The organism is Fictibacillus solisalsi, assembly GCF_900103485.1.
Lineage (GTDB): Bacteria > Bacillota > Bacilli > Bacillales > Fictibacillaceae > Fictibacillus_C > Fictibacillus_C solisalsi.
Genome location: NZ_FNHW01000006.1, coordinates 1 through 57,671, shown reverse-complemented (window position 1 = coordinate 57,671; position 57,671 = coordinate 1). Strand labels below are relative to the sequence as shown.

59 protein-coding genes, 2 tRNA genes, 1 rRNA gene and 2 pseudogenes are annotated in these 57,671 nt (G+C 40.3%); 17 read left to right on the top strand and 47 right to left on the bottom strand.

Annotated features, from left to right (window positions below):
• Positions 1–67 precede the first annotated feature (67 nt).
• Positions 68–589: an ECF transporter S component gene (locus BLT53_RS22440; RefSeq protein WP_090239266.1), complete on the top strand. Its 522-nt coding sequence runs from the start codon at positions 68–70 to the stop codon at positions 587–589.
• A gap of 170 nt (positions 590–759) precedes the next feature.
• Here BLT53_RS22440 and BLT53_RS22435 read toward each other — a convergent pair whose 3' ends face one another.
• A complete protein-coding gene (locus BLT53_RS22435; protein ID WP_244520546.1) occupies positions 760–1,266 on the bottom strand; it encodes a YhcN/YlaJ family sporulation lipoprotein in 507 nt (168 codons plus the stop codon).
• Positions 1,267–1,450: 184 nt separating this feature from the next.
• Here BLT53_RS22435 and BLT53_RS25245 point away from each other — a divergent pair, with 184 nt between their 5' ends.
• Positions 1,451–1,624, top strand: a complete 174-nt coding sequence (locus BLT53_RS25245) for a hypothetical protein (RefSeq protein ID WP_170834476.1) — start codon at positions 1,451–1,453, stop codon at positions 1,622–1,624.
• Positions 1,625–1,718: 94 nt separating this feature from the next.
• On the top strand, positions 1,719–1,865 hold the full coding sequence (locus tag BLT53_RS25240) for a hypothetical protein (RefSeq protein ID WP_170834475.1): 147 nt from the start codon (positions 1,719–1,721) through the stop codon (positions 1,863–1,865).
• Between the two features lie 210 nt (positions 1,866–2,075).
• Here the strand turns inward: BLT53_RS25240 and BLT53_RS22430 are convergent, their stop codons facing one another.
• Positions 2,076–2,324 carry a DUF1259 domain-containing protein gene (locus BLT53_RS22430; protein WP_244520545.1) on the bottom strand — a complete coding sequence of 83 codons (249 nt, stop codon included), beginning with the start codon at positions 2,322–2,324 and terminating at the stop codon, positions 2,076–2,078.
• A 178-nt stretch (positions 2,325–2,502) separates the two neighbouring features.
• Here BLT53_RS22430 and BLT53_RS22425 point away from each other — a divergent pair, with 178 nt between their 5' ends.
• Together BLT53_RS22425 and BLT53_RS22420 are read left to right on the top strand one after the other, a co-directional pair.
• Positions 2,503–2,940: a carboxymuconolactone decarboxylase family protein gene (locus tag BLT53_RS22425; protein ID WP_090239069.1), complete on the top strand. Its 438-nt coding sequence runs from the start codon at positions 2,503–2,505 to the stop codon at positions 2,938–2,940.
• A 117-nt stretch (positions 2,941–3,057) separates the two neighbouring features.
• Positions 3,058–3,546 (top strand): pyridoxamine 5'-phosphate oxidase family protein, encoded by a 489-nt coding sequence (locus BLT53_RS22420; RefSeq protein ID WP_090239066.1) that lies wholly within the window; start codon positions 3,058–3,060, stop codon positions 3,544–3,546.
• Positions 3,547–3,616: 70 nt separating this feature from the next.
• Here the strand turns inward: BLT53_RS22420 and BLT53_RS22415 are convergent, their stop codons facing one another.
• Positions 3,617–4,210: a TetR/AcrR family transcriptional regulator gene (locus BLT53_RS22415; RefSeq protein ID WP_090239063.1), complete on the bottom strand. Its 594-nt coding sequence runs from the start codon at positions 4,208–4,210 to the stop codon at positions 3,617–3,619.
• A gap of 218 nt (positions 4,211–4,428) precedes the next feature.
• Here BLT53_RS22415 and BLT53_RS22410 point away from each other — a divergent pair, with 218 nt between their 5' ends.
• Complete coding sequence (locus BLT53_RS22410) at positions 4,429–5,925, top strand: DHA2 family efflux MFS transporter permease subunit (protein ID WP_090239061.1); 1,497 nt, start codon at positions 4,429–4,431, stop codon at positions 5,923–5,925.
• A gap of 300 nt (positions 5,926–6,225) precedes the next feature.
• Entirely contained in the window at positions 6,226–7,122 is an 897-nt protein-coding gene (locus BLT53_RS22405; RefSeq protein WP_090239059.1) for an RCC1 domain-containing protein, read from the top strand.
• 53 nt (positions 7,123–7,175) lie between these two features.
• Here BLT53_RS22405 and betA read toward each other — a convergent pair whose 3' ends face one another.
• Complete coding sequence (gene betA / locus BLT53_RS22400) at positions 7,176–8,867, bottom strand: choline dehydrogenase (RefSeq protein WP_090239056.1); 1,692 nt, start codon at positions 8,865–8,867, stop codon at positions 7,176–7,178.
• A gap of 57 nt (positions 8,868–8,924) precedes the next feature.
• Positions 8,925–10,397 (bottom strand): betaine-aldehyde dehydrogenase, encoded by a 1,473-nt coding sequence (betB, locus tag BLT53_RS22395; RefSeq protein ID WP_090239263.1) that lies wholly within the window; start codon positions 10,395–10,397, stop codon positions 8,925–8,927.
• A 255-nt stretch (positions 10,398–10,652) separates the two neighbouring features.
• Between betB and cudC the strand changes: the two genes are divergently transcribed.
• Entirely contained in the window at positions 10,653–11,204 is a 552-nt protein-coding gene (gene cudC / locus BLT53_RS22390) for a choline uptake/conversion transcriptional regulator CudC (RefSeq protein WP_090239054.1), read from the top strand.
• 36 nt (positions 11,205–11,240) lie between these two features.
• Here cudC and aspA read toward each other — a convergent pair whose 3' ends face one another.
• Together aspA and BLT53_RS22380 are read right to left on the bottom strand one after the other, a co-directional pair.
• Complete coding sequence (gene aspA / locus BLT53_RS22385; protein ID WP_090239051.1) at positions 11,241–12,677, bottom strand: aspartate ammonia-lyase; 1,437 nt, start codon at positions 12,675–12,677, stop codon at positions 11,241–11,243.
• Positions 12,678–12,699: 22 nt separating this feature from the next.
• Entirely contained in the window at positions 12,700–13,686 is a 987-nt protein-coding gene (locus BLT53_RS22380; protein WP_090239049.1) for an asparaginase, read from the bottom strand.
• Between the two features lie 199 nt (positions 13,687–13,885).
• On the opposite strand from BLT53_RS22380, the gene BLT53_RS22375 reads away from it, so the two are divergent.
• Entirely contained in the window at positions 13,886–14,248 is a 363-nt protein-coding gene (locus tag BLT53_RS22375; RefSeq protein WP_090239046.1) for a helix-turn-helix domain-containing protein, read from the top strand.
• A 147-nt stretch (positions 14,249–14,395) separates the two neighbouring features.
• On the opposite strand, the gene BLT53_RS22370 is transcribed toward BLT53_RS22375, so the two are convergent.
• The 3 genes from BLT53_RS22370 to BLT53_RS22360 form a co-directional block, all read right to left on the bottom strand.
• Positions 14,396–14,614, bottom strand: coding sequence for a helix-turn-helix domain-containing protein (locus BLT53_RS22370; protein WP_090239043.1), 219 nt, complete (start codon positions 14,612–14,614; stop codon positions 14,396–14,398).
• A gap of 10 nt (positions 14,615–14,624) precedes the next feature.
• Positions 14,625–15,107 carry a DUF2975 domain-containing protein gene (locus tag BLT53_RS22365; RefSeq protein WP_090239040.1) on the bottom strand — a complete coding sequence of 161 codons (483 nt, stop codon included), beginning with the start codon at positions 15,105–15,107 and terminating at the stop codon, positions 14,625–14,627.
• Between the two features lie 486 nt (positions 15,108–15,593).
• Complete coding sequence (locus tag BLT53_RS22360) at positions 15,594–16,445, bottom strand: helix-turn-helix transcriptional regulator (RefSeq protein ID WP_090239038.1); 852 nt, start codon at positions 16,443–16,445, stop codon at positions 15,594–15,596.
• A gap of 121 nt (positions 16,446–16,566) precedes the next feature.
• Here BLT53_RS22360 and fabF point away from each other — a divergent pair, with 121 nt between their 5' ends.
• A complete protein-coding gene (fabF, locus tag BLT53_RS22355) occupies positions 16,567–17,802 on the top strand; it encodes a beta-ketoacyl-ACP synthase II (protein WP_090239035.1) in 1,236 nt (411 codons plus the stop codon).
• Positions 17,803–18,070: 268 nt separating this feature from the next.
• On the opposite strand, the gene BLT53_RS25300 is transcribed toward fabF, so the two are convergent.
• The 21 genes and pseudogenes from BLT53_RS25300 to BLT53_RS22255 form a co-directional block, all read right to left on the bottom strand.
• The gene (locus BLT53_RS25300; RefSeq protein WP_211516933.1) at positions 18,071–18,631 is read right to left on the bottom strand and encodes a BglG family transcription antiterminator; all 561 of its coding nucleotides are present in this window, start codon (positions 18,629–18,631) and stop codon (positions 18,071–18,073) included.
• A 76-nt stretch (positions 18,632–18,707) separates the two neighbouring features.
• Positions 18,708–19,337 carry an HTH domain-containing protein gene (locus BLT53_RS25295; RefSeq protein ID WP_211516932.1) on the bottom strand — a complete coding sequence of 210 codons (630 nt, stop codon included), beginning with the start codon at positions 19,335–19,337 and terminating at the stop codon, positions 18,708–18,710.
• Between the two features lie 685 nt (positions 19,338–20,022).
• Positions 20,023–20,226: a hypothetical protein gene (locus BLT53_RS22345; protein ID WP_090239033.1), complete on the bottom strand. Its 204-nt coding sequence runs from the start codon at positions 20,224–20,226 to the stop codon at positions 20,023–20,025.
• A gap of 706 nt (positions 20,227–20,932) precedes the next feature.
• A complete protein-coding gene (locus tag BLT53_RS22340; RefSeq protein ID WP_090239031.1) occupies positions 20,933–22,057 on the bottom strand; it encodes a phospholipase D-like domain-containing protein in 1,125 nt (374 codons plus the stop codon).
• An 83-nt stretch (positions 22,058–22,140) separates the two neighbouring features.
• Positions 22,141–23,274, bottom strand: a complete 1,134-nt coding sequence (locus BLT53_RS22335) for a DNA methyltransferase (RefSeq protein ID WP_090239028.1) — start codon at positions 23,272–23,274, stop codon at positions 22,141–22,143.
• A gap of 5 nt (positions 23,275–23,279) precedes the next feature.
• Positions 23,280–24,236: a DNA methyltransferase gene (locus BLT53_RS22330; protein WP_090239025.1), complete on the bottom strand. Its 957-nt coding sequence runs from the start codon at positions 24,234–24,236 to the stop codon at positions 23,280–23,282.
• Positions 24,237–24,914: 678 nt separating this feature from the next.
• The gene (locus BLT53_RS22325; RefSeq protein ID WP_090239260.1) at positions 24,915–25,292 is read right to left on the bottom strand and encodes a cystatin-like fold lipoprotein; all 378 of its coding nucleotides are present in this window, start codon (positions 25,290–25,292) and stop codon (positions 24,915–24,917) included.
• Between the two features lie 62 nt (positions 25,293–25,354).
• Positions 25,355–25,873: a hypothetical protein gene (locus tag BLT53_RS25550; RefSeq protein ID WP_244520544.1), complete on the bottom strand. Its 519-nt coding sequence runs from the start codon at positions 25,871–25,873 to the stop codon at positions 25,355–25,357.
• 13 nt (positions 25,874–25,886) lie between these two features.
• Entirely contained in the window at positions 25,887–26,873 is a 987-nt protein-coding gene (locus BLT53_RS22315; RefSeq protein ID WP_425284734.1) for a bifunctional lytic transglycosylase/C40 family peptidase, read from the bottom strand.
• A gap of 52 nt (positions 26,874–26,925) precedes the next feature.
• Positions 26,926–28,797 (bottom strand): annotated as a pseudogene (locus tag BLT53_RS22310) (CD3337/EF1877 family mobilome membrane protein); the annotation flags it as partial.
• Positions 28,798–28,811: 14 nt separating this feature from the next.
• A complete protein-coding gene (locus tag BLT53_RS22305; RefSeq protein WP_139168455.1) occupies positions 28,812–31,307 on the bottom strand; it encodes an ATP-binding protein in 2,496 nt (831 codons plus the stop codon).
• Positions 31,195–31,719 carry a conjugal transfer protein gene (locus BLT53_RS22300; protein ID WP_090239016.1) on the bottom strand — a complete coding sequence of 175 codons (525 nt, stop codon included), beginning with the start codon at positions 31,717–31,719 and terminating at the stop codon, positions 31,195–31,197. The genes BLT53_RS22305 and BLT53_RS22300 overlap by 113 nt, the downstream gene beginning before the upstream one ends.
• 12 nt (positions 31,720–31,731) lie before the next feature.
• The gene (locus tag BLT53_RS22295; RefSeq protein ID WP_090239012.1) at positions 31,732–31,977 is read right to left on the bottom strand and encodes a hypothetical protein; all 246 of its coding nucleotides are present in this window, start codon (positions 31,975–31,977) and stop codon (positions 31,732–31,734) included.
• 12 nt (positions 31,978–31,989) lie between these two features.
• Positions 31,990–33,054, bottom strand: coding sequence for a conjugal transfer protein (locus BLT53_RS22290; protein ID WP_090239009.1), 1,065 nt, complete (start codon positions 33,052–33,054; stop codon positions 31,990–31,992).
• Positions 33,035–33,352, bottom strand: coding sequence for a hypothetical protein (locus tag BLT53_RS22285; protein WP_090239006.1), 318 nt, complete (start codon positions 33,350–33,352; stop codon positions 33,035–33,037). The genes BLT53_RS22290 and BLT53_RS22285 overlap by 20 nt, the downstream gene beginning before the upstream one ends.
• A gap of 24 nt (positions 33,353–33,376) precedes the next feature.
• Positions 33,377–33,643, bottom strand: a complete 267-nt coding sequence (locus tag BLT53_RS22280; protein WP_090239004.1) for a hypothetical protein — start codon at positions 33,641–33,643, stop codon at positions 33,377–33,379.
• Between the two features lie 355 nt (positions 33,644–33,998).
• On the bottom strand, positions 33,999–35,057 hold the full coding sequence (locus tag BLT53_RS22275; protein WP_090239001.1) for a replication initiation factor domain-containing protein: 1,059 nt from the start codon (positions 35,055–35,057) through the stop codon (positions 33,999–34,001).
• Positions 35,054–36,495 (bottom strand): annotated as a pseudogene (locus BLT53_RS22270) (ATP-binding protein). The gene BLT53_RS22275 and the pseudogene BLT53_RS22270 overlap by 4 nt, the downstream one beginning before the upstream one ends.
• Positions 36,496–36,528: 33 nt before the next feature.
• A complete protein-coding gene (locus BLT53_RS22265) occupies positions 36,529–36,924 on the bottom strand; it encodes a YdcP family protein (protein ID WP_090238998.1) in 396 nt (131 codons plus the stop codon).
• 410 nt (positions 36,925–37,334) lie between these two features.
• Positions 37,335–37,637 carry a hypothetical protein gene (locus BLT53_RS22260; protein WP_090238995.1) on the bottom strand — a complete coding sequence of 101 codons (303 nt, stop codon included), beginning with the start codon at positions 37,635–37,637 and terminating at the stop codon, positions 37,335–37,337.
• Positions 37,638–37,679: 42 nt separating this feature from the next.
• Positions 37,680–37,886, bottom strand: coding sequence for a helix-turn-helix transcriptional regulator (locus BLT53_RS22255; protein ID WP_090238992.1), 207 nt, complete (start codon positions 37,884–37,886; stop codon positions 37,680–37,682).
• Between the two features lie 164 nt (positions 37,887–38,050).
• Here BLT53_RS22255 and BLT53_RS22250 point away from each other — a divergent pair, with 164 nt between their 5' ends.
• The 4 genes from BLT53_RS22250 (at position 38,051) to BLT53_RS22230 (ending at position 41,614) form a co-directional block, all read left to right on the top strand.
• Positions 38,051–38,386 (top strand): helix-turn-helix domain-containing protein, encoded by a 336-nt coding sequence (locus BLT53_RS22250; protein WP_090238990.1) that lies wholly within the window; start codon positions 38,051–38,053, stop codon positions 38,384–38,386.
• Positions 38,387–38,462: 76 nt separating this feature from the next.
• Positions 38,463–39,071, top strand: coding sequence for an ImmA/IrrE family metallo-endopeptidase (locus tag BLT53_RS22245; protein WP_090238987.1), 609 nt, complete (start codon positions 38,463–38,465; stop codon positions 39,069–39,071).
• 241 nt (positions 39,072–39,312) lie between these two features.
• Complete coding sequence (locus BLT53_RS22235; protein ID WP_090238982.1) at positions 39,313–40,401, top strand: hypothetical protein; 1,089 nt, start codon at positions 39,313–39,315, stop codon at positions 40,399–40,401.
• A gap of 22 nt (positions 40,402–40,423) precedes the next feature.
• The gene (locus BLT53_RS22230; RefSeq protein WP_090238979.1) at positions 40,424–41,614 is read left to right on the top strand and encodes a site-specific integrase; all 1,191 of its coding nucleotides are present in this window, start codon (positions 40,424–40,426) and stop codon (positions 41,612–41,614) included.
• Between the two features lie 96 nt (positions 41,615–41,710).
• Here BLT53_RS22230 and groL read toward each other — a convergent pair whose 3' ends face one another.
• Positions 41,711–43,351 carry a chaperonin GroEL gene (gene groL / locus BLT53_RS22225; protein ID WP_090238976.1) on the bottom strand — a complete coding sequence of 547 codons (1,641 nt, stop codon included), beginning with the start codon at positions 43,349–43,351 and terminating at the stop codon, positions 41,711–41,713.
• 81 nt (positions 43,352–43,432) lie between these two features.
• Positions 43,433–43,717 (bottom strand): co-chaperone GroES, encoded by a 285-nt coding sequence (gene groES / locus BLT53_RS22220; RefSeq protein ID WP_090238973.1) that lies wholly within the window; start codon positions 43,715–43,717, stop codon positions 43,433–43,435.
• A 248-nt stretch (positions 43,718–43,965) separates the two neighbouring features.
• On the opposite strand from groES, the gene BLT53_RS22215 reads away from it, so the two are divergent.
• Together BLT53_RS22215 and BLT53_RS22210 are read left to right on the top strand one after the other, a co-directional pair.
• Positions 43,966–44,679, top strand: a complete 714-nt coding sequence (locus BLT53_RS22215) for a CPBP family intramembrane glutamic endopeptidase (RefSeq protein WP_090238971.1) — start codon at positions 43,966–43,968, stop codon at positions 44,677–44,679.
• On the top strand, positions 44,679–44,879 hold the full coding sequence (locus tag BLT53_RS22210; protein WP_061975433.1) for a DUF4305 domain-containing protein: 201 nt from the start codon (positions 44,679–44,681) through the stop codon (positions 44,877–44,879). The genes BLT53_RS22215 and BLT53_RS22210 overlap by 1 nt, the downstream gene beginning before the upstream one ends.
• 46 nt (positions 44,880–44,925) lie before the next feature.
• Here the strand turns inward: BLT53_RS22210 and BLT53_RS22205 are convergent, their stop codons facing one another.
• The 5 genes from BLT53_RS22205 to moaC form a co-directional block, all read right to left on the bottom strand.
• Entirely contained in the window at positions 44,926–46,395 is a 1,470-nt protein-coding gene (locus BLT53_RS22205) for a protein adenylyltransferase SelO (protein ID WP_090238969.1), read from the bottom strand.
• 129 nt (positions 46,396–46,524) lie between these two features.
• Positions 46,525–47,295, bottom strand: coding sequence for a twin-arginine translocase subunit TatC (tatC, locus tag BLT53_RS22200; RefSeq protein ID WP_090238967.1), 771 nt, complete (start codon positions 47,293–47,295; stop codon positions 46,525–46,527).
• A 17-nt stretch (positions 47,296–47,312) separates the two neighbouring features.
• A complete protein-coding gene (locus BLT53_RS22195; RefSeq protein WP_090238964.1) occupies positions 47,313–47,501 on the bottom strand; it encodes a twin-arginine translocase TatA/TatE family subunit in 189 nt (62 codons plus the stop codon).
• Between the two features lie 30 nt (positions 47,502–47,531).
• Entirely contained in the window at positions 47,532–48,179 is a 648-nt protein-coding gene (locus BLT53_RS22190) for a redox-sensing transcriptional repressor Rex (protein WP_061975423.1), read from the bottom strand.
• Positions 48,180–48,228: 49 nt separating this feature from the next.
• A complete protein-coding gene (moaC, locus tag BLT53_RS22185) occupies positions 48,229–48,714 on the bottom strand; it encodes a cyclic pyranopterin monophosphate synthase MoaC (protein WP_090238961.1) in 486 nt (161 codons plus the stop codon).
• 234 nt (positions 48,715–48,948) lie between these two features.
• On the opposite strand from moaC, the gene abc-f reads away from it, so the two are divergent.
• Positions 48,949–50,889, top strand: a complete 1,941-nt coding sequence (gene abc-f, locus BLT53_RS22180) for a ribosomal protection-like ABC-F family protein (protein ID WP_090238958.1) — start codon at positions 48,949–48,951, stop codon at positions 50,887–50,889.
• A gap of 306 nt (positions 50,890–51,195) precedes the next feature.
• On the opposite strand, the gene tsaD is transcribed toward abc-f, so the two are convergent.
• The 9 genes from tsaD to rrf form a co-directional block, all read right to left on the bottom strand.
• Positions 51,196–52,212 carry a tRNA (adenosine(37)-N6)-threonylcarbamoyltransferase complex transferase subunit TsaD gene (gene tsaD, locus BLT53_RS22175; RefSeq protein WP_090238955.1) on the bottom strand — a complete coding sequence of 339 codons (1,017 nt, stop codon included), beginning with the start codon at positions 52,210–52,212 and terminating at the stop codon, positions 51,196–51,198.
• Positions 52,212–52,661: a ribosomal protein S18-alanine N-acetyltransferase gene (gene rimI / locus BLT53_RS22170; protein ID WP_090238952.1), complete on the bottom strand. Its 450-nt coding sequence runs from the start codon at positions 52,659–52,661 to the stop codon at positions 52,212–52,214. Before rimI ends, tsaD begins: the two co-directional genes overlap by 1 nt.
• A gap of 9 nt (positions 52,662–52,670) precedes the next feature.
• The gene (tsaB, locus tag BLT53_RS22165; RefSeq protein WP_090238950.1) at positions 52,671–53,363 is read right to left on the bottom strand and encodes a tRNA (adenosine(37)-N6)-threonylcarbamoyltransferase complex dimerization subunit type 1 TsaB; all 693 of its coding nucleotides are present in this window, start codon (positions 53,361–53,363) and stop codon (positions 52,671–52,673) included.
• Positions 53,360–53,815, bottom strand: a complete 456-nt coding sequence (gene tsaE, locus BLT53_RS22160) for a tRNA (adenosine(37)-N6)-threonylcarbamoyltransferase complex ATPase subunit type 1 TsaE (RefSeq protein ID WP_090238947.1) — start codon at positions 53,813–53,815, stop codon at positions 53,360–53,362. Before tsaE ends, tsaB begins: the two co-directional genes overlap by 4 nt.
• 14 nt (positions 53,816–53,829) lie before the next feature.
• Complete coding sequence (thiL, locus tag BLT53_RS22155) at positions 53,830–54,810, bottom strand: thiamine-phosphate kinase (protein ID WP_090238943.1); 981 nt, start codon at positions 54,808–54,810, stop codon at positions 53,830–53,832.
• A gap of 225 nt (positions 54,811–55,035) precedes the next feature.
• Positions 55,036–55,111 (bottom strand) — tRNA-Asp (locus BLT53_RS22150).
• 37 nt (positions 55,112–55,148) lie between these two features.
• A tRNA-Met gene (locus BLT53_RS22145) sits at positions 55,149–55,225 on the bottom strand.
• Positions 55,226–55,492: 267 nt separating this feature from the next.
• A complete protein-coding gene (locus tag BLT53_RS22140; RefSeq protein ID WP_090238940.1) occupies positions 55,493–56,875 on the bottom strand; it encodes an amino acid permease in 1,383 nt (460 codons plus the stop codon).
• Between the two features lie 540 nt (positions 56,876–57,415).
• Positions 57,416–57,531 (bottom strand): 5S ribosomal RNA (gene rrf, locus BLT53_RS22135).
• Positions 57,532–57,671: the final 140 nt, after the last annotated feature.

The window sequence follows — 57,671 nt, the reverse complement described above, 5'->3', positions numbered from 1 at the left end:
GGCTATAATAGATGAGTGGGAAATCCCAATTAATAACGAATATTCGTTAAAGACGAAAGAGGTTACTATTGTGAGTACTACAGCAGTAAGAGCGACTAGAACAAGAGCATTAGTCATCAATGCACTTTTCATCGGTTTGACCTATGTGGCAACCGTGTTTATTAACATAAAGCTCCCTATCATGGGGAACGGTGGATTAATCCACCTGGGCAATGTTCCATTGTTTATCGCCGCCTTTGTGTTCGGCAGAAAAACAGGCGCCGTTGCAGGGGCCTTCGGAATGGGCTTATATGATTTGCTCTCCCCATGGACGATATGGGCACCGTTCACCTTCGTAATTGTAGGAGCGATGGGCTATGTGGCTGGGCTGATCTCCGAAAAAGTCCCCGGCAACAAAGTGCTGGTCAATACACTGGCAGTCATCACAGCCCTTGTCATCAAAATCGTTGGCTATTATTTTGCCGAAGTCATCCTTTACCACAACTGGATCCAGCCGTTCGGCTCCATCCCTGGCAACTTCCTGCAGGTTGTCATTGCTGGCATTATTGTTGTGCCGCTTGTGGCGCGGATCAAGCAGAGAGTGATATAGGGTACAGCATGCAACAAATCCTATGGAGCAACACCTTAAAAAGAGCTGCTGTTCATGCTCAATGAAATATAAGGTGGTAAAGCTGCACAGAAAATGAATAGATTTAACAAAAAAATAAGGCAAGAGCGCTTAGCTCTTGTCCTTATTTTTTGTTCAAACTTTTTAAAACCTTATCTTTGGGTTGGGAATAGTCTTTGAACCATCTCGCTGAATTCATCAAAGAACCCTCTGACCGGTTTTCCGGCCTGAACATCGTCCACGTACTTTTGAACACGGTCCACAAAGTCAGGGTTAGTGGACACAAATACGTTGTTGATATCCGGGTCTGTGCTTTTTACTCTATCTGCTATTTTTTTCTCGGTATCCTTTGTCAGCTTGCCATTGGTGCCATCCTCCAGAACAGCTGCCACATAAGCGTTGTTATCTGTAACGATTACATTGGCCCTGCGTACTTCCGGCAGCTTGGCAACTTCATCAGCTGCCTCATTTGCAATGTCCAGTCGGTTGCCCCGGTTCTCATTGTCGCCTGTATTTTCATCCGTGCTTATGTTCCTCATACTTTTGTTCCGATTCTCCATCCCCTGCTGATTATTATCGTTTCGATTCATACAGGCTGATAAAGCAGCTGTCAAGATAATGACCATCATGAGCTGAATAAATCTGTGTTTCTTATTCAATACGTTCACTCCTTTCTTTTCCTTCATTTTTAGCATGAGGAGTTCCAATTAAATTATGCATCAATTGAAATTTAATCTAATGGTTAAGCGGCTTTGGTAACAATCTCCTTAATTTAATCAATTTATTTAAGACAAAATAGTATTGGTTCAGAAATGAACTAATTCCCAAAACGAGGTGTTGTAGATGAAAACAAACCTAAACAGTATCTTACCCATTATTGCTTCGGTTGGAGTTGGTATTGCTGCTTATCAAATGATGAGCGGGAATGGTGGGAAAATGAAAAATATTGTGCCCCTCGCTTCTAATATGATGGGAATGGGATCTGGGATGCAGGGACAAGGTCAGCAACAGCAGTGAGGTAATCAATAGAAAGTATTATGATCGACTTTTTGCTATTCGACCTAAAATATGCAATATTTCATATTCAAAAAATTACTGGGGGAATCTAAAAATGGAACATAAAACTCTTGGCAGCAAACGAATCATTGCCTCAAATAAGAAACCAGAGGATTATGTCTCAACCATAGAAAACCCGAGTAACCAAAGAGGTGCATTTACGGGTACCCGTTTTGTGGATGAAGAGGTTACGGAAAGATAACAAAAAAATAAACAATAGCCCGGCTTACACGTTGGGCTATTGTTTATTTTGCACACACATTCTTTCCCGTCCTGCTGATCGCCCGATGGGTATAAAAGTCATTAGAGAAAGGGGCGATAGAGAAAGCTCAAACATGAAGCAAAAAGTCCTTCTTAGCCCTTACGTAACAGCTTATGGTCATTAACCCTGTTCTACATGTCCTTTTGGACTTCACTCCTTTAAAACAACAAGTGCCTCCGCTGCTTTCTTTGCAAAAGTCAACGGCGGTTCAACCGATTGAAAGTGAATATAAAGGATGGTTGGCTTGATAAACAGCCAATGATTGTGCAGAGCACCAATGATAAATCCTTTACTAACAAGCTGCCTTGAAACTCCGGTATTTCTTCTTCCAAAACCACAACTTCTCCATAGTTTAACGCATTCCTTCAAAATCCAATGATTCAAATGAGAACCCGGCATGCAGCTCGCCCTTACTTGGTCTTCCTTGAATCGTTACATATAAATTCCTGGCTATAGATACAGAAGCCTAATCGCTAACAAGAAGTTTTTCTCTGAACTTCTGTTTATTTTGTCACAAAGTAAGAGGCTGTTTCGTCTTGTAAGTGTCAGACAAAAAAGTTGTATGGAGGGAAAAAGAATGAAAGAAAGAATTCGAATGGAAGACGTGGAACCAGGCGCCTATCAGGCGATGTTTGCCGTAGAGAAATATGTATCCGGCACGAGTATTGATAAGAAACTAAAGGAACTGATCAAAATTCGGGCATCACAAATCAACGGCTGCGCATTTTGCCTGAATATGCATACAAAGGAGGCGCGCGAAATAGGTGAAACCGAGCAAAGGATCTATGCATTAAATGCTTGGAGGGAGACTCCCTATTTTACTCCGGAAGAACGGGCGGTTCTTGCTCTGACAGAAGCTGTAACCCTCGTCGCAGAGTCACATGTTCCTGATGATGTCTACAATGAAGCTGCACGATATTTTGATGAAAAGCAAATGTCCGAAATCATTATGCAAATCGTCGTAATCAACGCTTGGAACAGGCTCGCTGTTACGGCGCGGAAAATGCCCGAATAACAATCGTATGGATGGGAATTGGTTTCAATTTAGAGTTCGTATCGTAATGACCATACCAGAGTAAAAGTTGGTGTAAAGGGGAATATACCACTATTACACTTTTACGAGGTGAGGGAAATGTCTAACACGATGGAACAAAAAGAAATGGAAACCGTAAGAGAATTAATCAAAGACATAGACACGGCCATGCTGACCACGGTAACGAAAGAAGGACTGGTTTCTCGTCCAATGAAAACCCAAGAAGTTGAATTTGACGGTGACTTATGGTTTTTCACTAAAAAAGAGACGAATAAATATGATGAAATTTTACACAATCAAGAAGTAAATGTGGCTTATGCAGGTAAATCCTATGTTTCCATCCGTGGAAGAGCGGAAATCGTTGAGGATTTAGCTAAGAAGAAGGAATTGTGGGGATTCGCCTATGACAAAATTATGCAAACCACTTATGATGATCCCAACATTGTCTTGATAAAAGTAAAAGTAGAAGCTGCTGAATATTGGGAAACCGGCAGTTTTACAAAGAGAATAGCGTTCATGTTTAAACGAATAACAGGGCAAAATGCTCAATCGGCAGATGTTAACGAAACAGTTGAATTGAATAAATAAAACCATTCCCCGTCCTCAGAAAGGAGGCTTCTTTAAAAGTTACCGAACTTTTAGGAAGCCTCTTTTCTATTTACCCTTTATCGCCTTTACCCGGCAGCAACTGATAAAACTGCTTGGCTAAATAATGCGGAGAATACGGCATGTCGTTGCGCAGCCATCCAATAATCGTTCCAAACAACGCGGAAGACACGTACCACATGGCTATGTCGGTTGGAATGCCGGCTTTTGAAATGAAGGAATTGTTCCCTTCTTTTTCAAGGTTCTCTTCCATCATATCAGTGACCAGGATTAATAAGCGCTCCATAAAGATCGGTGTCCGTTTCACCGCAAGGATCACTTTGTAAAATTCAGCATGTTCGGCAATATGCTCAATGAATTGCACCATTTTTGGCCAGTACCCGCCATCCTGAGCATTGTCATCAACCGGTGAGCGATTCAGAGCCTGAACTATCTCCTCAATCATATCGTCCGCCATTTTTTCTAGCATATCGGGAATGTCCCGATAATGCAGATAGAAGGTCACACGGTTGATAGTAGCTCGTTCCGCGATACTGTTTACCGTTATTTTCTCGATGTCCCGTTCTTGAAGCAGCTGGACAAAGGCATCCCGAATCAATTGCCGGGTGCGCAGGATTCGCGGATCGGTTTTTTTCGTTTCCTTCATGACTTTTCCTCTCTCCCATACCAAAACTACAATTTTTCCGTTTTCGTCTTAAATTTAAAGGATAAACAACAAAAGAAAACAGAGTGTCAATTACTTTACACATTCCTCCTAATCGTTGCTTGTAAATTCAGTGGATATCAATATAATGTATTTTATGCAATGTCAACTATACAACACATTGTAAATTTAGTCCACGTTTTATTGGAGGATGGAACAGAGTGAGTAAAAGTACAGATATACAGAGTGGCTCGATTAAAAAGGGGCCCGTCTTGTTCATCTTAATCCTGGGTGCCTTTTTGGCGATCTTGAACCAAACCGTCATGAGTGTTGCAACACCTGAATTAATGAAGGATTTTAATATTACCGCCGCTACTGCCCAGTGGCTGACTACAGGGTATATGCTGGTGAACGGTGTTCTAATTCCAATCACCGCTTATTTGATTCAAAGGTTTTCCACACGTCAGCTTTTCCAGGCATCGATGATCATTTTCCTTGTGGGAACGATCATATCAGCCATTGCCTCTAACTTCCCCGTTCTGTTGACTGGCCGTATGATTCAGGCAGCAGGCGCCGGAATTATAATGCCGCTTCTCATGAATGTGGTATTGGCCATCTTCCCTCCCGATAAAAGGGGATCGGCCATGGGGATGGTTGGGTTTGCCGTAATCTTCGCCCCTGCCATAGGCCCTACGCTTGCCGGTTATATATTGGAGAACTTCGCTTGGGAAACCATGTTCTACGGCATGATCCCGTTTGCCGTTCTTGTCATTGTCTTAGGTTTTGTTTTTCTGAAAAATGTATCCGAACGAATCTTTAGCAAAGTCGATATGACCAGCGTTATTCTTTCCACCATTGGATTCGGTGCCCTTCTCTACAGCTTTAGCCGGGCCGGCAGTGCAGGATGGTCGAACACGGAGGTACTTGTCACGTTAATTGGTGGAATCATTGCCCTCGTATTGTTTACCTGGAGACAGCTCGTATTGAAGGATCCATTGCTTGATCTCGGTGCCTTCAAATACAACATGTTCTCGCTAACCACCATTATCAATATTGCGATTACAATGATTATGTATGCAGATATGATGCTTCTGCCGTTGTATCTTCAAAACGCCCGCGGCTTTACCGCCCTGGAATCCGGACTGCTTTTATTGCCGGGAGCGCTTGTAATGGGCTTCCTGATGCCTGTTACCGGAAAACTGTTTGACCGATTTGGTGCCAAATGGCTATCTGTAATCGGAATGGTCATCACGATCATTACCACCATTGGGTTTATTGACCTGACAGATTCAACAAGCTACACCTATTTGGTTCTCATGTCCACCGGCCGCAGAATCGGGATGGCATTGCTGCTAATGCCAATTCAAACCGCAGGGCTCAATCAGCTTCCAGCCAAGCTTCATGCGCACGGTACCGCCATCTCGAATACCATTAAACAAGTGGCCGGTGCCATCGGTACGTCACTTCTTGTGACTGTCATGACCAATCGTACCAAAACCCATTTCTCAGAGATGGCAGCAGCAGGTGCGGCAAAGGGTGAAACCCAGCAGCATATGATTATGGAAGCTTCTATTCAGGGGATTAATGATGCTTATCTTGTGATTGTGGGGATTGGCATTCTCGGACTGCTGCTTTCATTCTTTATCAAGCGTACAGACCAATCATCCGGAGAGAAAAAGAAAGTGGCGTTCAAGAAGGCTGTTGTGAAGGAAGCATAAGGAGAATAGTAATAACAAAACCAGAGCCTGTTTCAAAAGGATCTGGTTTTTTATTTTGAGATTTATTTGAAGTCCTTTTCGCCCAACCTCTGGTCGCTTTTCGTTTTTTTCGATTGATAGCTTGCTTAGCACAAAAGAGGTTTACAATGCTTGTCATTTTTTAGCGATAATAGAAAAGAGGATTTATAAAAATTGCGTGAAATATTTTTGTGGTAATCTCATTTATCTATGCCTTAAATAATTTGTTTAAAATAACACATTGATCATACATCCAAACCAGTTGCTTTTAGGAGGTAAAACATGGTTTCCAATTCATCAAAAGAATCCGCGTTAAAGGTGAAGAAGTGGCCGACAAATACCATAGCAGCGGGTCGACGTCATACCGTTGGGCTTAAATCGGATGGTTCGGTGGTAGCTGTGGGCCGAAATAATGAAGGTGAATGCAATGTAAGCGACTGGCATGATATTGCAGCGGTCGCGGCTAGTAATGTTCATATGGCAACGAACACGGGTAATGCTCATACCATTGGCCTTAAGTCCGATGGCACAGTTGTGGCTGTGGGTTGGAATAAGCATAACCAATGCACTGTAAACGACTGGCACGATATTGCAGCGGTTGCGGCCGGGTGGTGTCGTACCATCGGGCTAAAATCGGATGGTTCAGTGGTAGCCGTGGGCCGAAATTATGAAGGTGAATGCAATGTAAGCGACTGGCATGATATTGTGGCAATTGCGGCTGGTGACTGGCATACACTCGGTCTTAAATCTGACGGTACAGTAATGGCCGTAGGTAATAATAGATATCGTCAATGTAATGTAAGTGACTGGCACAACATCGTGGCAGTTGCGGCGGGTTATCTTCATACTGCTGGGCTTAAGTCGGATGGCACAACGGTTGCTGTAGGGCAAAATAAGGCGGGCCAATGTAATGTAAGCGGCTGGAGTGATATTGTTACGATAGCGGTCGGCAGCAAGCATACCGTTGGCCTCAAATCGGACGGTACTGTAGTGGCTGTGGGCTGGAATGAATATGAGCAATGCAATGTAAATGCCTGGTGCAATATTGTAGCAATTGCTGCGGGTTGCGCCCATACCGTTGGCCTTAAAGCGGACGGCACGGTGATTGCTGTTGGTGATAATGATTATGGTCAATGTAATGTAAGTGACTGGTACGATCTCCAACTACCCGGCAATTAGTTTATTAAATGCAAAAAACCACCTCCCCATGGGAAGTGGTTTTTGTTATTGGGTTATTTAGTTATTGTACCTAGTGTCCCAGCATCTGCCGGATGTACGCCATGGCGATAGAAATCGGCGTGAATCGGGTCCAGTGGTTTACGGCCGAGGATGAGGTCTGCTGCCTTTTCGGCCAGCATCAATACAGGTGCATGGATGTTGCCGTTTGTTACGTAAGGCATAGCTGATGCATCAACGACCCGTACGTTTTCAAGTCCGTGAACCTTCATCGTATTCGGGTCGACAACAGCCATAGGATCTGAAGCAGGTCCCATTTTGGCCGTGCATGACGGATGAAGGGCTGTTTCCGCATCTTCTCTTACCCAATCCAAAATTTCCTCGTCTGTTTCAACAGACGGTCCAGGTGAGATTTCCCCTATGTTATAAGGCTTCATCGCTGGTTGAGACAAGATGTTACGTGTCACTCTTATGGCCTCAACCCACTCGCGTTTGTCCTGTTCGGTAGAAAGATAGTTGTAGACCATGCTTGGATGCTCTTTCGGATCGGTTGAACGAATCTTTAATGATCCGCGGGCATCGGAGTACATTGGTCCAACGTGAACTTGGAATCCGTGAGCGGTTTCCGCTTTTTGTCCATCGTAACGTACCGCGACCGGAAGGAAGTGATACATCAGATTCGGATACTTAACATCTTCATTGGAACGGACAAATCCTCCGCCTTCAAAGTGGTTGGTGGCAGCCGGGCCTGTACGGTTAAGCATCCACTGCAAACCAATCCAAGGCATGCGCAATTTATTTAAATTCGGCTGTTCAGAAACCGGAAGCGGACAAGCATGCTGTACATAAACTTCAAGGTGATCCTGAAGGTTTTCTCCCACACCTGGAAGATTGACAACCGGTTTGATTCCAAGTGAACGAAGGTGCTTCGCGTCGCCTACACCAGATAATTGAAGAAGCTGCGGCGTGTTGATCGCACCACCTGAAAGGATGACTTCTCCTGCTTTCACTTGATGCTTCTTTCCGTTTCGTTGATAGGTTAATCCTTTCGCTTTCCTGCCTTCAAAGTCAATATTCTTAACGAAAGCCCGTGTCAACACGGTCAGGTTCTCACGCTTCATGGCCGGGTGAAGATAGGCACGTGAAGCGGACAAGCGCTGGCCTTTGTACACATGCTTATCGAACGGCCCGAACCCCTCCTGGCGGAAGCCGTTCACATCCGGCGTTCTTGAATAACCCGCCTCTACCGCTGAGTTAAAGAAGGCTTGGAATAAGGGATTTGTGGCTGGCCCGCGTTCCAATTTAATCGGCCCGTCATGGCCGCGAAGATCATCGTCTGGTGATCCTAACGCATTTTCCAGACGCTTGAAATACGGAAGGCAGTGCGCAAAATCCCATGTTTCCATCCCCGCGTCGGCTCCCCAACGTTCATAGTCCATCGGATTTCCGCGCTGATAAATCATCCCATTGATGGAACTGGAACCTCCAAGTACCTTTCCCCGGGCATGTTTGATTCGTCGGCCGCCCATATGCGGCTCAGGGTCAGATTGATATTTCCAGTCATAGAGGCTTTTGCCTGCTGGAAACGGCAACGCTGCCGGCATTTGAATGAGTAAATCCCATGAATAATCACTGCGTCCTGCTTCTAAAACAAGAACACTTTTCTTTCCATCTGCACTAAGACGGTCGCCGAGTACAGAACCCGCACTGCCGCCGCCAACGATTACAATGTCATATGTGTCAGTCATCGTTTGTTCCTCCTAGTTGTTGAGTCGATCCCTTCTTTCTTAAACCGAATCGGCAGCTTAGAACCAGTTAATCGGTTCAGGCTTAAGATTTTGGAAGATATGCTTTGTTTCTGTATATTCTTCAAGACCTGATTTACCTAGCTCGCGTCCAATACCGGACTGCTTGTATCCACCCCAAGGAGCGTGTGGGAAATACAGATTGAAATCATTGATCCAAACCGTGCCCATGCGCATCTTCCCTGCACAGCGTTCCGCTTTTGCGATGTCTTTTGTCCAAACACCGCCAGCGAGTCCGTAGATGGAGTCATTTGCAAGCTTAACCGCTTCTTCTTCTGCAGAGAATTTCTCAACCGTCATTACCGGACCAAACGCTTCTTCTTGAACAATGGCCATTTCTGTGGTGCAGTCAGTGAAGATCGTAGGCAAATAGAAAAATCCTTTTTGCAGTTCTGGATCTTCCGGACGTTTGCCGCCAACGGCCAATGTTGCGCCTTCGTTGATCCCTGTTTCTACATATTTTTCTACCTTTGCACGGTGTTCAGCTGAAATGAGCGGTCCCATTTGGGTTCCTTCGTCAAATCCGCTTCCCAGCTTGAATTGTTTCACCCGCTCCACAAGCGCCTGTACGAACTCATCGTGAATGCTTTCTTCTACAATCAGCCGTGTACCTGCGGAACAGATTTGTCCTGCGTGGAAGAAAACACCGTTTAGCGCTTGATCGACCGCTATTTCAAAATCAGCATCTGCAAATATGATATTTGGGTTTTTCCCGCCAAGCTCCAGTGCCAGCTTCTTCACATTCGAGCTTGCCGCCTGCATGATTTTCTTCCCGGTCACAATACCGCCGGTAAACGAAATAAGGTCAACATCCTCGTTACTGGACAGCTCTGCTCCAATCGTTGCGCCTGAACCAAGAACAAGGTTAACGACACCGGCTGGTACTCCTGCTTCTTCCATGAGCTGAAATACTTTTATCGTAGTCAGTGGTGTAATTTCACTTGGCTTCATAATTAGCGTATTTCCAGTGGCAAGCGCCGGGGCCAGCTTCCAGGACGCTTGAAGCAAGGGATAGTTCCAAGGCGTAATTTGCCCGCAAACACCTACTGGTTCGCGAACCACTCGGCTGATCGAGTTGGATACTGGAGAATCAATCAGCTCCCCGCCATCTTTATCTGCAAGCTCAGCATAATAACGGAATACGCCAGCGATATCATCCATGTCCCCGCGGCTTTCCTCCATTGTCTTGCCAGTATCCAATGATTCTAAATATGCGAGTTCTTCTTTGTCTCTTTCTATTAATTCAGCCATCTTTCGTACGACAGCCCCTCGCTCTGTGGCCGGGGTTGAAGCCCATTCTCCGTTATCAAAGGCTTCTCGTGCCGCAGCGATGGCTGCCTTTGCATCGGATTCGTCACCCTCTGGGACCGTAGCAATGACTTCCTGATTGAATGGATTAATAATATCCCGCGTATTCTCCGAGTCGGCGCCAACCCATTTACCGTTAATGTAATGTTGTAGTTGTAGTTTCAGATCCAATCCTATCAACTCCGTTTTTGATTTATATTAATTTCGTTCAGAATTTATTTAACGTTATTAACGTAACATGTCTATTTATTGATGTCAAAGTCATAAAAAGCCATACATCTGCAAATAGTAAAGGGAAATTATAAAGGTGATGATGAGCGGGAAAGTAGACATTTGGAAGCTGGACGCGTTACCATTAAGTACGTAAAGAAGATTTGATAAAGATTTAACTGAGTTATTTTTTATCGGAGGAGCGTTCCTATGAGTAAAGCCACCGGGAGACCGGACGTAAAAATAGAAGAAGCCAAGGATAAAGTCATTGGTGCCATTGCAGAGACCATGGATTTATATGGGGTAACCCCTGCTGCGGCAAATTTATATGCGACCATGTATTTTGAAGACCAGATGACGCTTGATGAAATGCGAACCGAGCTCGGCATGAGCAAACCAAGTATGAGTACCAGCGTCCGCAGGCTCCAGGAAATCGACATGGTTAAAAAAACCTATACACGCGGTTCCAGGAAACATACGTATGCAGCGGAGAAGAATTTCTTCCGTTCTTTTATGGCGTTCTACTGTCAAATGTGGGAACGCGAAGTAAAAATAAATTTGGCGGCCATTAAAGAAGCACAGGAAGATTTTATAGAAGTCATAAAAGATTCCCATAGTACGCCAGAAATCGTGGCAAAAGCAAAAAAATACTACGACCAGCTGGAAGAATCCAAAACTTACTATCACTGGCTGGATGACCTGGTTGAAAATATAAGAAGCGGCAGGATCTTTGAGTTTTTGCCAAAAGAGCAAAAAGATTAACAAAAAAGATGGTGAGCATTGCTCACCATCTTTTTCTTATCCATTCATTTTATCGAGAAGAGCACCACCGGCTATTCCAGGGTTTGTCATTTCAAATGGGTTTAATATCAAATCGAGTTCTTCCTCTGTCAAAACATCATACAGGAGACAAAGCTCTCGTACCGATTTGCCTGTTAGAATGGCTTCCCGTGCAATTCGCGCACACGCTTCATATCCCAAGTGCGGATTGACGGCTGTAATGATTCCCACGCTTCGTTCCACATATTCTTTCATCCGGTCTTCATTTGCCTCAATTCCGGACAGACAGTAATCGGTAAAGCTTCGGAACGCATTATTCATGATACTGATGGATTGAAGAAGGTTAAAGACGAGTACAGGCTCCATGACGTTTAATTCCAACTGTCCCGCTTCTGATGCCGAGCAAATCGTAAGGTCGTTGCCAATTACCTGAAAGGCGACTTGGTTAATCAGTTCCGGCATGACCGGGTTCACTTTTCCAGGCATAATGGACGAACCAGGCTGACGCGACGGCAAGATCAGTTCACCAAGCCCCGCACGCGGACCGGAGGCCATCAATCGTATGTCGTTCGCGATCTTGGACATGTTCATCATGCAGACCTTCAACGCCGCTGACACTTCTGTGTATGCATCGGTGTTCTGGGTCGCATCCACCAGGTGCTCAGCCCCGATAAGCGGCAATCCGCTTATGTCCGCAAGATGCTTCACCACATTTTCAATATACTCTGGATCGGCATTTAAACCTGTCCCTACAGCTGTCGCTCCCATATTCACTTCGTAAAGATGCTCGCGTGTCTGTTTAATCCGCTTAATGTCGCGTTCCAATACCCGGCTGTACGCTTCAAACTCCTGTCCAAGACGAATCGGTACCGCATCCTGGAGATGGGTGCGCCCCATTTTTATGACGTGGTCGAACTGTACGGCTTTTTTTCTGAATACGTCCAGCATGTCATTCATCGTAGCCAGCAGCTTCTCCAGCAATCGAAGGGTCGAAATATGAATGGCTGTCGGGAACACGTCGTTCGTTGATTGTGACATGTTCACGTGAGTGTTCGGGCTTAGTTTTAAGTAGTCACCTTTATTATGGCCAAGCAGTTCCAGTGCGCGGTTGGCGATGACTTCATTAGCGTTCATGTTCATCGAAGTCCCGGCACCGCCCTGAATCGGATCAACGATAAAGTACTCGTGCCATTGCCCTTCCAGAATTTCATCCGCCGCTTGAACAATTGGCTCCCCCAGTCCTTTATAGAGACGGTGGACATCCATATTGGCCAAAGCAGCAGCCTTCTTCACGATAGCCAATGCATGTATCATTTCTTTATGAATTCTGTATCCGGTGATTTGAAAATTATCTACAGCGCGTGATGTTTGAATTCCGTAGTATACGTCTGCAGGAAGTTCCTTTTCACCGAGAAAGTCCTTTTCAATTCGGTAAGATGTCTCACTTGTTATCATTTCCCCTGCTCCCTTATGTGTTTTAGAATGTAATATCATCTGCAATTGGGGTTTCCATCCATTCCTTCACTTTGCGTGGGTCCTGCGTCTTACCCAAAACCCACATGAACTTAGGAACGATGGCTTCTGTATTCATGTTTCTCGAACGGATGACGTTTTGATTTACTTTCCGCCCTACCTCATATATCTCAATATCCTCCCCTTCTTCCAAGCATTGTGTCGTAATGACAACGGGGATTCCACACTCAATCAGCTCGTCCAATTTCTCTAATATATTTCTGCCCTGAAACGGAATGCCACCGCTTCCATAACTTTCGATCACAATTCCCTGGTATTGGGTCTTCAGGTAATCAAAGAATTCCGGCTTCATCCCAGGATATAATTTTACCAGAGAAACATCGGTACAAAGTGACGTATCGAGCTTAATTTTCTTCTTCTGTGGAGAATGAGCAGGCTTCGTGTACTCAATATGATCTTTATAGATTGAAGCAATATAAGGATAGTTGATACTTTCAAACGAATCATAGCTCTTCGTCCTCAGCTTGATGGCCCTTGTTCCCTGGATGACTCTCCCATCAAAAACAACATATACGCCGCCGATTTCCTCACAAGCAAAGCGAACCGCATCAGCGATATTTCGTTTCGCATCGGTTTTCTTAAAAGAAATGGGGATTTGAGAACCTGTAACCACCACCGGTTTTTCGAGGTCTTGCAGCATATAGGAGAGAGCAGCTGAAGTATAAGCCATCGTGTCTGTTCCATGCGTGATCACAAAACCGTCGTACTCCTCGTAATGCTCATAAACCGCTTTAGCCATTTCAACCCAATATTCCGGCTGCATATTCGTACTATCAATATTAAGCAAAGCCTTACTATCAATCTTGCAAGGCAGATCAAATCCCGGCACATGACGTAGAATCTCGTCGGCTGTCATCTCAGGAACGAGCCCATTTTCCCCTTCGAGCGAGGCAATCGTTCCACCGGTCGTAAGCAGCATCAACTTCTTCAACCTAACCCCTCCTAAAAGCCATTTCTATCAAAATTAAACGAGTGTTTAACTTATTGTTAAATATGCGTTACGCGTACTACATACGCAATTATAGTGATGATTACGTGGGAAATCAAGACCATTTTACGCAATACGCGTACATTTTATTTTCATCTGTGCTATAATGAACGAAATTATAGAGGAGTTAGGGAGTTAAAATATGATTTTAACGAGATTAACAAATTTAAGGAAGAGCAAAAGGTGGTCGTTGCAGTATACAGCTGACCGGCTCGGAATTGCCAAAAGTACATATGCAGGCTACGAATCGGGGCACCGCCGCCCTTCATTGGAAGCCATTGCACAAATCGCTGATTTATTTGACACATCCACCGATTACATTCTGGGCAGAGTCGATCATCAAGCTCCTCAGTTGGATGATGATACATCCGTCCCATGCATGGAATTGACGGAGCTGTCTACTTTAAATCTGTCGGTCGACGGCCTCTCCCTTTCCAAAGAAGAAATGCAGCAATTCATTGCCTTTATCAGAGCGAAGCGGCAATTGGAAGGAAAGACAACATAAACAACGACAAAACACCAATTCCTTCGGTAATTGGTTCTTTCACAAAACTTAAAAATGCATATAAAAATGACCATCAAATGGCAAGCTATTTGATGGTCTATTTTTCTTTATCCGAAAAAACTCTTTAAACAAATTTGTTGTCTGTTGTTAATGAGTGGCTTCGTCGCTTTTGTATTCCAAAATATCACCTGGCTGACAATCCAACGTCTTACATATCGCTTCTAATGTTGAAAAACGAACCGCTTTTGCTTTCCCATTTTTCAGAATGGAAATATTCGCTATAGTAATTCCAACCCTCTCTGCAAGCTCCGTTACGCTCATTTTTCGTTTTGCTAACATAACATCAATATTAATAATAATTGCCATTTTCTACACCTTAAACCGTTAAATCATTTTCTGATTTAATAGTAATAGCTTCTTGTAAAAGACTTTGGAGAACAGCTGCAAAAACGGCGATAACTATAGAAGAGAAAATAATAACGAATCCGATTGGCATGATACTTGGAGGGTCAACTCTTTTCGCTACGAGGTAGTAGAGTGGCGTACCTAGCAGGTACAGGACACTGATTGTGATGGCACAATATTTTATCTTCTTTAAAGCCTTTACCGATAATTCCGAGAAAGCTTGGCTCTTATCAATATAGCTAAGAAGTTTAAAGGCTTGATACAGAGCGAAGTAAAAGGGTATCGCTGCCGCGTACATATCGATTAAAACGAGAGATTTCATAAAAGCAATATCAGGATATAATCCTCCTGCAAAATTCCCAAACTTGGGCACCAAAAATATACACAATGCAAGAACTGGGATTCCGATAAAAATAACAGCTAACTTTAAAAAGAAGGTCGTAACGTGTTTCACAAAATACACCTCACTGACTCAATAATAAAATAACTTTAACACTTAATTTATCGTTTTGCAATAAATTGATATCGAAATTTAATTACCATTATTACTGTTATTTGCATTTTTTTAGTTTCGGCAAAATTAAAAACATTTCTTATTATAAAGAAATGCTCTTTTGATAAGTTGTTAAATTTACAACTAGTGTTTACAACTAGTTCACGAATTGTCTTTTATGCCGCAAAAAGAAAAAAAAGAATAAACATTGTGGTTGTGATTAGGTAAAAGGAGTAAGAACTTATACTATTAATTGACCTGCAGCAGCAGAGCCAATCGATTTTCCGACGCCTAATGCAAGAAATGACAGGTCATCCCAACATGATTCACTAATGTGAAAATGCGGGTCGCCAAATTAACGCACAAATTTAATCAACTTGTACCAAAGTTAGCTCTTTCCACAGGGATTAATGACCTCGTTCAGTAATCAGGTCATTTCCCTGTTTTTTAATTTTCAACGGAAACCCTCTTCATTAATCGCTTTAATTTATTTTCTGTGTCTGTTTCCTCAACTGGTGTATAGATACTGCACCGTAGATCCATATCACCTTGAACCTGAAGAGAAGTTAAATTAAACAACATTTTGCCTGCTTTAGCATGTCTGAATTCAATTATCATTTCTGGAGCTTTACTCACTTGACTTTCTTGCCATAGGTTCTGGAATTCTGAATGTGAATGACTCATTTCTTTAATAAATTGACTGTACCATTCATCGCCTAAATAGTGCCCATAATAGCTGCGGAAAATAGCAAGAAAACCTTTCGCAAAATGTTCCCAATTGACGGCTAATGCTTTTAATTCTTTTCTAGTGAACACTAAACGAATCAAATTTCTTTCATTATTTGGTATTTGTCCAAAATCTAAAAAAACATGTGCAGCAGCAGGATTCCAGCCTACAATATGGCAATGCCGATCTGTAATGATTGTTGGGCAATAAATTAATTCAGCCAGTATTCGTTTTAAAGAAGGGCTAAGCTCTGATGGATCCTTTTTTGGATTTGTAATTTCCGACTTTGCTTCTAATGCCAGGTCATATAAGTAGTCTTTTTCATCATTATTTAACTGCAGAGCTGTAGAAATACAATCAAGTACACTTGAAGAAACCTTTATATCCCTCCCTTGCTCTAACCATGTATACCAAGTGGTACTAACACCTGCTAATTGTGCAACCTCTTCTCTCCGCAGTCCAGGTGTTCTTCTCCGGGTACCGGCAGGCAAACCAATAGATTCCGGCTTAATTTGGGCACGCTTAGCCTTTAAGAATGTCGACAACGCTTCAAACCTGGTTTTTTCATTCATTTTTAAAACTCCTCGTCCTATCAATTCATCCTAGTAGATATTATACCAGGATAAACAATCCCTTGTAATAGGATAAAACAGCTGTAAAATACAAGTAAATAAGTGATTTGGAGGAATGAAAGTGGAAAGAGTTGTGATTACCGGTATGGGAGTAGTTTCTCCTATAGGAAACAATATCAAAACATATTGGAACAATCTGATTAACGGGGTATCTGGTATATCCACTATTGATACATTTGATGTTACGAACCATAAGACAAAAATTGCAGGTATTGTACAAGGTTTTAATGCAGATGAAGTATTAGGAAAAAACGAGGCAAGACGTTTAGATCGGTTTTCTCAATTTGCCTTGGCAGCTGCTGAACAAGCTTGGGCAGATTCTAAGTTAGACCTCGATCGTATAGATGTGGAAAGGTTAGGCGTATACGTAGGTTCAGGTATAGGAGGAATTGAAACCTTTATTGAAAATATGGATACGCTTAGGCAGAAGGGGCCGAGAAGAGTCAGCCCTGCCCTAGTACCTGCCATGATTTCTAATGCCGCTGCAGCACACATTAGTATCAAGTGGAACGCAATGGGACCTTCTATGTCACCCGTTTCTGCTTGTGCAATTGGAAATACAGCTATAGGAGAAGCCTTCAGACTCATTCGTTCTGGTGATGTTGACGCTGTGTTTGCTGGTGGAACAGAGGCAGCTATAACAGACCTATCAATAGCAAGCTTTGGTAATGCGACAGCATTATCAACAAGAAACGATGATCCCACTAAGGCTAGTCGTCCATTTGATGAAAATCGGGATGGATTTGTTATGTCAGAAGGTGCTGGAATTCTAATTTTGGAATCTTTATCTCATGCTTTGCGAAGAGATGCAAAGATTTATGCAGAAGTCATTGGATATGGTGCAAGTTCAGACGCACACCATATCGTAGCGACACATCCGGAAGGTAAAGGTGCGTATCTTGCAATGAGGTCAGCTATAAAAAGTGCCAATCTATCACCCGAAGACATTGATGTGATCAGTGCCCATGCAACAAGTACAAAAGTGGGGGATATCTCTGAAACGATGGCTATTAAGCAACTGTTTGGAAAACAAGCTTATCAGATTCCAATAACAGCTAATAAATCAATGCTTGGTCATATGTTAGGAGCAGCTGGTGGAGTTGAAGCAATTGCTTTAGTAATGAGCTTAAAGGAAGGGATCGTTCCTCCAACAATTAACTTAGAAAATCCTGATTCATTATGTGATTTAGATTATGTACCAGCTGTTGCCCGCCAGGTGAAAATAAATACGGGCCTATCTAACTCATTTGGTTTCGGAGGTCATAATGCGGCTATTGTTTTAAAGAAATACGAGTGAATAATCGTTGTTCTCTTCAATCTGACCGTTTCCTCTGGAAACGGTCAGATTTATTTTACTCCATTAAGTGGCCTGCCATGATCAATCTTGTTGACGACAATTTCTACCACACCGACTTGGTCATACAGCAGATGAAACTACAGTTTATGACAGAAAAAAAGCTTCTCAAAAGTTTGCTCAACTAATGAGAAGCTTCTCTATTTACTCAAATCCTCGGACTCTTGATTTTTATGATAGTACTTTCGTTATTACTTTCCCAGTCATGTCCTCATAAATAAGGAATGGCTACTTCTTCCTTAATATGAACAGTACTCAGGATTAATTCAGCATCTGAGTATTTCTCTTTTAACAAATTTGTATTTCGAGACGCTACTATATCTACAATTTCTAACTCGGGGAATTTCTTTGAAACTTTTGCTTTTAAAAGTTCTGAAGTTCCAATTCCTGTCGTACACATGATTAGTGTTTTTATTGGACGATGATATTGGCCCGTTTCAATTGCTTTTGCAAAATATAGGGTGATAAACCCATTTTCATCGTCATTTATGGCTGGTAAGTTAAATGTTTCACTTATCCATTCGGATACGTTTGTTACGCCCAAAAATACTTCTTCATACGTTACCTTAATCTGACTTAACAAGCTGTTTTTAATTCGAATCTTATGCCCTAATCGATTAAGCATCGGTTTGATATGGTTGGCTAAATCAATAAAAATAGACTGGCTGTCTATATCAATTCCTAAGCTAGTACTCATTCCTTCAATATACGCTTTCGTTACTTGGATAACTTCTGATGAAAAAGTGGAAGTGATAGCAAGAGATCCCTGCATTCTTGATGACACTAAATACTGAAATAGGAAATATACCTCACTATCTGGCAAAGGATTGTTCAAATACTTTTCAATATTATGGATAGGGAATCGTTATATCTAAATCTTCTTCGACCTTTCTTAATTGATCCAATATAAATAAAACATCGTACTGATTGAAATGAAGCTCTTGATTCCTTTTTAAATCATCAATATCAATCGCATTAAAGATTTCAATAATATCTTTTATTGCCTTTCGAATATTAACTTCATCCCCTAGTATGGCTAGCGTTCTGTTTTTTCGCTCAAGAACTAAATTATACTTTTTAAGCTCTTCGCTCATTATTTGTTCATCATTAAAAGTAACGGAGTCTCCTACATAATACTTACTAAATAAGTGATAAATATTTATAGGTTTAGGCGAAGACAACAATAATTCTTCCATAATTCGATTACGTCTCTCGTTAGGAGAAAACTGTTTTTCTTTGTATTTTTTATTTGCCTTTTGAGAGTTAATATATTTTTCGTAATCTAGTTTATACCCTCTCCCTCTTTCAGAAATAATTAAAGGACCATCCACGTAATCATCGTTAATATTCTTTATTAAACGATATACTGTTTTTTGAGAAACATTTAGTACGTCTAGGAGATCCTTCGAAGTAACATAACCTTCATTTTTCGAAAGAAACAGTAACAAATCTTGTTCATTTTTATTTGTTGAACTCATCTCCTTGCCTCCCTGATACAATATTAACTCATAATATGAAAAACGGATCACTGGATAATGGCCGTCGCAACGGCCACTTTTTTAGACAAGCTATAAGGCTTTTCTACGGTCTTCGCCTCTATTAAAATGTTAATAGAGGCAAGGAATAGTTTCCTTGCCTCTAAATCGCCTGTCACCCAAAAGTATTGATATGTAAATTTTAACAACACAAAAAACCACTCCCTAATTTTTATAGGAAGTGGTTTTTGCTTTTGATATAAGTCATTTCCATGACTACTTCACAAAATGAGTGAAAATTGAGTCAAAATAGGGAGAGAAATAGCTTAAGCTATTCCTCCGACGCTTGGCTCAAAAGCCTTACATCATGCCGCCCATAGATTGTGGAGTTTTACATGAGAACATCATACAATCTAACCTTAATTAAAGTATACAACAAAACATTTGTTCTCCACTAAAATATTCACTCAATAATATAAAATAATATCGTTTTCGGCACCCATTCGGCACCTTTTTTGGTGCCTAGGTTTTTTTCTAATAAACGGATCGTTAGCAAGAAGCTATTGAGTTATTCCACAAACGCACCCGATTGCAGTATTGAACGATTCCCATATTAAATAAGCTTTGTCTAACAAAATGAAATAAAAAGGGTAAGACAGAAAATATACTTTACCCTTTTTACCTAAAATTAAATTTTCTTTATCATAAATTCATAATCATTTGGATCTTCATAGCATTCTCCAGACAGTTCAAGTACTTCTGCCCCTGTCATAAAATTATTAATTGCTTCGTCTAAAGCGTATTCAGCATCTTCTTTACTATGATATATTTCATCATCAGCTTCTTCAAGACTTCCATCAAATTTATTTTTCATAAATATCTTATAAGCCATATTACACCTCCTTATTTGAATATATTATATCTCTTTTCTTTTGTTCAGCATCTAACCTTTTTGAATTGATAAAGATCCAGTCTTATTATCTGGCCCAGTTGTGGAATAAGAAAAAATCCTGTATAGATCAACACGGGATTTTTAATCAAACTTTATTTTAAATAATCGAACTTTGTATTAAATGATCAATATTTTTTACAAAACTACACCTAAGTGTAGCTTCGAATAAAGTTCTATTAAAAGCATTTTGCAAACGTTGATTTTATTATAGAGAAACCCACACATTTTGAGCAAAGAGTGATCAAAATGCGTGGGTTTAATGTTTATGTGGAGTTTGGTTTTATAAAAAAGATTGATTAAAATATCAATTTTCCACTATAACATGCCTAAGATCAATGTATTTAGCATCCCATACTTTCATCCTTTGACGAGCTTGGGTTCGTTTAACTTTTTTTGAATCAGAAACATGTATACTAAAATATTGAACTAGTGGTATAGCATCGTAAGATGCAACCCCTATCTCAGAGGTCATGAATAAGGAAAACCTATGATAACAGCCAATGCTAAAGTTAAGAATTTTATTGTATAGGATAGGCTATAAATGGAATAGAGAAAAAGATGCTTAACAAACATTTTTTGAAACATCCTCGTTTCATACATTATATAAAAGTTTATTACCCGCTATTAAAGTAATGAATATTTTTTATCATTCAAAAAAGCCGAATTTTTTTCCATTTTCCGCGAGTGTGGGATTTCGTTTGATTATAAACTCAATATTTTCCTCATCCGTTTTATAAAATGCTAAAACATCATCTTTTTTAAACACATTAAATACCTTTTTATTTAAAAAAGTAAATCTCAACTCAGGATTTGGTCTACCATGTGTTGCTGCAGGTACATAATGAATCGCTCGAGTATTCTTTAGTAAAATTTGAGTACCGTCTTCATCAATGAAAAGTACATTGAAGTAAACTTCTTCCTGTTGAGCTTGCATAGGAGTTGGTAAAAGTCCAGAGAAATTCGGAAATAATGGCATAAAACGAATCGGTATAACAATTTGTCCAGGTGCACTTGTTGGAGATACATCCCACTTACTTAACCTTTTCCAAAATCCTTCATGTAAAATTTTATAATTAACTTTTCTTTCCTTACCTAGTACTTTACTGGTGGATTCCATATTTTTTTTCTTTGGTAACTTTGGGGGTATTACTCTAATAAAACCAAACAATTTTTCTCTTATAATATTCATTTTTCTTTTTCGTTGTTTTTCTAATTGGTATTCCTTTTCCGTATAGTTATTATCATTTAGTTGTTTTAAAAAATTCAAATCTACTCTATTTGATAACTCAGACTGTTCATTTGAGTACATTTTATAGGTATCTAGTAACATTTGATAATTAAGCAGGTCTTCTTTTAAACGTAAATCCATAGAATACTCTATACTTTGCTCATTATTTGTGTATAAACCTCCCCCAGTTAAATTGTTGGAGCCAACAATAACTACAGCTTTTTCATCATTTTCAAAAAGGTATATTTTAGGATGAAAGGTACTATTAATATCTTCATTATGATAAATATATAATTCATCAACTAGTTCATGTAATTGTTCTAATGCCTCATATGAAGTATTTTTTTGATCGATACCAACAACAAAATAACATTTAGTACCTTTATCTTTTAATTCTCTTATCGATGGTTCTATTCTCAATACACCACTTGATTTTGCATAAGCTACCATACAATAGAATGAATTCCAATCTTCTTTTGCCAAGTCATTTATAATAGACCCCACAGAATTACTAATTGGTTGTGAAATTATTTTGACGTTCAATAAAAACACTCCTATTTCCTAAAATTAACTATAATAATAGTAATTTTATACCAAAAATAGGAGTAGTTCAATATTACCAATGTTTATTTTTTAAAAAATATAAAATGTCCATTCTTGTATTGAGTTTTAAGATTTTTTGTAAAGGAATTAGTATATTTACGTTGATTATATGAAAAACATTCTATATATTCATAACCAATATCTTCAAAAACTCTTCTATACTCTTTATCCATTTCTACCAGTTCAGATTTTACAATGGAATCTCCAATAACTACACAACATATTCCATTCGGTTTTAGAACACGATAACTTTCTGTAAATACCTCTTTTATACTATCAAAATAAGTATTCATTCCATGCTTTTTATCATTATGTTTATTTCGTGAACCGATTTCTAATTCTTGAGCTTCTTTATGGTCATAGCCCAATATGAACATCCTTAGTTTATGATATAAGTAATAATCAAATGAGTTTAAATACGGTGGAGATGTTATTATATGATCAATAACATTGTTCTCTAAAAAAGATAAATTCCTAGAATCACCATAGAAAACTTGAGAAATGCCTTTTTGTGCATTACTAAATTCTTTTATTCTATTTATCATATCATTTGACTTCTTAATAAAAGAATCAAATGCATAGCCATTTGGTAAATCCTTGCTCCTCGCAACCCAACGTGTATCACTATCTTGATTTGAACACTTAACAACAATAGAAGATAATGCCAATCTAAAAAAATCTTTTACTTGAATATCATCAAGTGTTGAGATTAAACCCTTTATATACATTAGTTCAATAAACATATTTCTTTCAAACCAATGATCTCTATTTTTGAAATTATTAAGTTTTTCATCAGCAATTTCATAATCCACGTTTGCTTTTTGTAACATTAAAGAATTTAAAAAAGAGTCTAATGTTGACAGTTGATTTTCATTTAGAGGTGTACTTTTAACTTTACTTGATAATATTGCTATTGGATTTGAATCCACACCTACAGAATCTATACCTAATAAACATGCTTCAACTAAGGTAGTACCAGAACCACAAAAAGGATCTAAGATTTTTGAACCTTTGGTTATATTAAGATAATTCATTATTTCTCTTGGCATTTGAGGTATAAATTTTGCAGGATAAGGGTGAAAATTATGAGTTAAATTAGCCTTTTCAGTTTTTAAAATATTATCTAAATCCATCTTGAATTTCTGAATCATTTGCATATTTGTCACCTTTTTGGTAATTTATTTGTTTTTTTAAAAACTAATATATAAGAATGCCCTATATTCATATAATAATTCCTTGAAGGGTATCCCAGTACAACTAGAGGGCGAAACTTAGTTTGATCATAAATCCTTATATCCCATAAATAATATCCCACATCTTCAGCAGCTCTTATAACGTCGCCGTGAAAATTAACATAGGGTACAGATTCCTTTAATGATCTAAAATCTTTCACAACCCATACTGCATAAGTTTCGAATTTTTGTACAATAAAACACTCTTCCATTACTTTTCTTATTGATAGTAGAGATTCATTATAAGACATATTACCAATGTCGGATTCATTCTTAGAATACGGCCTTGCATTAGTAATTGGGTCTAAATCTGAATGCTCTCTCCACTTATGAGCAAAGGCTCCGTTAATATTTTGCAATAAATTAGCATAAGGTGGACTCGTTAATATAAAATCAATGCTCTCTTCATCAACAAATTTAGTTAAGTTCCGACTATCTCCATGAAAAATCTTAGCAGATAATTTATCCAGTTCAGTTAAGTCTTCTTGTGCTAAAGTTATAAATTCTTGGTTTAATTCTATTCCAACAGAATTTCTACCTAATTCTAAACAAGCATCGACAGTTGTTCCCACACCTAAAAATGGGTCAAGGACTACATCTCCTTGTTTAGTGTAAATTTCAATATGTTCTTTAGCTAAAGATTTTGGAAAGCTGGCTCCATGAATGCGTTGTTTTTCACTTCTAACATCTGGGTATTCTTTTACACTAATACTTTTTTTTGCCCACTCACTACCTGTTAAACCATTTAATTGATTTTTCCTTTTATCTTTTCGTTTACCAAAACAATCTTTACATAACATTTTTTTTTCTCTTTCAGTACCTAAAGGAGCATTCGTTTCTTTTTGACAAGTTTTACATTTATATACTTGTCTTTTATTCATTTCCATTATATATATCACCTTTATCAATCCGATTATTTTCGACAAAAATATTCAACTAAACATAAGAATATACGTTCGCCTCATTTAAACCCTTTTTATCTTCCCCATAATTCTGTCGGTCCTCTCAAATGTGCGGTTTAAATAGCTAGCTCTTATGTCCTTCTACTTTTAAGTTAAATACACATTTTCCACTGATAGATCAGGCTCGCCCTTCTTATCATTTAATCCATTATATCACTCTTTATAAGGCATAAAAAAAACACCCTAGGGTGTTTTAGTTTAATAAACCTTCCACCTTTGCGCTTTTTAGCTGTTAATATCTTTCTTATGTGTTTCAGCAATACGTCTGTACTATTTTATCACTTCCGTTAATTATTGCAACACCACTGCTCTGAATGGTACTAAGGAATAATTACCGATTTTTTCATTTATTAGAAACAAACTCTTTTTCAAAAACTTTTCGAAAAAAGGTTTAGGTTTGTCCATTCTGTCCCCTCCCTCAAATCGGTTTCAGTTTTCGTATTTATTCCCTTAAGCTCTTTATATAGATAAGTCGGTATACATATCTGCCCTGCATCTTCCCTCGGTCACGAAGCATATTTATCACCATCCTAACTTTATTATACAAGAATATATGTTTGGTTAACACTGAAAAAACACAAAATAGAGTAGACAACATTGGATCTACTCTTCTATCTTTGTTTCTTTTCCCTTAACTTCTTGATAATCTGGCGTTTTCTTATCTAGGCCCAAGCGATCACCTTCTCCACTTCCCGGCATATCACTCATTTCCTCATACGAATCCCCAAGCTTTTCATAATAATAATAAAGTTTACGATCTGTATCATCTATATAATAAGCTACTTGAATAAACTTACCGCCATCATAAACACGTATGTTAGCATTGTCTCTGGATATTTTTTTTGCATCCAGCCCATCTTTTTCACGATCTTTTTTTTCTTGATTAATTACATTATCAATCGCTTCATCATACTTATTCCCACCACAAGCACTTAGAACAACTATCATGATAAGACTAAGGAAAATAAAAATTCTTTTCAATGTCATGATGCCCTCCCTTTTTAATATTCAGTATATATAATCTATTCTTTATTTTCCATGTTTCATCCATTTCCTTTCACCTGTACATCATCAACCAGCCATTTATTTTTTTCTTTTATCAAGGACGTTTGTATAATTAACGTTTGATTGGTTGTCACAGAATTTGCTGTGACAGCTACCTCAACAACATTAAGAAACAATTCATTCGAACCAGAACCATCAATCTTTGAATAATTCTCCAATGACAACAATTCGCTTTTTACACTCACTGTATGCTTTTGATCACTTCTTGAAGGAAAAGCAAAAGCAAAACCTTTTTCAGTTGTCAAATTCTGTACTTTTTCATAGCGCTTATCTATATCAGTGTAATTAAAAAGCGCTTCAAAAAATGCTCTATTTTTCGAAACGCTTCTTTCATTCATCGTTTGACTCAATTCTTCTATTTTTTTCTTTTGTATCACATTTTGTTTATTCAATGATTCTATTTTTTCATTATAAGAAAGTCCAGTAATCCCTTTAATAAAAAAAGTGTATCCAATCAATAAAACGCCACAAGTCAAAATAACAATTAACTTATTCAACTGTTATCACTCCTTAATTATTAATTCTCCCGAATGAAACCAAATGTTCTCGCCAGTAACCGGATTTAAGATTAGAGTATTGAATCCCACTACCATTAGAGTTAAACATCCTGCCCTCACCTACATATATACCAACATGGGTAATATATTTACCTGCATATGTCCCCGTAAAAAAAACAAGATCGCCTGCTTTGGCATCTTGTTCATCAACCCGTTTCGACCTGTAATATTGTTCTTGCGCCGTTCTTGGCAAAAGAATTCCTGATTGTTTATAACTCCATTGTGTTAATCCACTACAGTCAAAACCATCACTCGGATTAGAGCCCCCCCAAACATATGGCTGCCCTTCATATTTCGAAGCTTCTTTCATGGCTATTTCATACTCCTTTATCGAACCATTCACAAGTTTAAAAGTATGATTTGAACTTTTCAGATAACGCATAACATGATCTACATAATCAGGATCACCATATCGAGACCAGCCCATTTTAACAGCCATCATACTACTAAAGGATTGAGCCACTTTTTTTGAATAGCCCCCTCGTTCCTTTGCATATCCGATAAAGCGATTTCCGAAATTATACGATTGAAGGGCTAGATGAACATCATAGTCTGCTTGTTTTAACATACTGGCAAAGTATTTTACACCAATCTTAATGGATAATTCCGGGTCAGTAATGCTGTTTGGAGGTAAACCAATACTTTCCGAACTTTGCATGATATCTAAATAGCGCCCACCACTTTCCTGCATGGTGAGCGCCATAATGACATTTAATTGATTATAGACTCCTTCTTGACGAGCATATTTTTCAAAAACAGTACGAAAACGTTCTACTTCAAGACTTATACTGTTCGTTATATAATCACCATCACCACCGCCTATCTTATCATTTTCTATCTCATGGTCCCCAGACATTATCATGACAACAACAGTACACATGATCATCAAACAAATAACAGGGGACAACAAGAATACAAGAAAGATTTTTTTCAAGTAAATCTCTCCTTTCTACTCATCATGTTCTTTCGCCCCTTCTCAGTCTATCTACTATTTGTATTTCTGAATCACCCTGCGGTTTAAATCCGTTCGATCTATTCTCAAATTGTTTTCTTTTACTAAATTCTTTCTGATCTGTTCGATTTTCCCTTATTTTCTCTTGCAAGCCTGTTGATCTCGTAACCTTGTACACTCCTTCTTTAAGAATAGTATCCACAACAGGCGTCTTCGTTCCTTCATGTCTAAGCTCTTTCTTCCCTTGAGGATGATAAACATCACCGGGTGGTATGGATTGTTGATGATCCTGCTTAAATAAATATTGCGGTTTTCGGTCAATTTTTTTATTTCCATTTAGATTTGGATTATTAAATGTTTCTCCTTTTTGAGGTGTCCTTGAAAGAGTAACAGCATCGCCATCTATCCCAAATTCGCGTCCGGCAGATGCATCCTTTGAAACACCATCATCAGAGCCGACATCTCCCGACCTATTACGAAAACTTTTTGCAAAATGACTGAACATATTCGACACACCCGACCCTAAAGTAGTCGCACCTTTCTTCGCCGTTTCCCACGAAGGTTGAACCATTTCTTTTCGTACATTTTCCATCATATTATTATCAATTGATAACACTTTTCCTGCCGTTACAAACTTGATAATGGAATCTCTCTTTTTAAATCCAATCCACAATATGGCGGACAACACAATGACATTTAACAGATACATTCCGAATCCATTCGGGGGTATCAATTGATCTACGACAAAGCACATCACATATACAAAGAAAATTAAGATGCCCAACATTGCTTTAAGAAGAAAAACACTCCCAAGCCGTCCTAAAGTAACAAAACCAGAATAGGCAAGTTGAGGAATATACGAAATCATAAAAGCAAAAGGAATAAAAAACACAATCGCTAGTGCCATGATTTGAAGGAAGAAATTTAGAAACGCCAACCCTAGAAAAGGAATGCCCAATACAAAAGCTACCAACACTGCGATAATAGATTGACCTAACTGGTTATAAACATTTCCAGAAGTTACAGCTTCATTACCGTATTTCCCTTTCTCGTATTCCTTTAAGTATTCAAGTTTTCCCTTTTCACCTTCATCCGATAATTTATAAGATAGAAGTGTATCGATTCGATTTAAATCACCTTTTTCACCACTTCCTTTTTTGTTTATTTTCTTTTCACTCGTTTCATCATAATTTACAATTAAGTACGGTTTTTTTAATGCCAGATTAAAGTAAACATTACGCATAATCGCTACCGTACCTTCCATTTCTTTTCCTTTTTCAATTTTTGAGTTATTAACGTAATTCCCCTCATCTTTCACGATGCCAACAAATCCATTACCGGCAACTAATAACTTCCCTTGTGTTTCAACTGACAATGCATTCAGAACCTTCATATAATAACCAGCGTTGGACATCCATAGTCCACCAATAACCAACACACAAATAAAGAGGGTACTCCGTCTCATAGCTTCCTTTGCGCTTCCTCTTACCGCATATAGATAGACAATATAGCCACAAACAAAAATAAAAAGCACTTCTCCAAAATTACTTTTTAATGTTTTATATACTGTTTTCGATACATTCGTCATCGAATCCGCAAATTTATCAATTGGTTGGAGATTATACAAAGTATCCATACCTGCATCAACGACACGTATAATATTCCCTGCAAAAGAAAAAGTGACGTTTGTCAAACCTACAAATGCCCCTTTTATATGACTATCGGAATCCTCGTTATTTGCTTGGTAACGAGATAAAGGAAATCGCTTTACTTCTAATTCAACACCACCCACCTTTTCACTTTTAGGTTGAGTGGTTATATCACCTTCTGCCGCCAACACTGAATCCGTCTTAATGAATGAAGCCAATAACAAAATTACAACTGAAAGCAAAAGAATCCTTTTTCTTTTCATCACTACCCCCCTCCTTAAATATACTCTTCCTCTGCAAATGCCACTGCTTTTTTCTCAACAGTCTTTAATGTACCTTCCCATTCTTCAAAAAGGCACTCAATTGAAATCTTGGAAGTACGACCATAATAATCTTTAAACAAGCATTGCCCTTGGAACATCGATTCCATCATTTTTATATTTTCTTTTGTTACCTCCATGTTCACCCATTTCAACACTTCTTCACGTTCTGTTGGTTCATCAAAAGCAAAAGCCACCCCAAAGTTTCCTGAATCCTCCTCTTTTAAAGCGTCCTTTGTTGACTGCGAAATAAAATATTCTGCATTGTTGTATGATCGACCAATCCTACGCATTTGTCTTTCTACTTTTTTCCCTTGCGGAGATGTTGTAAATATCCACGCTTCATCAATAAATTCAACAGTTTGTTCCTCTGGATTCATACCGAACAGTTCACAAAACTTGCCTAGTGCAAACATGACAGCACTTGATTTCAATTGAGATTTTGTATAGTTTTCGAATCGCTCTGACTGTTCCGGTAAATCCATATTTTCTACTTCTAAAATGGTAACCCGTCTTTTTAATGACAACGCCGGATTAGAACCGTCATGAATACATAATTTTAAAATTGAATCAGCAGCTACTTCATTCAAGTAATCGCCTGCTTTTCTTACAGCTAATTCTTCATGATTTTGCATTTCTCTAATGATATGGAGCGAGCCGACTTTTTCGCCTCTTTCTTTACGCTCAATCACATTTGAAGTTGCCTTAAGAAACGCTGTACTTACATCATCTTTCCCTTTAAAATCGTATATCTGTTCAAAAATCACCTCGATTAATTCTTTCGCTCTCATCGGAGGCAAAAAAGAAATAGGGTCCAATGCCCCCCAATTCTGTTTATCTTGATGATCTAACGTGATATAGTGATATTTCTCTAGATGAGAGATATATAAAGGGAATTTTTTAAGGATTTCTTGATCATTTAAGACTTGTCGAATCCATTTACGCATCTCTTTTTTTGGGTCAATGTAAAGGGATTTCACGTTTAGCATAGTGATATAGTTAAAAATCAATTTAGCCAAATAGGATTTCCCGTTTCCTGTATCCCCTGTAATCAAACAATGCGGCGAACGTGTTTTTGAACCTTTCAATTGCTGATTTGCTAAAAATGGGTGAAATAACACAAAATCCCGACTCGAATAAATTGCACTCTCTAAATCGGTATGTTCTATAAAACGATCCACCCATCCAAGAAAGAAGCCTATTTTAGAACCGACATCAGAATTGACGGCGAATAAACATTCAGCCAACCCATCTTGAGTTGTTTTTTGAACCCAATTCTTATCCGTAATGTCTAATTTTTCACCTGGCAACATTTTATAAAACAAATTCAATTGGTCAGCAACAGGAAGTCTACAGGTGATTCCAGCCCCTTTCAAATGACGCCTTACAATTGTAGCCTTCCTAACACATTCCTTTTTCGTGTCTCCATGAACCACAATAACTGCTAGCCAATTCATCAAGAACACTTCTTCTTTCTTAATCTCGTCTTGTAAATGCCTTACCATTGTGGCACTGGTAACGGTTGACACGTCACTTCTATCTCCTGTGCTATGTTGTTCCCATTGTTCTTCCTTTAATTGTTGTTTCTTTATATTTAATGCGGTTTTCGTTAAGGATTTTGACTCCACTTGCACTTTCATTTGTATTTCAACTGGAAACGGCAACGATTGGGCTTCATAAAACAAATCACTTTCTGCCATGTTATGAAGAAACTCATCAATGACAACGAATGACGAATAACCTTCATCTTGATCACTATGAAGGTTTAAAACAGAGGGGTTTGTAGGGTCTATAATCGTATTTGTAATCGAATCAACCTTTTTCATTTCACTTTCTTCCTTTGTTTGGTGCTTTAAACCACGAATGAAATGATAACGGTTGATATACACCATTTCATTTTCAGAAAGCCTTTCACCGCAAACAGAAGCCATAATATTGGCTAATGTCTCTTCAACCTCCTCATACTTTCCAAAAAAAGAGGTGGGAACGTTTTGTTCCCACCCAAGCATTTTGACGACTGTATCAGTCGCCGTATTAAAAAGAGATAATAAATTTTCCTTTACTTCCATACTGATGTTTACAAGGCTATTTTTCAGTTTTACACCAAAAATGAAATCATACTTTGTTAACCTTCCTAACCGTTGTTCCAATAGCCTTACTGTTTCCTCATTGTAGTAACAAGCCAAGTCAATAGCATCTTCTGCAATATCTGTTTCTAAATCCTTAAATCGCTTTTCTAATTCGTATTCACTTGGATACATCATCAAATGAAAGTCCTCATAAGATGTAATTTCTTCGAATAAATGTTTCCATCTCTTTTTATAAGAATTCACCTTTTCCTTATTCTGCATAGGTATCGAATTGCTTCTCACTCGGTAATACGCCCAAATGTCTCCCGTTCTTGTCAACAATAAATTTTTGTGTGTAGCCTTCATAGGGGTTTTTGTTTTCATTCGAAATGCCCACCACCTTTACTAATTTGCGAAATTCAATTTCTTCATCATAACTAAATTCAACTTTACGATCATTACAAAACTTTTTTTGAGGAAGTTTAATCATGAAATAATACTTTATCAAATCAAAAAAGTATAAATAAATATTTTTTCCTTCTGGTTTTATTTTTGTAACCAAGGTTGTGAAAAGCAATGGAATCCCAAATATCACAAGAATAAATGTTTTATCAAAAGCATTAGGAAATACCATCCTCACACCATACCAAAAGCCAAAACAAAGTCCAACAAAAATAAAATAGTTCAGCGCAGGTATCAGCTCAATCGAGAAAGGCAAGGAATAATGCTCCGTTAATTGTCGAATTTTTTTCGGTTCTCTCATTGCCTTACGATAATTAAAGACGAAGCGACCCATCATATCGTCCTCCTACATACCATTCATGAAACCCTCAATCCATCCCGAAAATTTAGACCAGTGCTGAATAATCCAAGTAACAGCACCTCCAACACAGCATACTGCAAGAACGCCACCTAATTTCAGTTTCATTACATGTTTAGCAGCAATAAACATAACAACAATGGTAATAAACTGTACAACAACCGTTTTACCCCAAGTTTCGACACCACTCAAATCAGGCAGGTTAGTAGCATTTAAAATAACCAATAGATCCATTTTTTCTCCTCCTTATTGGTGTTTAAGATCTTTTACATAAAACTGCCCACTAGTTTCCGTCAGTTCTAATGTGAAGGGTTCTTTTACTGGAATCTCATTCTCTTTTTCTTTAAACTCCACATCACAAGAAACTTCAAAGCCTTTTTTCGTTTCGAAGATTTTCACATTCTCTACATAACCGAAAGACAAACTGTCTTGTAATGATTCTGGCTTTTTCATCATATAAACCATATCTTCCTTCTTTTGGGAGGCATATTTCTCAAAGAAGGATTGCAAGAACTTTTCGATAGACTCTTTTTTCGAGCCGGTATATTCCTCCCTCGTATGCTCCTTTTTAAAAGAGATTATTTTTCCTTTTAAATCATAAATCCGTGTGAAATATGGAACAGCATTGACCGCAAAAGCATCTCCTTTATTCGCTACAGGAATATTCAATAATAGTTGTTTTTCTGCTTCTTGAATCTCCATAACCTTTTCTTTCACTTTCTTTTCCTTCTTTCCATCTTTCACCGTTTTCTCCACTTCTTTTTCCACTGGAAACTGATTAGTATAGTTCACTTTATATTGAAAAAGGTTATAACCTTTTTCTTTCTTGACGTTATACAAGTTGTATTCATTCAATATACGATTCCCTTTTAGTCCAGTTAGATCATACCTCCTTTCATCTTCAAAAATTCCATCAACCTTAGTAACCATATAACTTTCCAACTTCTCTTTCCTTTGTTCAATGGAATCCATATCGTTTTTCACATTGACATATTCATGAATAAACCCTGATAAAAAATTTTCAGCTGCTGTAACTGACATTTGTATTTGTTCATCTTCTGTCGGCTTATTAAAATCTCTTCTTACTTCATTTATAACTGAGCGTGTATTCACAGAAAGTAGAACAGCCAAAAGAGAAAATATTAGAAGGGAAGAAAGTAAGGCCCATAATGTCACTGCAACCATTTTCGAGCGATCTTTAGGTACTACTTTCTTTGCTTTTCCTGGTTTTTTTACTCGGTTTAATTTTTGATGAACAGCGCGAAAGAAAGATTCTTCTTTTTTTTCAGACTCATTTTCCTTTTGAAGCAACTTCTTCACACTCCTTCTTTTTAATCTGTTTGATTCTTTCTAAGAATGATAAAAAGGATGCTACGTATGGTAACACCCTTCTTATACTTTCATTCTCCATATAAACTTTTAGACACGTCATTCGACCATCTGGCAAATGCTTTGTTTTATAAAACGTATAACGATATTCCGAAAATCCTTTTAATCTAGAGCCTTCCACCACCAAGATACAGTCTTTACTTATACTTCTGACAAATACTTTCAACGAAATGCCAACATTGAAACCTAGTCGTTTAAACTCCCTGTCAATAGCAGTCATAGAGTTTAAACACCACCATTCACTTTATTCTGAAAGGGTTAATGTCTCAAATTCAACAAGTTTCATCTGTTCTTCCTCACCCTCATTTTCAAGAATATTAAATTGGGCATGCACCTTCTTAAGAACATCATTCACAACAGAAACAACATAAATAGGAATTCTTTCATATACATCATATTGGGATACATTTTCTATTACTCTCTCAATTAATTCTTCTGCTAAATCCATAAGCCCATGACGCTCTAATTCGCTTTCAAGGTATGCACGATTAATTATATTTACATAGAACATACAATCTCCCCTTTCATGACCTTAAGCTTTTCTCCAAGCAAGGGCCGAGTAGTATTTTTTTGTCCTTTGGAACGCTATCGCTCAAAAAAATCTCCACTCTTTTCCCCTTGCTTTCCGAAATTCGGTAGGTGCTAAATTGTCGCCAAGCCGACATACCTAAAACGAGGAGTTGAAGTAGTCGACTTACTCAATTTATTATACCCACCGAACCGCCAGAGCTACCGTTCATAGAATGGTCCTTTATCCATATTCATTCACGCTATGAGGGGGATAACCCCCACACCCCAACCATCCTCACCCTAAAACAAGGAAAGATTAAAACAGATTAAGTTAACTCTCCTACTTTTCAAAACTTTCAAACCACCATATCAGTGATTTCAGCCAAGAAAACCTCTAACATTTTTTCTTGTTTATCTGACATTTCAGCATTTAAGATCATGTCTGATAGATCAGTAGAACCTAAATGTTTATCCACTTCTAACACCATTTTCATGGTTGGCGCACATGAATTTTGAAGCCAGTTTCTTGACTTCCTGTAAAAGTCTGCATCAGGTTTTGTATACAAACTCAATTTTTCAACGTCGCCTATAAATTCAGACCAAAGAGGGCTCGTTTTCCAATACTCTCTTGTGATGTTTTCGTCAGCATCAACGAACCTTACGTAATTATTTATGATCTTTAAAGCGATATACGTTAAATTCTTTTGAGTGATTAAAGCCTTCACAGCAACTTGCGCTCTATCATTTTTCAAACGTAACTCATAACGGTTCCATTCGCCGATCTCTTCCAGTGGAATATTATATTTTTCTGACTGCTCATGGTTCTTTTCATAGAAACAAAGGTACGCTTCTGATTTTTTAGACCCAAAATAAATGGTTGTTCCCCCTAACCCGCCATCGACTAAATCAAAAGAGCCATTAAAGTCGGATTTTCTGAACCTAGAAATACATTCGCCCTTTTGGGCTTTTTTCAACAATTCAGGAATAGAGAAATACGTTCTTTTATCATCAATCGCTAAATCGAAGCGTGTAAAAGTACCCTTGTTTTCTATACAGTCTTGAAAAAAATCAAACCATGTTTTTTTACGACATTTCAAAAAAGATTCAAATTGGCGACAACCTTTACCTGACATTTCTACAAGAATACCTCTGTTATCGTCAAGCGCTGAATAAAAGACTTTAATTTGATCTAACTCAAATGTTCCAATGTAACCGTAAAAACCGGATGACTTTTCAGTCATGTAATCTTTTCTTAGATGAACCACGTTTTCAAGAATATAATCAATATCGTGTGTTTTAAAAGTAACTCGAATATAGTCAACCATTGATATTAAAGGCTTTTCAATGTTTTCTTTATCTTCTTTTACGATTACTACCCCCCTGTTAGCATGGGGGGGTATTTGTAGTTCAGTCATTCGCTAACGCTCACCCCTTCTGCTGGTTCCGCTTGGTCGCTTTCGCTGCCGCTGGCGACTGCCGTCGCCTGCGCTCCTGCACTCCCACCAGCTCGTTTTCAATCGCTCGCATAAAATCATATCCCTTAGGCACAAAAGGGCTGTAAAATTCAAATACAGTTCCTGTTCCCATGTCTGCATAACCTCGCCCTGTTACTTTTTTATTGACGAATGCTTTATCACAATCACCAAACATCATCCCGTAACCTGTTTCAGACATTAATCCGAGTGAAACCCGAAAACTAAATTGATCACGAATACCGTCAACCAAATATTTTGCATCTGGACGCTGCGCCCCTAAAACTAGAAAGTAACCGGCCTGCCTTCCCAGCATGACTAATTGTTTCATGTAGGATAAGGCTTCATTTCTCTCTTTCATGTCCAGTAAGTCCATAAATGCGACATACTCATCAAAGAAAATGAAAACAGGCTCCAAGCCTAAATAGGCATAGTTTACACCTGTCTTGTAATTCGGCATCTTCTTCATTTCATCCATTCTTTGCATCATGCTATCAACCGACTTCCTCAAACACATTAGAATGCCGTTCTTTTTTGAAAAAACCTTTCCTGGAAGCACTTCTTCCAAGTCAGCTAAATCTGCATGCTTGGGATCTAATATTTTCACCTCTGCACCAACACCAATGCAGGCTTTAATTACTGTCAGTATAAAATAAGTTTTTCCTCCGCCAGTTCCTCCGGCAATTAACATATGGGGCAACTTATCAAAATGCCATGAAATATGCTTCATCAAACGGAAACTCCCATTCTCAGCTACTGCCTCATCAATCGAAATACGGTTTTTACGAACGTCGTACAGCAATTTAAAGCAGACAAAACCTTCCTCCATTTCCTGATCAACAAGGTCACAAAACAAGCCGTTCTCTAAATCCTTTCCTAAGTCCAGAAAACGATTTTGAAAACGGCTCATGTCCATGCCAATACGAATATAAATGTAATTATTCTTCACCCTATAATACATTCTAGGGAAATACGTTATTTTTTCTTTCAAATATGTTTCATCCGAAAAAAGCTTCTTCACTCTGATATTTTCTTTTTCGTAAAACTTGTTAGAAAAAATCATTCGTGCAATTTTTTGTTTATGAAGCAATTTCTTAAGGCATTCATAAAAAAGAAAATAAGCTACAACAACAGTCCCTATACCTATCAAAATAGAGAACATAACGCTTTTTAAAACCAAAGGAACATTCCAGTTAAATACTTCTATAATCTCAAGTATTTTGGAATACAACAAATGATCTTTCCAAAAGATAAACATGGATATAAAAAAAGTAGACGCAAATATAAAAGCGCCCACTCTTTTTATAGAGTTCCTCATTCGAGGCCTAATCCTAGATCCTCTATATTTCCACAATTTATTTTTAAAAAATTCAAAGATCATGATTCCTCCTTTCACAGCTATCTATATACTCTCTTATTTTTTATCATCACCAGATGGATTAAGAGTTTTGGAAGCAGAATTTGAACCAGTATTTGCTGAACGTGATTTTAATGGAACAATATCATCCGCAGTTACCGTCCATCGAACAGTCGCAAAATTCCCATTAGCTTGAGCAGAGGAAGTAATCATAGGGTTCACCAATTCAACAGGTTCATTAAAATCTAATTCCTTCAATTCAACATCACCAGGAATAGTTACTTCAATTTGGCCACCTTGACCACTTGACCCTAGATTATAAACACGGGCTTCTAAAATATCTGTACGGCGATTATTAACACGATCATATTGAAAACGGTCCCGGTTATATCCTAAGAAATTCATTGCTCCAAAAGTCTTTTCTTTGTCAGGTACGATATATTTCAATTCCATTTTTATTCCCCATTTCATTTTATTTTACTTTAAGTTTTAATTCTTTATTCGCTCCGGGTCTGATTCCATCATGGCGCTTATAAGTCGCTCTTGGTTCTTCACCTTTCATGGCAACCTTAGTAGGCTAATTTATAGCCATCAAGCTGTATACAGCTATTTCGCACACTTTTTCTAGCCTGCTACAGTATTTTAGAAAGTGATAACTGTATTCACTCAATACTAACGGATGACTTTTCATCAAGATTGCCATATAATAAAGGTGTCTAATCTTCTAAATAGCGTTCTTGATTCTAGTCAAGGTCGCTTTCTTGTCTATATGTAGTTTTCAAAGAACACCTTCAGATAAGATTCTTTTTCAAACTCCATTCCAGATAACCAATCTTAATCGACAAAACATTCTTATTAATTCATTAAACCACTTCCTTTAAGTACGTAGAATTCTCTTGTATCCATTCAAAAACAAGATCACGCGGATAACGACCTTTTATATTTTTCAACCTCGGAAATGAGGGATTACTCGTCACTTTAATAACAGTTGTAGGAGCAATTTGTAAAATATCAGCTAAATGACTGTTTCTTAGTACTGGAGGATAAGAAAAACACCCCATTCCGTCTTTTACACCTTTTTCATAAGCTGATTGAATTAATTTTTCTAAACGCATTTTTAAAAACTCTGTTTCTATTTGATCAAAGGTCATAGTTGTCTGTGGCATATTAACTCCTCCTTCCACAAAAAGCAACCTTAGGTTGCATTTTTATTCAAAAAAAACGGTCCAATTAATCCCAAGAAGTTCACCTAGCTTTTTTGCTATATTTACAGAGGGTCTGCGTTCTCCTTTTTCAATCATGCCATAATATTGCCTCGTAATACCTGTACCAAGTAAATCTGCTATTTCTTGATGCGTATACCCTAAATTAGTTCTCTTCTTTGTTAACAACTTTTGTAGTTCTTGCCGAGTCATTTTTTCACCTCCTTCGCAACTTTTGGTTGCCTTATGTTTATTATTATACGCAACTTAAAGTTACTGTCAACCCTTTTTAGAAACTTTTAGTTGCATTTATAGAAAGCAACTTTTGGTTGCTATATAATATTTAATATAGATGATTCTGAAATGAGGAAAATTATATGTTTTCTAGTAGATTAAAAAAACTGAGAGCCAATAAAAAAATGTCTCAGCAAGAGTTGGCAGCTTATTTGGGAATTACTCGCCAAGCTTATGGTAAGTATGAAAAAGAAGAAGCCCAACCCGACTTTGATTCCTTAAAAAAATTATCTTCTTTGTTTGATGTTTCCATTGACTACTTAATAACAGGAAATGAGAATACCCATTCCCCTGATGCAATGTGGAAGGAATTTCTTGATCCTAAAACACAAATATTTTTTAAAGATTTAAAGGATGCACCTGAAGAAAAAATTGAAGAATTAATTCGTTTTTGGGAATTTATTAAAGAAAGAGATTAAATGATAAAAAGCTCTATTTTTAGAGCTTTTCTTTACAAAATTTATGCGAACATATGTTTTAAAAGGAGGCTGACCAATGAAGTATCAAACAACATTATTAGAAGACTGGATTAAAGAATTTTATTTAAACATTGACGTTTACTATCCTCACCAACTTAATTTGTTAGACATTGCGGCCCGCTTAGGTATTTCTATTCATTTCGAGAAATTTTCTAGTCGTGTTTATAATGAAGAAATTATAATTGATTCAAGACTTTCACCTGAAGAACAATGGGAGGATTTTGGTCATGAACTGTGTCATTTGTTAAGACAAGAAGGAAATCAGTTATTACTAATGAGAAATCAATTACTAGATATTCAAGAAGCAAAGGCAGAAAACTTTGCACTTCAATTTTGTACACCTACATTTATGCTGATTAAGAACAATGTCGCTAATTATTTCAATATACAAGATGGCATTCCTTTTGTTGTAGAAAAGTTCAATGTTACTGAGGCGTTCGCAAAGAAACGTCTTATACACTTTAGAAATCAGTTGCAGTTATCAAAGTCAGATCAAGAATTCAAAGTTTATATGGATTCTATTTATCCAAAGTCTAATCCTGATAATTGGTCTAATGAAACTAAAGCTCTTTTGGACAAGCTTTATTTACAAATTGAAAAGAAAAAGGAAAAGCAGGGAGTTTGATTAACAAGCCTAAACAACATGTATTTTATGAATATATCGATGAGAATTTAGTCCTTACTGGTACGGGCTATCTTTTAGATACAATGAAATCCCTTGGGATCAAGAAACTTACTTTTTTGAAATTATTGCCCCATTTAATTATTTTGATCGAGATGATTTTGAAACTCTATACTTAGTGCCGTTGATGTGAAATTAAGTCGAACAGCATTTATAAAAAAACGAAAGTTTAGGAGGACTGTTTATGGGAAAATCAAATTTTTCCACTGTGGATGCTATTCTGTTTAATAAACTTCACCAAGAGGATAATATATCTTTGCGACAAATTGCTAAACAATTTGATACATGTCATAGGGTAATTAAAAGGCACCTTATAAAACACGGCTATTCTTATGTTAAGCGAAGATACAGTTTAAATGAAGATTATTTTAATGAATTAGATGATCCACAGAAACTTTATTTTTTAGGTTGGATATATAGTGATGGTAATGTCTTTGATTATCCAGACAAAAAATATAAGGGTTTCTCTATTAAGATACAAAAAAAAGACAGTTACATTTTGGAGTACTTTAAAGAACTTTTACAAGCTGAACACCCTATTAAACTTGAAAAACAAACGAGTGGATATTGTATAGGTAATGAGTATGCAAAATTACAAATAGGAAGCTCTAGGATCTACAATGATTTGCTTAAGTATGGATTAATGCCTAGAAAAACATTTCTACTGAAATATCCTCACCAGATTGTGACTGATCATCGCCCATTTATCCTTGGTATTTTTGATGGAAATGGTGGAATCTCCTTTAACCCTGTTAGTAAAATGGCTAATTTTGCAATATGCGGAACAAAAGATGTATTAATAGGCATAAGGGATGTCTTTCAAAAAGAGATAGGATTAGTACCTAATAAGCTATCCAAGAATAAAAGTATATATCGACTCTCATATGGTGGAGTTAAACCTGTAGTTAGAATCGCAGAATGGCTATACTCTTGGAATCCACCAGTGAACTTAAAGCGAAAAAAAGAAAAGTTCGATATGCTTTTAGATGTTCCTAAATACGGAAAAAACATGTTGATATTTAAATGTCCTGAATGTGGTCATATAGGAGAATTTGAAAAACGTATGTTTTATCAATTAAAAAAGTATAAATTTAAAAGTAAATTTTGCTCTTTAAGTTGCTCAGGAAAGTTCAACCGTAAGTTTCAATTAAATGGATGTAAATTAACATTAGAAATGGAACAGATGTTAAAAGAAAATATTAGAGGAGAAAAAAAGAAATATCTAAAAACAAAAATGAACATTGAGGGACTTCGCACTTTTACCCCTGAATAAGAAAAGTAAGGGAGGAATTGAAATGGCTTATGTAAAAAAATACGAAACTAAAAAAGGGGATCGGTGGATGTATGTTGTAGAGAATGGCATCGATCCACAAACTGGCGCACGTAAAAGGATTGTTAAAAAAGGCTTTGTAAAACACAAGGATGCTAAGGACGCTCTTAAAGAATTCGAACGTAAAACAACTGGTAAAAAATTTGAAGATACAAATATAACTTTCGAAGAAATGGCAGAAGAGTGGCTTGATGTCTATAGTGAGACAGACGTAAAAATTAGTACTATCCGAGTTAGAAACCACGAAATAGGGCATTTAAATAGGTATTTTGCTAAGTATAAGATCAAAGATATCACTAAAAGAATGTATCAAAACTTATTAAATAATTTGAAGAAAAAGGAACTATTAGCCCATAATACCATTTCTGGAATACACGGAACAGCAAGGATGATATTTAAAAGAGCAATGGAACAAGATCTGATATTATTTGACCCAACCGAGTATGCCTTTATTCCTAAAGATAAAAAGACAGTTGAAGATATTGAAAATGAGAAAGTAGAAGATAAGTATCTAGAAAAGCATGAATTAAAGAGATTCTTAAACACTGCTAAAACACAGGGGGAAATTGATGACTATGTTATCTTTTTAACTCTAGCCTGGACTGGTCTTAGAGCTGGTGAATTATTAGCCCTAAAGTGGAAGGATATTGACTTTGAAGAGAATACCTTAAATATAACCAAAACTTACTATAATCCTAAAAATAATACAAAAGACTATAAATTACTTCCTCCTAAAACCAAGGGGTCTATTCGTAAGATCGATGTTGAAGATGAAGTTATCAGCGCATTACAAAAACATAAATTAAAACAGAATGAAATTAAATTACAAATTGGTAGAGATTATTATAATAAAGACTTTGTTTTTGGAAGATTAAATGCTCCTTATTTTGGTTATCCACATTTTATTAAGACCATAGAAAACCGAATGCAAAGCTTGTTGAAGAAAACACCTTTTTTAAATAAAAGACTAACACCACATTCCTTACGACACACTCACACATCATTGTTAGCAGAAGCAGATGTTGAATTGCTTGAAATTATGGATCGACTTGGCCATACAGAAGATAAAACTACAACCCAAGTTTATTTACACATTACCAAAGACAGAAAAAAAGAAGCCTCCCAAAAGTTTGCTCAACTAATGAGAAGCCTCTAATTTTTATTGTTTGGAAAGGTTCAGGCACCTTTTCGGCACCTAAAATGACGTATTCGCCTTTAAAACCTTGGCATATTAAAGGTTTTAAGAGCTAAATTACATCATGCCGCCCATTCCGCCCATGCCCATGCCGCCCATGTCAGGCATGCCTGCGCCGCCAGCGTTTTCTTCTGGCTTGTCAGCGATAACAGCTTCTGTTGTTAGGAACATAGCTGATACGGATGCTGCATTTTGAAGTGCAGAACGAGTTACTTTAGTTGGGTCAACGATACCGGCTTCGAACATGTTTACCCATTCGCCAGTTGCTGCGTTGAAACCAATGCCGATTTCTTCGTTTTTCAAGCGCTCAACCACAACAGATCCTTCAAGACCAGCGTTGTGTGCGATTTGACGAATTGGCTCTTCCAATGCGCGAAGAACAAGTTTCACACCAGTTTTTTCGTCTCCAGCTGCTTCAAGAGAAGAAAGGGCACGAACCACGTTTACGAGGGCAGTACCACCACCGGAAACGATACCTTCTTCTACTGCTGCACGAGTAGAGTTTAGGGCATCCTCAATGCGAAGCTTACGCTCTTTAAGCTCAGTTTCAGTAGCTGCACCAACTTTGATTACCGCTACGCCACCAGCAAGCTTGGCCAAACGCTCTTGAAGTTTTTCTTTATCGAACTCGGAAGTTGTTTCTTCCAATTGAGCACGGATTTGAGTTACGCGGCCTGCGATTTTGTCAGACTCGCCAGCACCTTCAACGATGGTTGTGTTTTCTTTTGTAACAACCACTTTAGAAGCTGTTCCAAGCTGTCCGATGTTTGCCGTCTTAAGGTCAAGACCTAGTTCTTCAGTGATCACTTCACCGCCAGTAAGGATTGCGATGTCTTCAAGCATCGCTTTACGACGGTCACCAAATCCTGGAGCTTTAACCGCTACAGCGTTGAATGTTCCGCGAAGTTTGTTTACTACTAATGTAGCAAGCGCTTCACCTTCAACATCTTCAGCAATCAATAGCAATGGCTTGCCTTGTTGTACGACTTGCTCTAGAACAGGAAGGATTTCCTGGATGTTTGTGATTTTCTTGTCAGTGATCAAGATGTATGGATTTTCAAGAACCGCTTCCATCTTGTCAGAGTTGGTTACCATGTATGGAGATGCATATCCACGGTCGAACTGCATACCTTCAACCACTTCAAGCTCAGTAGTGAACCCTTTGGATTCTTCGATGGTGATAACACCGTCGTTACCTACGCGCTCCATCGCTTCAGCAATCAATTGGCCAACTTCTTCGTCAGCAGCAGAGATCGCAGCTACTTGAGCGATAGACTCTTTGCCTTCGATCGGCTTGGAGATCTTTTGAAGCTCTTGAACGGCTACTGCCGTTGCTTTTTCGATTCCTTTGCGAAGAACCATTGGGTTTGCACCGGAAGTTACGTTTTTCAATCCTTCACGGATCATTGCTTGAGCAAGAACAGTCGCTGTTGTAGTTCCGTCACCGGCAACATCGTTTGTTTTGCTTGCTACTTCAGCAACAAGCTTTGCACCCATGTTTTCGAAAGCATCTTCAAGCTCGATTTCTTTTGCAATAGTTACACCATCATTCGTAATAAGAGGTGAACCGAATTTCTTCTCAAGAACCACGTTGCGTCCTTTTGGTCCAAGTGTTACTTTTACTGCATTTGCTAGTGCATCTACACCGCGAAGCATTGCGCGACGAGCGTCTTCACTGAACTTAATGTCTTTAGCCATGTGTAAAACCCTCCTATTTAGGTTAACGTTTTTTGGTTAAAGCTACACATATGTAGCTATTTAGTTTGTAGGTTGTTGAGATTAGCCGATAACAGCCAATACATCAGTTTCACGAAGGATAAGGTACTCTTTACCTTGATACTTCACTTCAGTTCCTGCGTATTTTGAAAAGATGATAGAATCTCCTTGAGAGACTTCTAGCGCTACGCGTTCTCCTTGCTCAGTTACGCGGCCTGATCCAACTGCAACGACTTTGCCTTCTTGTGGCTTTTCCTTTGCAGAGTCTGGTAGTACGATCCCGCTTGCAGTCTTTTCTTCACCTTCTACAAGCTCAATCACAATGCGATCACCTAGTGGCTTTAACAAGTGAAACACCCTCCTCAAAATATTAGAAAGTTTTATTATTATTAGCACTCTGATTTACTGAGTGCTAACTCCATTTCCTATATTAAATAATTTTTTTCCACTTTGCAAGCATCACCTTAAAAATTCCTGAAAATTTTCTGAAAGGGGTATCATGCCATGTTTTCAAGCAATCTATGTTAGAATAAAGAGATACATGGGCATGCTGAAAACATGACCCAACTGAACTTGATTAAAGGAGAAATTTCACATTGACGAAGCGCTATTTATGGATCGTACTGACTTATATCCTGATGCAGCTTTCGGGCTACGTCGGCTACCCGATCTTGAACTCGCTGAACGTTCCGCGAGAACACTGGGCCGGTCTTTGGGGAACCATCAGCTTTCTTGTTGCCCTCGTGATTGTGCTCTTGCTGCTCATTCCTGATATGAAAGACCCGGCGCTTCGGGGCGGCCGCGTTTCAGGGGCTTCGGCAGTCAAGTGGGCCATCGGGGGAATTTTCCTCGCCTACGGCGCACAAATTGTTGCGGGCATCATTGAAATCAATGTATTTGGCATCAAGCAGGGATCAGAGAACACCGAGATGCTTGTCAAGATTGCCAAGGCCACTCCCTACTTTATGATCGTAACGTCCATTGCAGGACCGATTTTGGAAGAAATTATTTTCCGTAAGATTATTTTTGGCAGTCTGTATAGACGATTTAACTTTGTGATTGCTGCTATCATTAGCTCCCTAATTTTCGCAGCGGTTCACTTCGACTTTACCCACCTGCTCGTTTATACAGCCATGGGCTTTGTCTTTGCTTTTTTGTATGTAAAAACAAAACGGTTGCTTGTTCCCATTGTCGCCCATGTCTCCATGAATACACTCGTGATGCTTGTCCAGGTGATATTTGCTGACAAGATCAATGATTTACAGGATAAAGCCGAGAAAATGCAGATGATTATTGGGGGACTTTTCTAATGAGAACATCACCATTTTTTATGAGCGGGTTATACACGGTTATGGGTGTCCTATTCACCTGGCTCGCCATCCATTATTCGTCGGAATACGGCGTTACCGGAATCTGGACACTGATTACCATGCTCGTGGCCACCTTTGATTTCGCCAACGCGATCAAATATTACCGGCTGCACCGCCACATAAAAAAATACAAGAAGTAAAAGAAATCCGGCTGGACGTTCATGTCTCAGCCGGATTTTTTTATCATCATGTTCCGCAAAACGTTTGGTAACTCATGGCCAAAGACGGAGGAGGCGGTGCACTGTACTCCTCCTGCTCTGTCGAATAGGCATACGGATCTTTCAGTACAGATACTAATTTCTCCATCAAACCCAAATCTCCTTCTTCGGCTGCTTCAAGGGCCTCTTCTACCCGGTGATTTCTTGGAATAATAGCAGGATTATGCCTGCACATCAGGTCTTTCGATTCTTTGTCGGATTCCGGCTGTCTTTTGCGCCGCTCCTGCCAGCGCTTCTCCCACTCCTGAAAGTCCTGGTACACAAACAGAGAAAACTTTCTGTCATCAAGAGTAAGAGCGCGGAATGTGTTCGTATAGTCGGCTTTCTCTTTATTCATGATTTTCAGCAGATCGAGAATCAGAGCTTCATCCGCTTCCTCTTCATTAAACAAACCGAGCTTGCATCTCATTCCCTTCACCCAGGCGGTGTTGAACACGAGCGGATATTCCGAAAGCGCGTCCTGAGCGAGTTCAATCGCCTTCTCCTGGTCGTCGTGGAACAACGGCAGAAGGGCTTCCGCAAAGCGGGTAAGGTTCCACCCGGCGATCGGCGGCTGGTTGCCGTAGGCGTAGCGGCCTTGAACATCGATCGAACTAAAGACGGTTGCCGGATTGTACGTATCCATAAACGCACAGGGACCGTAATCAATGGTCTCCCCGCTGATCGTCATGTTATCGGTATTCATTACCCCGTGAATAAATCCAATCATCTGCCATTTGGCGATGAGAGCCGCCTGGCGTTTCTGCACTTCCCTAAGCAGGGACACATACGGATTTTTATCTTTTTTGATGTCCGGATAGTGACGTTCAATCGCGTAATCGGCCAATGCTTTCAAATCTTCCTTTTCGGCAAAATTAGCGCCATATTCGAAGGTTCCAACCCGAAGATGGCTCGCCGCCACTCTCGTCATAATCGCTCCGTTCAATTGGGATTCACGGTAAATGGGCTCACCTGTCTTAACAACCGCCAGGCTGCGGGTCGTCGGAATCCCAAGCCCGTGCATCGCTTCAGAAATGATATATTCACGGAGCATGGGCCCGAGCGCCGCCCGTCCATCACCTCCGCGGGAGTAGGGCGTCCGTCCGGAACCCTTCAACTGGATATCGTATCGCTCTCCGCCTGGCGTCATCTGTTCTCCGATCAGGAGAGCGCGTCCGTCACCAAGCATCGTAAAGTTTCCAAATTGATGCCCGGCGTAAGCTTGAGCGAGCGGTACTGATCCTTCAGGAACCTCATTTCCGGCCAATACCTGAATCCCTTCCTCGCTCTCAAGCGCCTTGGCTTTCAAACCGAGAGACTCCGCCAGTGAGTGGTTCAGAACAACCAGTTCTGGTGAGTCCACAGGTTTAACCTTGATGAGGGAGAAAAATGCCTTTGGCAAATCCGCATAGCTGTTTTCCAACTTCCAGCCCGCAGCATTTCCTTTTTCTTGTGTCATCGTATCGCCTTCTCTTCTTCTGATTTATCTTTCATTATCAGTAAACACACTCCAGGTGTCCATTCATAAGAACCATTTCCTAAGTATTCCCTTTTCGACCATGATCGACACAACAAAAAAACACACCTCTTAATCGAGGTGTGTTTCCTTCAGCTCCAGATCAAGTCTGGCTTCTTCCTCCGCTCTCAGCCTCTTTTTGTAAGCGTTGGCCGAAATCATGATGCTGATTTCGTACAGGATGATCAGCGGAACGGTTACGGTTAAATGTGAAATCAATTCTGGCGGGCTGATGATTCCGGCAATCACAAGTATGCCGAAATACGAAAACTTCCTGATCTTCCGCAGGAATTGTGGAGTGATCAGGCCAAGCCTCGTCAGGAACATGATGAGGACCGGGAACTGAAACAGCAGCCCGAACGGCAGGACAAGCCCAAATAAAAAGGAAAAGTATTCGTTGATCCCGTACTCCCCTTCGACGTTCAGGGAATCAGCAATGTTGGACATGAAGTGAACCACCATCGGGAAAAGAATGAAATAGGCAAAAGCAAGTCCCGCTGCGAACAACAGAAACGAAATGGGAATGTACGACAGCGTGACCTTTCTTTCATTCTCAAATAGACCCGGGCTGATGAAGGCCCAGATTTGGTAGAGTCCTACCGGAAGTGTGAGCAGAAGTGCAATGATAAAGGAAAAATCAAAATACACTTTCAGCGGGTCCGTAAGATTGAAGGCATTCATTTGAATGTCTTGTGCCACAGGATCACTTTGCAAGTATACAATGACGGGTTTGGCAAAAAAGAGACCTACAACCATAAAGACAAAAAAGAAAGCCGCCGTGATGATGATGCGGTTTCTTAATTCTCCCAGATGATCATAGACCGACATGTTTTTTTCTGTCATGATGTTCATCCTAACTGCTACTTCTGTTCGTGTGTTTTAGAAGCCTCTTTCTCTTTCTTATCGTCCTCGTCCATAAGCCCTTGTGTGGCATTCTTGAACTCCCTTAGCGTTCTTCCGGCTGCACGTCCGAGTTCCGGAAGCTTCTTCGGTCCAAACATGACTAATGCTGCCGCTGCAATCACAATCGCACTGCCTGTTCCAATCATCCCAGTTCCTCCTTCAAGTAATTTGAACTTCTATATTTCATCTGACGGATAATGCTTCATAAAATAAATCAATGACTGCAATTCCACAGCCAGGTCAATATGGTGCACCCTGATTTCAGGAGGCAAAGTCAGGCGCGCCGGCGTGAAGTTCAACAGGCCTTTAATCCCTGCATCAGCAAGCTTGTCCGCCGTATGCTGGGCAACGCCGACCGGTACGGTCAGAATGGCAACCTCCACATCACTTTCCCGAAGCTCATCGACCATATTGTCGATCGAATGAACCGGAACTCCCGCTACTTCCTTACCAACCTTGTCCGGATCCACGTCAAACGCGACCTGGATGACCGTATTGTTGTTCTTAATAAAGTTATAGTGAAGGAAAGCGGTGCCTAAATTCCCGACACCAATCAAGGCCACCTTCGTCACTTCGTCCTGATTAAGCGTTTTCCGGAAAAAGGACAACAGATAATTTACGTTATAGCCATATCCTTTTTTTCCGAGTGCGCCAAAATAGGAAAAATCCCTTCGGATGGTTGCTGAATCTACTTTTACTGCTTCGCTGAGCTCTGCCGAGGATACACGCTGCTTTCCAGAAATGGAAAGGTTCTTTAAAAAGCGGTAATACAGCGGCAGTCTCTTCGCGGTTGCTTGCGGTATCTTTATCTGTTCTTGAGTCATTTTGTAGCCTCCACAATTCAGAAAGCTTATCTATAGTTTATCATATTTTTTACTTGGAACGTTGAAAATCCCCGTTTTTTCCCCCGGTTTTACTCTGAAGATAAGTCGGTCCAATAACCATGGCCTTATCAACCGCCTTGCACATGTCATAAACGGTCAGCGCGACAGCACTTGCCGCCGTCAAAGCTTCCATTTCAACCCCTGTATTGCCTTTGGTCTTCACCGCTGCTTCAATATGCAGCCGGTATCCCTCATCCTCATGATCCCACTGAAAGGAAATATCCACACCCGTAAGAGCGAGCGGATGGCACATTGGGATCCAGTCGGAGGTTTTTTTGGCCGCCATAATTCCCGCCACCTGTGCCACAGCGAGCACATCTCCTTTTTTGAAGGAACCTTCAGTGATCTTTGTGTGAATTTCTGGATTCACAAAAATGGAACTGTGGGCCACAGCGGTGCGGACTGTCACATCCTTGTCAGAAATATCCACCATTTTTGCTCGTCCCTGTTCGTTAAAATGCGTAAAAGATCCCATTTCCTACTCCTTCTTCCTAAAATATACACTATCTTACTATAGAATGGCAGTTGCTTCTTCTCTGAATATATAACAATATGTTGAACATTGATTAGTTGCCCGGCTTTGCTTTTGTAGGCTACACTAAGAGTAGACAGATTACAGCAAAACAGGCGTAACCCCGTGCATTTTTTGTCGTTTTGCACCCCGTCTGTTTCTTGATGTTTTGTTGACAGGAATTTGAGGTGACGTACAGTGATTATTTTGCAAGTGAATGACTTAACAAAATCGTTTGGGGCTGACCCTATTTTATCGAATATTAAGCTCGAAGTCCAAACACGCGACCGGATCGCGCTCGTTGGAAGAAACGGAGCGGGTAAATCCACGCTGTTGAAAATCATTACCGGCGACCTGTCCTATGATTCAGGACAGCTCATTATGCCAAAAGGCGTCAAGGTGGGCTATCTCGCACAGGACACGGGCCTCGAATCAAGCCTCTCCATCTGGGATGAGATGCTGAGTGTGTTTGAACCGCTTCGAAAAATGGAAAAACAGCTGCGCAGCATGGAAAGCCGCATGGGTGACCCTGCGCTGATTGAAGACGAAAACAGCTACAACAAGCTGTTAAAAGAATACGATGAGCTGCAGATCACGTTTAAGGAAGCAGGCGGTTATCAGTACGAAGCAGAAATCCGCACCGTGCTCCACGGGTTTCAGTTCGCCGACTTTGATCCCGCAACATCAGTAGCAACCTTAAGCGGCGGACAGAAAACGAGACTCGCACTGGCGAAACTGCTCTTAACCAAGCCAGACCTCTTGATTCTCGATGAGCCGACCAACCACCTGGACATCGAAACACTTTCCTGGCTGGAGCAATACCTTCAGTCCTATCCAGGCGCCATTCTGCTCGTATCCCATGACCGTTACTTCCTGGACAAAATCGTAACCACGGTCTATGAAATTACGCGGCACCGCTCCTACAAATATAAAGGAAACTACACGCAGTTTCTGGAGCAGAAGGCCGAACGTCTCGCCCTCGACATGAAAGCGTACGAAAAGCAACAGGACGAAATCGCCAAGCTTCAGGATTTTGTCCAGAAAAACCTGGTCCGCGCCTCTACCACCAAACGCGCGCAGAGCCGCAGAAAGCAACTTGAGCGCATGGAAGTGATGGACAAGCCGCTCGGTGATGAGAAGTCCGCTTCCTTCATGTTTGATATTGAGCGGCAGAGCGGAAATGATGTGCTGAAGCTTGAAAATGTGGCGACCGGCTATGAGGACGGAATCCCGCTCATTACCAACATCAATTACGATGTATCCCGTCAGGATGCAGTAGCGCTTGTCGGGCCGAACGGTATCGGAAAATCCACCCTGCTAAAGGCGATTTTAAAACAGCTTCCGCTTCTTGATGGCACCATCCGGTATGGAGCCAATGTGAAGATCGGCCACTACGAGCAGGAGCAGGCCAACCTGAACTCCAGGAAAACCCTGCTGAACGAGCTGTGGGATGAATATCCGGACAAAACGGAAAAAGAGATTCGCACCATTCTCGGAAACTTTCTGTTCAGCGGTGACGATGTACTAAAGCTCGTCAATGAGCTGAGCGGCGGACAAAAAGCACGGCTCGCTCTCGCTAAGCTGATGATGCAAAAAGCCAACCTGCTTCTTCTGGACGAGCCGACGAACCATCTGGACCTCGACAGCAAGGAAGTCCTCGAGCAGGCGCTGATTAATTATCCGGGAACGATCGTCTTTGTTTCCCACGACCGTTACTTTATCAACAGGATCGCCACAAAGGTAGCCGAACTGTCCCGCACCCAGATTACCAACTATCTCGGTGACTATGATTACTATGTGGATAAGAAAACAGAAACGAGAGAACGGGAAGAATTCCTGAAAAAAAGCCAAGAAGCCTCTGCTCCCTCTGCCAAAAAAGATGAACCGCCCGTTGGCAGCTACCGTCAGGATAAAGCAGCTAAGCGGGAAGACCGGAAGCGCCTGAGAAGGATTGAAGAGATTGAAGGTCTTTTAGAGACCCTTGAAGCCCGCCAGGCCGAGCATGAAGAAGCTTTGTGTGACCCTGAAATCTTTCAGGATTATGAAAAAACCCAGAAGCACAATGAGCAGATCGAGGCATTGAGCGCTGAAATGGAACTGTTGATGGAAGAATGGGAACAACTTCAGGAAGAGAATTAAAACAATGGCAACAAGCCATTGTTTTTATTTTTAAACAATTCACAGTATCCACATACTTATACACATAAAAACAGGATAAAATTCCTCAATTCACACACTTATGCACATTATCCACAGATCAACCGATAGTTATCCACAGTATTTTATACACAGGTGGAATTAGCGTTTTTTCTGCTTTCATTTTATTTACACACAAATTCGTCTGACCTGTGGATAAGTTTGTCCACATCCACAAGTAGGGACAAAATGAACAAACAAATCAAAAAATCCCTTCTCATCTGTTGATAAGAAGGGATTTCCTTGCATTTATTGAGCTTCCAGATCCAGTCCCGGCACGCCATTTAGCGCCCAGTCGGCTCTTTTGCCCTTTTGATACGCTACACTGCCCGCAGCACCAATCATCGCTGCGTTATCTGTGCATAAATAGAGCGGCGGAATGACAAGCTCCTGTGGAAGATCCGAGAACCGCTCTTCCAGTGCCTTGCGCAGTCCCTGGTTCGCTGCTACACCACCAGCTAACAACACCTGCTTGACGTTGTTTTCCCGTGCGGCCCGTGCGGCTTTTTCCACAAGCACTTCGACGACCGAAGCCTGGAAACTTGCGGCCAGGTCTTCCGGTCGGATTGTTTCTCCACGCTGGGCGGCATTATGAACCGTATTGATCACAGCCGATTTCAGCCCGCTGAAGCTAAAGTCATACGAATCCGGTTCAAGCCAGGCCCGCGGAAGCTTCAGCACCGGCTCGCCGTTTTGTGCGAGCTTATCGATATGAGGTCCTCCCGGGTACGGTAGGTTAAGCGTACGGGCCACTTTGTCATAGGCTTCTCCCGCTGCGTCGTCCCGTGTCTCGCCAATCACCTCAAATGATCCGTGCTTTTCCATCAGAACAAGCTCCGTATGCCCTCCTGAAACCACAAGAGCCAGAAGCGGAAACTTCATTTCAGTGATCAGTCGGTTCGCATAGATATGACCGGCAATATGATGCACCGGCACCAATGGCAACCCATGAGCAAACGCCAGCGCCTTGGCCGCGTTCACTCCGATCAAAAGCGCTCCGACAAGCCCCGGTCCTTCCGTTACCGCCACAGCGGTCACATCCTCCATCGTAAGCCCTGCCTGCTGTAGTGCTTCCTCTGTCACGACCGTCATCTGTTCCACGTGATGGCGCGAAGCGACTTCCGGAACCACCCCGCCGAACCGTTTATGGCTTTCAATCTGTGAAGCCACCACGTTTGCGAGAATCTCGGTCCCATTTTTGATCAGCGCGACAGCTGTTTCGTCACAGCTCGTTTCAATTGATAATATGATTTCATCTTGTTTCATTAAAGCATCACCCACATGACTAACGCGTCTTCCCCGTTGTCGCTGTAATATTTTTTTCGGATACCGCCATCCTGGAAACCCAGCTTGCGGTATAAATTTTGTGCCACATAATTGGTCACTCTTACTTCAAGGCTGAGCCTTGCCGCACCATACCTTCCGGCCAGATGCATCGCCTGGCGCATAATCGCTTCTCCAAGCTTTCTGCCCCGGTATTCGGGCCGTATGGCTACATTAGTAATATGCGCATCATCTATGATCACCCAGACACCGCAGTAACCAACGGTCCTCCCGTCCGCTTCAATCAGAAGATAATAAGCAAATTGATTATGCACAATCTCGTTGTAGAACGCCTCCTGTGTCCAGGGCAGCGTAAAGGACGCATGCTCAATCTCTAAAATGTCCTGAAGATCATGGACCGTTGCCAACCTGTATGTGAACGTCTCCTCCATGTTTCGCACCTACTTTTTCTGAGCTGCCAGCCAATTGGCTTCCGCTTCTGCAAGCTGAAGGTAACTGGGCACAAAATGATGAACCGGTTCCGGCTCACGTTCCACACCGATCCTCCCCAATTCTGAAGGGCGCGGATTGTGGTCTGCAATACCTCCAAACACCGCCTGATCGCCAAGCTCCTCGAAAATCCGTTCCTTGTGCATATCAAGGTCATTCCCTAGAAACAGAACCGGCTGATCCAGCTTTTTCAGCTCGCTCAACCAGTTATCCCTCAATACAAGGCGATCTTCTTTTACGGCTTGAAACTGTCCGTCTTTTTTGCCATACAGCCCTGTATACAGCTGGGTGCGTCTGGCATCAAACAGTGGACAGACATACCCGCCAAAATACTTGCCGTTTTGCGCCACCACTTCCAGGCTTGAGACACCTACAAGTTCTTTTTTCAGCGTCCAGGCCATGGTTTTGGCGATGGTTACCCCAATTCTTACACCGGTATAGGAACCCGGTCCTTTCGCCGCAATAATTCGGTCCAGCTCGGCCGGCTTGACGTTCGCTTCTTTCATAACGTCATGAATTGCCGGCATCACCCGAACAGAATGATTCTTTTTTAGATTAGTAATATATTCACCGATCACTTTTTCGCCATCCAGTACCGCGATTCCCATTACGAGGTTGGAGGTGTCGATCGCCAGAGCTTTCATTTTTCTAACTCCTTACATACCTTAATAAACCGTTCACCGGAAGGAGTGAACTTTAATTCCCTTGTCTCATCTCCCGTACGCCGGATATCAATATTTAATCGTTCTTCGGGAAGACGGTCGGCAATGAACTGTGCCCACTCGACCACCGTCACTCCTTCGCCTTCAAAATATTCCTCAAATCCCAGATCCTCATCACTGTCTTCCAGCCGGTATACATCCATATGATAAAAAGGCACGCGCCCTTTATATTCTTTGATGATCGTGAAGGTTGGCGAATTGACGACCCGTTTAACTCCAAGCCCCTTGGCAAGACCTTTAGTAAACGTTGTTTTGCCCGCACCCAAATCTCCTTCGAGTGTCAGAACATCACCAGCCTGAAGCAGGGTGCTAAGCTTTTCAGCCAGTTCCGCCGTTTCTTCAGGAGAGGTTGTACTTATTATTAATTGTTCCATTTGATGCACCTCTATTACGAAAAATGATTGTATCCAGCCTTCAACAGCGGTTCCATGTGTGATCCTTTTTTAAGCCGCACTCCGGGCTCCCCGCCGGAAACCTCACCGATGACAGTTAACGTATATCCCGCCTTCTTGCAAGCAGCTTCTACCTGTGAAAAGTCCTTTGGAGACATCGTCCCGATCAGCTTATAATCCTCTCCGCCAAAAAGAATCCATTGATCTTGTTGATCCTCTGGATACATCCGAAGCACCGGACTTCTGGGAAGCTTGTCATGAAAAAGGGTAAGAGCCACTCCGCTCGCTTCAGCAATCTCATTCGCCTCGCTCGCCACACCGTCACTGATGTCATTTAGTGCCACCCGTTTGTCGAGGGAAGCCAAAATCCGTCCCGGCCCCACATGCGGTTCGGGAAGCTGGTGCGCTTTTACGAGTTGTTTTTCTTCTGCGGTAAAAGCACCTGTCACCGACCGTTCCAGCAACAGTTTCAGGCCGCCTGCCGAGTCGCCAACAGATCCTGATAAAAACACTACGTCACCCGGCTTGGCATTGCTTCTGAGCAATTTTCTGCCCGGCTCCACTTGTCCGATGACGGTAACCGACAAAACGAGCGGTCCCTTAGTTGAAACCGTGTCACCGCCAATCAGATCCATCTCATACCCCTCAGCCAGGTCAGCCATTCCTTTATAAACTTGGGAAAGCCTGTCCTCCTCCCAAGTGGAAGGAATCGCAATGGAAACCAGATAGAAAAGAGGAACACCGCCCATGGCCGCAATATCGCTGATGTTTGCAGCCAGCGCCTTATAACCCACATGATAAGGGGTCATCGTCTCACTGGTGAAATGGATACCCTCCACCATCGTGTCCAAGCACACAATCTGATCCCAGGATGAACCTTGAACAAGGGCCGCATCATCGCCGATTCCCTGTATGACAGACGACTGACGGTGGCCAGCCGGACTGATCGTTTTAATCCACTCAAACTCATCCCGCATCGTATGTACCTTTCCTTTGCGAATTTAACTTTGAACTTTTTTACTTATGAAAAAACCTTTTAATTTCTCTTTTCAAAAAACCCTTTGTTTTTTCTTATGAAAAAACCCTAGGCATCTGAGATCCTAAGGGTTATGTGTTCTTTTATTAGTTTATCTTATTTCAACCAAAAAACCTATTTTTACATAAAAAAACACGAAACAAATTGTTTCGTTTACGTTTAAAGATGGCGGACCCGACCGGGATCGAACCGGCGATCTCCTGCGTGACAGGCAGGCATGTTAACCGCTACACCACGGATCCATTTATCATTTACTCATGGTGAGCAGATAAATTAAATTGGTTGCGGGGACAGGATTTGAACCTGCGACCTTTGGGTTATGAGCCCAACGAGCTACCAGACTGCTCCACCCCGCGATGATATGAATGCTAACGGATGATGTTATTCTTCCGAAGCTTAACCTCTTCCTCTACAAGCTGATCCTTACTTTTATATCCGTCAAGGTTACTCGAAGCTTACTCGTGCTGTAACGCTCGTTGCTCCACCCCGCGATGATAAAAAAGTAATTCATTTGTATGTCCGAGTCGACAATAATAAATATATCATGGAATCCGTTTTCATGCAACCCTTTTTTTTAAGGAAGTTGCACGCCAGCGTGATCGCTGACGCACAACTGATTATCATTATGCCACTTTTTCCTGATCTTTATTCTTTTTATGAAGTCCTTTTCCATAATAAAAGGCTACAAGCCCCAAGATCCAAATTGGACCGACGATGAGGGCAACACGTGTATCTTTGAAGTAGCCCATGATCCCGATTACCATCAGTAAAAACGCTAAAGCAATATATGAACCGTACGGCCAGAATGGCGTCTTGAACTTCAATTCCTTAAGCTCGTCCGCTGACAATGACCTTCTGAACTTCATTTGGGAAAGAAGAATTGTTCCCCATGTCCAGATTGCACCGAATGTAGAGATACTTGTGATCCATACAAATACGGCAGAACCCGGGAACAAGTAGTTAAGCACTACCCCAATGAGCAATGCCCCTGCGGAAAGTAAAATGGCCTTTGATGGAACACCGTTGGAGCTGATCTTTTTCAGCCCTTTAGGTGCCTGTTCTTGCTGTGCCAGGTTAAACAGCATACGTCCAGTACTGAAGATACCGCTGTTACAGCTGGAAAGCGCCGCTGTTAATACTACAAAGTTAATGATACCGGCTGCTTGTACGATACCAATTTTCTCAAATGTGAGCACAAACGGGCTTCCTGTTGTCCCGATTTCATTCCATGGATAAATGGACATGATAACAAATAAAGCACCAACGTAGAATAATAAAATTCTCCAGAACACGGTGTTAATCGCCCTTGCCAAAACCTTTTTGGGGTTCTTGACTTCCCCGGCGGTTACACCGATCATCTCAATTCCCAGGAACGCGAACATGACCATTTGCATGGACATCAAAATGCCTTTAAATCCGTTTGGAGCAAATCCTCCATGTGACCAGAGGTTGCTGATTCCAGTCGCAATTCCGTGATTTCCGAATCCAAAGAAAATAATACCCAAACCAGAAACAATCAAAGCGATAATGGCAACTATCTTAATCATGGCAAACCAGAATTCAAATTCGCCATATGCTTTGGCAGTAATTAAGTTTACCGCAGCCATGATCACGAGGGCTGCAAGTGCCCAAATCCAATTCGGCACGTTTGGGAACCACTTCTCCATATAGATCCCCACAGCTGTAATCTCGGCCATACAGGTAACGACCCATAAGAACCAGTAATTCCACCCGGTGATATAGCCGGAAAGCGGTCCCAGATGATCCTTCGCATATCGGCTGAAAGAGCCGGCAACGGGATTGTGAATCGCCATCTCCCCAAGTGCACGCATAATAAGAAACATAACAGCTCCTGCAATAGTATAGGCTATAAGAATGGCCGGACCTGCGAGCTTAATCGCACTGGCTGAACCCAAAAATAATCCTACACCAATTGCGGCGCCAAGTGACATCAGCGTAATATGTCTTGATTCCAATCCACGATGAAGTTCCTCTTGTTGCTTCATTTCATGTTGTCCTCCCTGCTTTCAAATTAAAGCGCTTTCATGCTTATTTTATCATATAGTATGTATTTCGACAAACTCATTCATTTAATGAGGATATCGCCCTATCCCTTGATAAATAAGGGTTCTTTTCGCATCCACCTCTATAAGTATACAGCTTATCAACGAAAAAGAAAATTTGAATATAGGAGCCGATTATACAACTTTGTCTTCTTTCTTATATCTTAAAGAGGCTAATTAAAGTTTCTGACAGGTTCGTGGACCTGTTGGTAAGTTTTATTAAATTTAATCGGACGAATTAGGGGTTTATCATGATGGCGAAGCGGACTTTGGAGTCTGGTTTGTTCCCTTTTCCCTGCGTTAGTTGCGGTTCGACATCATTTAGTTGCGGGTTGGCCTCTCTTACTTGCGGTTCGACATGATTTAGTTGCGGGGATTGGGAATTTACTTGCGGTTCGACACGATTTACTTGCAGATCACGTCATTTTCATTCCATGACAAAATAAAAAAGCACCGCTGATTTCTCAGCAGTGCTTCGTCTTTGCCCGGCAACGTCCTACTCTAACAGGGGGAAGCCCCCAACTACCATCGGCGCTGAAGAGCTTAACTTCCGTGTTCGGTATGGGAACGGGTGTGACCTCTTCGCTATTGCCACCAGACATATATCGGTTTGTGATCAACGGCGATCTTCTTCGTCGCTGACAAACCTTTTGTTTTTGAGGCATATTCCCTCAAAACTAGATAACTTCATCCAAACGTACTGATAATTAAGGATAAGCCCTCGACCGATTAGTATCTG

What these genes read in the sequence shown, in the direction of transcription:
- BLT53_RS22405 (WP_090239059.1), top strand. Translation starts at nt 6,226, where the DNA reads ATGGTTTCCAATTCATCAAAAGAATCCGCGTTAAAGGTGAAGAAGTGG.
- BLT53_RS22295 (WP_090239012.1), bottom strand. Translation starts at nt 31,977, where the DNA reads ATGGATCTATTGGTTATTTTAAATGCTACTAACCTGCCTGATTTGAGT.
- BLT53_RS22265 (WP_090238998.1), bottom strand. Translation starts at nt 36,924, where the DNA reads ATGGAATTGAAATATATCGTACCTGACAAAGAAAAGACTTTTGGAGCA.
- BLT53_RS22230 (WP_090238979.1), top strand. Translation starts at nt 40,424, where the DNA reads ATGGCTTATGTAAAAAAATACGAAACTAAAAAAGGGGATCGGTGGATG.
- BLT53_RS22420 (WP_090239066.1), top strand. Translation starts at nt 3,058, where the DNA reads ATGTCTAACACGATGGAACAAAAAGAAATGGAAACCGTAAGAGAATTA.
- BLT53_RS25245 (WP_170834476.1), top strand. Translation starts at nt 1,451, where the DNA reads ATGAAAACAAACCTAAACAGTATCTTACCCATTATTGCTTCGGTTGGA.
- BLT53_RS22245 (WP_090238987.1), top strand. Translation starts at nt 38,463, where the DNA reads ATGAAGTATCAAACAACATTATTAGAAGACTGGATTAAAGAATTTTAT.
- tsaB (WP_090238950.1), bottom strand. Translation starts at nt 53,363, where the DNA reads ATGAAAGCTCTGGCGATCGACACCTCCAACCTCGTAATGGGAATCGCG.
- BLT53_RS22425 (WP_090239069.1), top strand. Translation starts at nt 2,503, where the DNA reads ATGAAAGAAAGAATTCGAATGGAAGACGTGGAACCAGGCGCCTATCAG.
- moaC (WP_090238961.1), bottom strand. Translation starts at nt 48,714, where the DNA reads ATGGGATCTTTTACGCATTTTAACGAACAGGGACGAGCAAAAATGGTG.
- BLT53_RS22300 (WP_090239016.1), bottom strand. Translation starts at nt 31,719, where the DNA reads ATGGGTCGCTTCGTCTTTAATTATCGTAAGGCAATGAGAGAACCGAAA.
- BLT53_RS25295 (WP_211516932.1), bottom strand. Translation starts at nt 19,337, where the DNA reads ATGAGTTCAACAAATAAAAATGAACAAGATTTGTTACTGTTTCTTTCG.
- BLT53_RS22375 (WP_090239046.1), top strand. Translation starts at nt 13,886, where the DNA reads ATGATTTTAACGAGATTAACAAATTTAAGGAAGAGCAAAAGGTGGTCG.
- BLT53_RS22360 (WP_090239038.1), bottom strand. Translation starts at nt 16,445, where the DNA reads ATGAATGAAAAAACCAGGTTTGAAGCGTTGTCGACATTCTTAAAGGCT.
- BLT53_RS22210 (WP_061975433.1), top strand. Translation starts at nt 44,679, where the DNA reads ATGAGAACATCACCATTTTTTATGAGCGGGTTATACACGGTTATGGGT.
- BLT53_RS22140 (WP_090238940.1), bottom strand. Translation starts at nt 56,875, where the DNA reads ATGAAGCAACAAGAGGAACTTCATCGTGGATTGGAATCAAGACATATT.
- betA (WP_090239056.1), bottom strand. Translation starts at nt 8,867, where the DNA reads ATGACTGACACATATGACATTGTAATCGTTGGCGGCGGCAGTGCGGGT.
- BLT53_RS22335 (WP_090239028.1), bottom strand. Translation starts at nt 23,274, where the DNA reads ATGCAAATGATTCAGAAATTCAAGATGGATTTAGATAATATTTTAAAA.
- BLT53_RS22260 (WP_090238995.1), bottom strand. Translation starts at nt 37,637, where the DNA reads ATGCCACAGACAACTATGACCTTTGATCAAATAGAAACAGAGTTTTTA.
- BLT53_RS22235 (WP_090238982.1), top strand. Translation starts at nt 39,313, where the DNA reads ATGGGAAAATCAAATTTTTCCACTGTGGATGCTATTCTGTTTAATAAA.
- BLT53_RS22305 (WP_139168455.1), bottom strand. Translation starts at nt 31,307, where the DNA reads ATGAAAACAAAAACCCCTATGAAGGCTACACACAAAAATTTATTGTTG.
- BLT53_RS25240 (WP_170834475.1), top strand. Translation starts at nt 1,719, where the DNA reads ATGGAACATAAAACTCTTGGCAGCAAACGAATCATTGCCTCAAATAAG.
- BLT53_RS22255 (WP_090238992.1), bottom strand. Translation starts at nt 37,886, where the DNA reads ATGACTCGGCAAGAACTACAAAAGTTGTTAACAAAGAAGAGAACTAAT.
- BLT53_RS22345 (WP_090239033.1), bottom strand. Translation starts at nt 20,226, where the DNA reads ATGGCTTATAAGATATTTATGAAAAATAAATTTGATGGAAGTCTTGAA.
- BLT53_RS22330 (WP_090239025.1), bottom strand. Translation starts at nt 24,236, where the DNA reads ATGGAAATGAATAAAAGACAAGTATATAAATGTAAAACTTGTCAAAAA.
- BLT53_RS22195 (WP_090238964.1), bottom strand. Translation starts at nt 47,501, where the DNA reads ATGATTGGAACAGGCAGTGCGATTGTGATTGCAGCGGCAGCATTAGTC.
- BLT53_RS22280 (WP_090239004.1), bottom strand. Translation starts at nt 33,643, where the DNA reads ATGTTCTATGTAAATATAATTAATCGTGCATACCTTGAAAGCGAATTA.
- tatC (WP_090238967.1), bottom strand. Translation starts at nt 47,295, where the DNA reads ATGACAGAAAAAAACATGTCGGTCTATGATCATCTGGGAGAATTAAGA.
- BLT53_RS22205 (WP_090238969.1), bottom strand. Translation starts at nt 46,395, where the DNA reads ATGACACAAGAAAAAGGAAATGCTGCGGGCTGGAAGTTGGAAAACAGC.
- tsaE (WP_090238947.1), bottom strand. Translation starts at nt 53,815, where the DNA reads ATGGAACAATTAATAATAAGTACAACCTCTCCTGAAGAAACGGCGGAA.
- aspA (WP_090239051.1), bottom strand. Translation starts at nt 12,677, where the DNA reads ATGATAACAAGTGAGACATCTTACCGAATTGAAAAGGACTTTCTCGGT.
- BLT53_RS22430 (WP_244520545.1), bottom strand. Translation starts at nt 2,324, where the DNA reads ATGCCGGGTTCTCATTTGAATCATTGGATTTTGAAGGAATGCGTTAAA.
- cudC (WP_090239054.1), top strand. Translation starts at nt 10,653, where the DNA reads ATGAGTAAAGCCACCGGGAGACCGGACGTAAAAATAGAAGAAGCCAAG.
- BLT53_RS22190 (WP_061975423.1), bottom strand. Translation starts at nt 48,179, where the DNA reads ATGACTCAAGAACAGATAAAGATACCGCAAGCAACCGCGAAGAGACTG.
- thiL (WP_090238943.1), bottom strand. Translation starts at nt 54,810, where the DNA reads ATGCGGGATGAGTTTGAGTGGATTAAAACGATCAGTCCGGCTGGCCAC.
- BLT53_RS22250 (WP_090238990.1), top strand. Translation starts at nt 38,051, where the DNA reads ATGTTTTCTAGTAGATTAAAAAAACTGAGAGCCAATAAAAAAATGTCT.
- BLT53_RS22415 (WP_090239063.1), bottom strand. Translation starts at nt 4,210, where the DNA reads ATGAAGGAAACGAAAAAAACCGATCCGCGAATCCTGCGCACCCGGCAA.
- tsaD (WP_090238955.1), bottom strand. Translation starts at nt 52,212, where the DNA reads ATGAAACAAGATGAAATCATATTATCAATTGAAACGAGCTGTGACGAA.
- BLT53_RS22370 (WP_090239043.1), bottom strand. Translation starts at nt 14,614, where the DNA reads ATGGCAATTATTATTAATATTGATGTTATGTTAGCAAAACGAAAAATG.
- BLT53_RS22275 (WP_090239001.1), bottom strand. Translation starts at nt 35,057, where the DNA reads ATGACTGAACTACAAATACCCCCCCATGCTAACAGGGGGGTAGTAATC.
- rimI (WP_090238952.1), bottom strand. Translation starts at nt 52,661, where the DNA reads ATGGAGGAGACGTTCACATACAGGTTGGCAACGGTCCATGATCTTCAG.
- BLT53_RS25300 (WP_211516933.1), bottom strand. Translation starts at nt 18,631, where the DNA reads ATGCAGGGATCTCTTGCTATCACTTCCACTTTTTCATCAGAAGTTATC.
- groL (WP_090238976.1), bottom strand. Translation starts at nt 43,351, where the DNA reads ATGGCTAAAGACATTAAGTTCAGTGAAGACGCTCGTCGCGCAATGCTT.
- BLT53_RS22285 (WP_090239006.1), bottom strand. Translation starts at nt 33,352, where the DNA reads ATGACTGCTATTGACAGGGAGTTTAAACGACTAGGTTTCAATGTTGGC.